Genomic DNA, 54,333 nt, shown 5'->3' on the forward strand with positions numbered 1-54,333 from the left:
AAAGCTTTGCAGATCGGTTTGAAACCTATTGTTGTAGTCAACAAGGTGGACAAGCCCAACTGTCGCCCCGAAGAAGTCTATGAAATGGTGTTCGACCTGATGTTCAGTCTGGAAGCTACGGAAGAGCAGTTGGACTTCCCCGTTATCTACGGTTCGGCAAAGAACAACTGGATGAGCACGGACTGGCAGAAGCCGACGGACAATATCTATCCGCTGCTGGACTGCATTCTGGAGAACATTCCCGCTCCTACACAGTTGGAAGGTACGCCGCAGATGCTGGTGACCTCATTGGACTACTCCTCTTATACCGGCCGTATCGCCGTAGGCCGTGTACATCGCGGTACTTTGCGGGAAGGCATGAACGTGTCTTTGGCAAAGCGCGATGGTACAATCGTCAAGTCGAAGATTAAAGAACTGCATACGTTTGAAGGTATGGGCCGTGTGAAGGTATCGGAGGTATCTTCCGGTGATATCTGCGCCTTAGTGGGTATCGAAGGGTTTGAAATCGGAGATACGATTTGCGACTACGAGAACCCCGAAGCATTGCCGCCCATCGCCATTGACGAGCCTACCATGAGTATGCTGTTTACTATCAACGACTCTCCGTTCTTCGGCAAAGAAGGTAAGTTTGTAACTTCCCGCCATATACATGACCGTCTGATGAAGGAGCTGGACAAGAACCTTGCGCTTCGCGTACGCAAGAGCGAGGAAGACGGAAAATGGGTGGTGTCCGGTCGTGGCGTGCTTCACCTTTCCGTGTTGATTGAGACGATGCGCCGCGAGGGATATGAGTTGCAGGTAGGCCAGCCGCAGGTTATCTTCAAGGAGATAGACGGCGTGAAGAACGAGCCTATCGAGGAGCTCACGGTCAACGTTCCCGAAGAGTATGCCAGCAAGATTATCGATATGGTAACCCGCCGTAAAGGTGAAATGGTGAAAATGGAAAGCGCCGGCGAGCGTGTGAACCTTGAGTTCAATATGCCGTCGCGCGGTATTATCGGTTTGCGTACCAATGTGCTGACTGCCTCTGCCGGTGAAGCTATCATGGCGCACCGCTTTAAGGAATACCAACCCTATAAGGGTGAAATCGAACGCCGTACCAACGGTTCCATCATTGCCATGGAGTCGGGTACAGCCTTTGCCTATGCCATCGATAAATTGCAGGATCGCGGTAAGTTCTTCATCTTCCCGCAGGAAGAAGTGTATGCCGGACAGGTTGTAGGTGAGCACTCTCACGATAACGACCTTGTGGTGAACGTTACCAAATCAAAGAAGCTGACCAACATGCGTGCTTCCGGTTCCGACGAGAAAGCGCGTCTGATTCCGCCGGTGCAGTTCTCTCTGGAAGAAGCGTTGGAATATATCAAGGGAGACGAATATGTAGAGGTTACTCCCAAGTCCATGCGTATGCGTAAGGTTATCTTGGATGAGACAGAGCGCAAGCGTGCCAATAAGAACTGATTTTACTTTTTAGTTGTTATATATAAGAAGGAGTGCTTCGCTGTAAAGGTGGAGCACTCCTTCTTTTATTGCAATGGGGGGATTCTGAAGTTTTTATTTTATCGGTCAGTCTACGTATTTCACTTTGGCGGCATCTCTCGGCTTGGCGGCAGGCGTTTCATCCGGATATCCGAAAGCAATGCAGTAAAGCAGCCGGTATCCTTCGGGAAGTTCCAGTCTTTTGAGGTATTCGGCAGCTTCGGGCGTATCGGTCATAAAGCGTGTGGGGCTTGCCAGACAGCAGGAGCCTATGCCCATAGACCAGGCGGCAAGTACCATATTCTCACCCAGCAGTCCGCAGTCTATCTGCGAGCAGTCGTACGAAGTATCATTTCCGATGAACACTACCGTGGGCGCATTGCGGAACATATTCTTGAAATTGGGGTCTTCCGCTGCTTTCGGGTTCTTCTGCTTGAAGATTTCACTTACCCCGTTCAGGAATTCCGGGTTGTCTACTACGCGTACCGCCCAGGACTGTTTGTTCTGACCGTTGGGGGCGTTGATGCCGCACTCCAAGATTACCTTCATCGTGTCCCGGTTCACAGCTTCCGGTTTGTACTTGCGGACGCTGCGGCGCGATAGGATTGTCTCGATTATCGCTTCCGAATTGCTTTTCTCCGTAACTGTGGCTTCACTCTCTTTCTGTACCTGCGGCCCGCAAGCGGACAGCATCAATAGGCTTGCGCCTAACAGCATAACCTTTACACTCTTCATTCTCTGTTGTCTATTAAATTGTTTCTTCGCAAATCTAACAAAAAAAGCGGCTTCCGAGAACGAAAGCCGCCTTAAAATATATAATCTGGTTCTATTAGAGTTTCGGACCAGCAGCAACCAAAGCCTTACCGGCTTCGTTACCTGTGAACTTAGCGAAGTTCTTGATGAAACGTCCTGCCAGGTCTTTTGCTTTTTCTTCCCATTGGCAAGCACATTCATAAGTGTCGCGAGGATCAAGAATCTTCGGATCAACACCCGGCAATTCTGTCGGAACAACAAAGTCGAAGTAAGGAATAACCTTTGTCGGAGCCTTGTCGATAGAACCGTCGAGGATAGCGTCGATGATACCACGTGTATCTTTGATAGAGATACGCTTGCCGCTACCGTTCCAGCCGGTGTTAACCAAGTATGCCTTAGCGCCGACCTTGTTCATCTTCTTAACCAGTTCTTCTGCATATTTAGTAGGATGCAAGCTCAGGAAAGCAGCACCGAAGCAAGCAGAGAATGTCGGAGTCGGTTCAGTGATACCGCGTTCTGTACCGGCCAGCTTAGCGGTGAAACCGGACAGGAAGTAGTACTGAGCCTGTTCGGGGTTCAGGATAGATACCGGAGGCAATACACCGAAAGCATCAGCCGACAGGAAGATTACCTGATGAGCGTGAGGACCTTTAGATACCGGCTTAACGATGTTGTTGATGTGATAGATAGGATAAGAAACACGCGTGTTTTCAGTTGTGCTCTTATCGGCGAAGTCAATCTTGCCGTCAGCGTCAACAGTTACGTTCTCCAGCAGAGCGTCACGTTTGATGGCGTTGTAGATATCGGGTTCGCTTTCTTTGTCGAGGTTGATAACCTTAGCGTAGCAACCGCCTTCGTAGTTGAATACACCTTCGTCATCCCATCCGTGTTCGTCGTCACCGATCAGCAGACGTTTCGGGTCGGTAGACAAAGTAGTCTTACCTGTACCTGACAGACCGAAGAAGATAGCAGAGTCCGTACCTTCCATGTTGGTGTTGGCAGAACAGTGCATGGAAGCGATACCGCGAAGCGGGTTCTTGTAGTTCATGATAGAGAACATACCCTTCTTCATTTCACCGCCGTACCAAGTGTTCAGGATAACCTGTTCGTTGGTCTTCAAGTTGAATACAGTAGCTGTTTCAGAGTTCAGACCCAGTTCCTTGTAGTTGTCAACTTTTGCTTTGGAAGCGTTGAATGATACGAAATCAGGTTCGCCGTAGTTAGCAAGTTCCTCAGCAGTCGGGCGGATGAACATGTTAGTTACGAAGTGAGCCTGCCAAGCTACTTCCATGATGAAACGTACTTTCATGCGGGTAGCTTCGTTAGCACCGCAGAAAGTATCGACAACGAACAGACGCTTGCCGCTCAGCTGGTTTACAGCTTTAGCTTTCAGGTCGGCCCATGCTTCTTCAGAGCAGGGTTTGTTGTCGTTTTTGTATTCTTCTGAAGTCCACCATACAGAATCCTTGCTGGCTTCGTTCATTACAAAGAATTTATCTTTAGGAGAACGTCCGGTATAGATACCAGTCATTACGTTCACAGCACCAAGTTCAGTTACTTGACCTTTTTCGAAGCCTTCCAGACCCGGTTTGGTCTCTTCAGCGAACAATACATCATAAGACGGGTTGTGGATGATTTCCTTCACGTCTTTGATACCGTACTTGCTTAAATCTAAATTTGCCATTTCTTTTTAAGATTTTAAAATTGGTATTTGGTTTATAATCTCTCTTCGCATTCGTATGCTTCATTGCAAGGGGGCGAGTTTGTGGAAAACCGCGTTGTTCAGTAAGGCCCTTGTTTTTGCGACTACAAAAGTAATACTTTATTTTTAAAGAAACATCCTATTAGAGAAATTTTTCTGTAATAGGAAATCTTTTATAGAACCGTAACAATATCTGCAAACTGAATGTTGCAAATTGAGTGGAATTCGTTTACTTTGCACTTCTGTTCTATCAATATACGGAATAACCAATACATATTTTAATCTGATAATATAATGAAAGTTATCAACTTTGCCGAGACTAACTCAGTCTTGAACCAATACATGGCGGAGATACGCGATGTGCAAGTACAGTCCGACCGTATGCGTTTCCGCCGGAACATCGAACGCATCGGCGAAATCATGGCGTACGAAATGAGTAAGGAACTCACCTATTCCGAAAAGCAGGTACAAACGCCGCTGGGGATAGCTCCTGTCAGCACTTTCGATGATGATGTGGTGATTGCCACCGTCTTCCGTGCCGGGCTTCCCTTGCATGCCGGTTTCCTGAATGTGTTCGACCGTGCGGGCAATGCTTTCGTTTCCGCTTACCGTTATTATAAGGATAAAGAGTGCCGTACGGTGGATGTGCACATCGAGTATATCGCCACTCCCGACCTTTCCGGCAAGACTCTGTTACTGGTTGACCCGATGCTTGCTACGGGCGAAAGTATGGAACTTGCCTGGAAGGCTTTCCTTACCAAGGGTACGCCTGCCAAACTGCAGATTGCCTGCGTCATTGCCAGCCGGCAGGGAGTAGAGCATTTGCAGAAACTCTTCCCCGGCGACGAGGTTTCCTTGTGGTGCGGTGCTATCGACCCGGATATGAACGAGCATTCGTATATAGTACCGGGGCTGGGCGATGCCGGAGACTTGGCATTCGGCGACAAGCTGTAATCCGCAGGGCGGTTGCAGCCGTCCAATCCGAACCCCGGCACTGTTCATTGAACCATAAAGAGAGCCGTATCAACTCCGTTTGTGAGTAATGATACGGCTCTTTTATGTTTGCAAGCTACTGCATCAGGATATCCATTCCCGCTTCGCTCTCATTGTTCACTTGGCCCAGAACAGCTTTTCCGTATACGTGTCTGTACCGGCTACATCCTTATAGTACGGATTGTAGTTCACTTCCGTGCTGGGGTATCTCCAGCGGTTCGGCACATTGGGGATAGTACCCGACACTTCCGGGAACACCAGTCCCGAAGGATAGCCTGTGCGGCGGATGTCACTCCATGCCTCACGGCTGACGAGGAAACCGAAGTGCAGCCATTTCTGCGTGATGATGGCATCCAGTTTGTCCACGTATGCCGTACTGTTCCATTTGGCATTGGCAAAGTCTGCAATCTCTTCATCGGTAGGAGCGTCGTAACGGCGGCAATTCTCTCCCGAGCCTATCGAATCGTAATAGTAATACAGGGCGATGGATTGGCTGACAGCCGTCTTGAATTCCTCTTCCGCCTTCGCCATATCCTGCGCCACACCATACCCCATGGCATAGGCTTCCGCTTTCAGGAAATGTATCTCTGGCGAAGCCATTATCAGCATATCGAATTTATCGTTTTCCCAGAAAAAGCCTCTTTGGGTAATCTGCGAGAAACCTTTGTTGGCGGTGTTCACTTCGTCTTGTGCCTGAGCGCTGTAATACTCCGTCAGTTCGTCTGCTACCGTGAGGTCCGTACCCAGGTAACGGTGTTCGTCCATCTGTCCGGTTTCGCGGTTGGTGATGCTCACGGGATTGTAGTTCAGCAGGATGCGGGGGTCGTCTTCGCCTTTGACGTAGACGCCGCTTAGCGGATCGCTGCTGGTCATGTCATAGTTGCCGTGGCCCAGCATACGGTCTATGATGGCGCCCGAAGCAAGACGGTTCGTAACCCAGTCGCCCAATCCGTGGCCGGCGGTGAAGTTCAGCTGTCCGGACTTCTGGTTGACGATGAAGATGTTGTTTCCCTGCTCCTCTACGAGCGGATAGTCGGTGGGGTTTTCCAATATCTCCTTGATAACCGCACGTCCTTCCGCCTGCAAAGCTCCCTGCGTGGCTACACGCATGGCAAGGCGCAGGCGCAGGGAGTTTGCATAGCGTTCCCATTTTTCCATATCTCCCAGGTTGATGAAGTCCTGGGTACTGAAGTTTTTCGGTACGGCTGCCGAACGGAAACGCGGGGCGATGTCTTTCAGTTCGTCAAGGATTGTCTTATAAATATCTTCCGCCTTGTCGTAGGGAGCGTAAGAACCGTTTACGTCGTTGGTCAGCGGCAGGGTGCATGCTTTGAAGAAAGGCATGTCGCCGAAAATATCCACCGTTGCGGCAAAGAAGTCGTACAGTTGCACTTTGGCTGCCAGCATAAAGGCTTCGTCCTGTGCTTTCTGCGTATCGTTCTCTTCATTGTACAGCGATTCCATCTTGCGGTATTGCATCAGTGCCGAATACAGGTTGTCCCATTGCCCGTCTATGGCAGGCGCATATCCGGGGCTGTACATACCGCCCGAATAGCTGTAGCCGAAGGTCTGCGCGTACTTGCCCACAAACTGCGAGTCGAAGCCGAAGAAACGTCCGTACTCATATATGTCATAATCTTTCACTTTCTGGAAAACTCCCACCATGAGGTTGCTGATGGTAACCTGGTTAACCTTTGAGGGGTCTTCGTATTTGCTGTCGAAGTCGGAGTCCGTACAGCCGGAAGCTGTCATCAGCATGGCTCCCGCTATAACGAACGCTCCTATATTTATCTTTTTCATATCCATTGTCATTCACTCTAAAGTCTTATTTTTCAATTCTCTATTTCCTAAAAGCTTGCCCGCAGCGACACACCGAAATTACGTGTTGCCGTAGTGGAGCCGCCCACTACCGCCTGGCTTGCCCAGGATGTTCCTACGGAAGATTCCGCATCGTAATTCTTCAGTGCCTTGTAGAAGTAGAACAAGTTGCGTCCGAACACCGAAACGCTCAGCCGCGTCATGCCCAGTTTGGAAATCAGCTTTTCCGGAAACTGGTAGCCGATGGTCAGCTCGCGCAGCTTCACATAGCTGTTGTCGAATACCGAGTGGCGGTACGTAAGCTGTTCGGGCTGGGTACCCCAGTTGTAGGTCTGGTTGTAATAGTAGCCGGCAGGGATGATGCGCGTGTTCTTCTCGCCGGTGGAGGCCACTACGCCCGGCAGGATAACGCCGTCGTGATAAACGGTTTCTCCGTTAGGCCCTGCACCCAATGACGGGTCTACCTGCACGGGCACGCCGCTGGCGTTGTTGTTGCCCGGATAGTAGTAGGACAGGCCGCCGTGTTCCGTATCGCGGAATTGCAGCGACTCCGGTGTCAGACCCGATGCGGTGGAATACTGGTACATCTCGTTGATGACGTCGCCGCCTATGCGGAAGTCGATACTGAAATCCAGGAAGATGTTCTTGTAGGAGAACGAGCTGAACAGACCGCCTACGCCGTCGGGGTTGATGTTTCCTACTCTCTGCAGTTCGGTCTGGTTCATGTAAAGTCCCTTGTCCGATACGAGATACTCTCCGTTTTCGTTCATCTGGGGCACTTGCACGTAGATGTCACCCATGGGGCGTCCCTCTACGGCCTGTATCTTGGCTCCGCCACCGCCTATGTTGGATATTTCGAGGTACGGTACGCCGTCGGCGAGCTTCACGACCTTGTTGCGGTAGATGCCGTAGTTGGCCGTCAGGTCCCAGCGGAAATTCTTGGTCAGTACCGGGGTGGCGCTTACGGAGATGTCCCAGCCTTCGTTGGCCACCTCTCCCACGTTCATCAGCACGTACTTCACACCCGATGTGGAGGGTTGCGGCGTGGAGAGTATCTGGTCTTTCACGCGGTTGTTGTAGTAGGATACGTCGAAGCCCAGCCGGTTGTTGAGGAACTTGCTTTCAAAACCTATTTCGTATTCGTACTTCTTTTCGGGGCGGATATTGGCATTTCCCCACGAAGAAGGAACGTAGTTCCATGTGAAGCCGTTGTCCGAACCCTGCTCGTAGATGATGTTGGCGGCATACGTTTCCGGTGCGTTACCTACGACGCCGTAGGAGAGGCGGAGTTTGCCGTGATTCCACCATGCAGGCATGCGGAAGGCGTTCGAGAACAGGAAACTGAGGTTGGCGGAGGGGTAGAAGAAACTTTGGTCCTTCAGTGTGGACGAACGTTCCTGACGCCCGGTGAGTTCGAGGAACAGGTAGTTGTCCCAACCCAGGCTCAGCGTACCCATGTATCCCGTTTTCAGCAGTTCCATACGTTGCAGCGTGCTGCTGGCGGTGTAGCGGCTGGCGTTGAGGTCGAACCAGTTTTCCGTAACCAGACCGCCGTTGGTGGAGACGCGCATGTTGTTCATGTTTTCGTAACGTCCCGTCCAGCCCAGTGTGGCGGCAATGTCGAAACGGCGGATGTTGTAGTTGAAGTTCAGCATCACATCGCCGTACACGATGTCATAGCGTCGGTTGATGTTCTGGAAGCTGCCGCTGGGATCGTACAGGGAGTTGGGGCGTTCCGTCTCGTACTCCAGCGTCTGCTTGGTGTCCGTGATGTCGGTAGAGAGCTGGGCGCGCAGGCTCAGCCAGTTGGTTATCTGCCAGGTGGGGCGTATCATACCGATGAGGCGGTTCTCTGTCTCCTTGCTGTGGTGGTGATACATGTTCCAGAGCATATTCGATACGCCGTTCAGGTATCCCGGGTCGTATGCCCAGGCTTCGTCCGGTGTCAGTGTGGCATCGCCGCCTGCGTACGTGTTGCGGTAGCCCAGGCTGGTGACGTAGCTCTGTTTCAGATAGGGGATATCCATGAAGGAGGAGAACATATTGCTGAAACTGCCGTACAGGTTCAGCGATGTTTGCGGGCGGTCCTTTACATCCTGCACGATGTAGTTCAGCGAGTATTCTATGTTCAGCGTCCTTGCCGGTTTGTAAGAACCCGTCAGCTTGAAGTTATGTTTGGTGAAGCTGCCCGTCAGCGAGTTGGGCGTTTCACCCATGAAGGTGTAGGAGAAGCGGTTGCTGCTGGTCTCCGTACCCTGCGAGATGGCGAGGTTGTAGGTCTGGTTCCAGCCCGTGCGGAACAGCTCTTTCCACGGATTGTCCGTAGCCGGCAGGTAGGGGCGCATCTTGCCGTCCCAGTACAGCACGTCGCTGCCGTCGTACTTCGGACCGAAAGACATGGTCGTATTATACAGACTTCTGTAGCTTTCGCCGTTCATGGTGCGCTGGTAGAAACCGCCCGTTTGTTTTTCGTAATCGCTGTATTCCGTGTTGTAACGTCCCGGGCCGTATACGGTCTGTACTTTCGGCAGATAGGCGGGCAGGTTGGCGGTGACCTGTGCGGTGAAGTCCACCGTCAGTTTGCCGCTTTTGGCGCGTTTGCTGGTGATAACCACCGCGCCGTTTGCCGCTTCCGAACCGTAAAGTGCCGTGGCCGAAGCGCCTTTCAGCACACTTACGCTTTCAATATCTTCGGGGTTGATGTCCACCAGACCGTTGGAACGTATCTGCCCGTCGTTGCCGAATTCGGCAAAGTCGGTACTCTTGCCCGTTCCGCCGTTACGGATGGGCACGCCGTCCAGGATGATGAGCGGCTGGTTGTTTCCGGTGATGGACGTGAGTCCGCGTACATTGATAGACACGGCTCCGGCGGAACCGCCCTGCGTCTGCGTGATGCGGATGCCCGGCGCCTTACCGTACATGGCGGATGCAAAGTTGGTTGCTCCCGCCTTCACTATCTCGTCCGATTCGATAGTGCTCACCGCGTAACCCAGCCGTTTGGTATCCTTCTTGATACCCATGGCCGTGACAACCACCTCTTTCAACTGTTGCGAGTCCTCTCTCAGCGTTACCCTCAGGTCGCCCTGCTTCTTGCGTTTTGCCAGATGTATTTCGCGGGTGGCATAGCCCATATAGGCTATGGACAGCGTTGCATCGGCAGGTACGGTCAGTGTAAAGTTTCCGTCCACATCGGTAATGACACCGTTGTTGGTTCCTTTCTCTATGACGCTGGCGCCGATAAGCGGCTCTCCCGTCACATCCCTTACCATACCTTGGATTGTTTTGGTTTCCTGCGCACCGGCACTTCCTGCAAACAGAAGCGCCAATGTCACAATCATACTACCTAATACCTTTTGAAAATGCAGCTTCCTGTGCGAAGCCATACTCCGTTTTTTCTTGATAGACTTCATATTTCCACAATGATTATTTCCTTGTACAATTAAATCTGTTGGATTTTATTTGTATTTGTTATAAGCAAGCAGTATGCCAAAAAAGATACGTAGACTATGCAAAGTATTTATGCCTATGATATTCAGTTCATTGTTTTTTTATAAATACTTATAATATGTGTATGCAGGTTGTGGAATGTTGTGGAAAAAATCCACACTTGCAGGTTGCCATTCCACACTTGTGGCGTTTGCATCTTATTCCGGCGGTTTTCCGGCGGATTATACTTTGTGCCTGCATCCGGAAGACCGTGTGGAAAATAGGATTATACCGCGTGTGAGCGGGGCAATCTCCCGGGTATAATGTGCCAATGCCTGGTGGAAAACTTCCCGATGCACCTTGTAAAATGTGCTTGTCCCTTATGTATTTCTTCGTTTTCCGGTTGCGGGCTGTCCGGCCCGCAGCTGGCAACCGTACAGCCCGCAATTGGCAACCGCACGGCCCGCAGTTGGAAAACGGGGTTTTAGTAGATGCGCAACGGGGTTTTATACAGTGTATTGTCACCTTTATGCTGAGGCATATCGGTATTTTGCCTCTGCCTTTGGAGAGCTGATGCCGCTTGTTTCTTTATGGCCAATCGGGATATAAAAAGCCCCCTTCACCCGCTGTCCCTTATGGATAAAGGGATGTGGAGGGTGAAGGGGGAATGTGTGTAAACTGAATTCCTGTTCCGTGGAGGTTATTTCACTTCCCAGGTATCATTGGTCATCAGCAGTTCCTCAAAGTTGTGGTACTTTTTCTTGGCGGATACCTCTTCGATTTGTGCATGTACGGCATCATCGTAGGTGGGAGCTTCCACATCGCGGATTACACCGAGGGCAATCGGGAAGTCAGGGCCTTCCATCAGGGCAAGTTTCAGTTGCAGGGTGTTGTCCTCGCAATGGGCGTCATGGATAAGAATATCCTTTTCCGTAATGCCGTTCTCGCCGAGCTTCACCACTTTCAGCCCGAAGCCTTCCTGCATCAGTCCGTATTCGTTGTTCTCGCCGAAGAGCATGGGCTTGCCGTGTTCCAGATAGATGGCGTGTTTGGCGCGGTCTTCTTTCTTGGCAACGGCATCGTGCGTGCCGTTATTGAAGATGACGCAGTTCTGGAGAATCTCGCAGACGCTGGCTCCTTTGTGGTTGTAGGCGGCTTTCAGGATTTCCACCGTTCCGGCTGCATCCGTGGCAACGGCGCGTGCAAAGAAGTGGCCGCGTGCACCGAAGCAGAGTTCTGCCGGATGGAACGGGTCTTCTACCGTACCGTAAGGAGATGATTTGCTGACGAAACCGCGGGGAGACGTCGGGGAGTATTGTCCTTTCGTCAGGCCGTAGATACGGTTGTTCAGCAGAATCATGTTCAGGTTGATGTTGCGGCGGTTGGCATGGATGAAGTGGTTGCCGCCGATGGCGAGTCCGTCGCCGTCGCCGCTCACCTGCCATACGGTGAGTTCCGGATTGGCAACCTTGCAACCGGTGGCAATGGCAGCGGCACGTCCGTGAATGGTGTTCATGCCGTAGGTATTCATATAGTGGGGCAGACGGCTGGAACAGCCGATACCTGAGATTACTGCTGTTTTGTAAGGCGGAACGCCGATTTCGGCCATAGCCTTATGCAGGGACGCGAGGAAAAAATGGTCACCGCAACCCGGACACCAGCGGGGTTGCCCTTTCTTGAAGTCTTTTGCTGTATATTCGCACATAGTTCTTTTCTTTTTTAGTTCTTGATAATCTCCTCAAATGCTTGTACTAACTCGTTCACCAGGAAGGGCTGGCCTTTCACCTGATTGAACTGGTAGGGAACGAAACCGTCTACTTTCATGCGCAGGTATCCGGCAAACTGTCCCATGTTCTGCTCGGCCACCACTACTTTCTTGTAGCGCTTCATCACCTCTGCCGTATTCTTGGGCAGCGGATTGATGAACTTGAAGTGGGCGAGGGCCACTTTCTTGCCTGTGGCGCGGAGCTCGTCCATAGCGGCGTGCAGATGGCCGTAAGTGCCGCCGAAGCCGACAATCAGCAGTTCGGCATCGTCCTTGTCGCCTTCCACTTCTACATCGGGCACTTCGATTTTGGCAATCTTTTCGGCACGCAGGCGGGTCATCAGGTCGTGGTTCTCAGGGTCGGTAGAGATGGCGCCTGTCTTGTTGTCTTTCTCCAATCCGCCGAGGATGTGGGTGAAGCCCTCTGTTCCGGGGATGGCCCAATAGCGGCTGCCGGTCTTTTCATCGCGCTGGTAGGGTGTCCATGAACCCTGCATTTCGGGGCGTACATAAGGCGGAACGATAGCGGGATAATCGGCGAGCTTGGGCAGTTTCCACGCTGCCGAGCCGTTGGCAACGAAAGCATCGGTAAGCAGTACGACGGGGGTCATGTGCTCCAATGCTATCTTGGATGCCATATAGGCGCATTCAAAGCAGTCTGTCGGTGAGGTGGCGGCAAGTACGGGCATGGGGCTTTCGCCGTTGCGGCCGAAGAGTACCTGCAGCAAGTCGGTCTGCTCGGACTTGGTGGGCAGACCTGTTGCAGGACCGCCGCGCTGTACATCGAGCACCACCAGCGGCAGTTCCATAATGACAGCCAGGTTCATGGCTTCCGATTTCAGGCAGATACCCGGTCCGGAGGTGGAGGTAACCGCCAATGCTCCGGCAAAGGATGCTCCGACAGCGGAGGCGCAACCGGAAATCTCGTCTTCGCACTGTACGGTCATTACGCCCAGTGACTTGTGCTTGGAAAGTTCGTGCAGCACATCGGTTGCGGGGGTGATGGGGTAAGAACCCAGGTAAAGCTTCAGGCCTGCTTTCTCGGCAGCGGCTATGAAGCCGTAGGCCGTGGCCTTGTTGCCCGTAATGTCCATATAGCGTCCGGGAGTCTTTACTTTGCTTTCAATCTTGTAAGTGTGAGAGGCGGATGCGTGGGTGTTGTGCCCGTAGTCGTATCCGGCGCGGATAACCTTGATATTGGCTTCTGCAATTTCAGGTTTCTTGGCGAATTTCTCGCGGATAAACTCTTCGGCTATCGTCAGGTCGCGACTGAACAGCCAACATACCAGTCCCACTGCAAACATGTTGCGGCACTTCAGCATGGATTTGTTGTCCATACCCGTGTCGGCAAGGCAGTCTTTCACCATTTGGGAGATAGGAGCGGCAATGATATCCTGTTTGATGCCCATTTCTTCAATGGGGTTGTCCGTCTTGAAAGCGGCCTTTTCCAAATCCGATTTCTGGAATGCGTCCGTATCGATGATAATACATGCGGTAGATTTGGCAAACTTATACTGTGTTTTTAACGCAGCGGCATTCATCGCTACCAGTACATCGCATTTATCACCCGGGGTATAGACTTTGTTTGCACCGATATGTACCTGAAAACCGGATACGCCCGTCAGTGAGCCTTGCGGGGCGCGGATGTCTGCCGGATAATCGGGGAATGTACTGATGTCATTACCTACCGTAGCCGAAACTGTTGAAAAGATGTTGCCGGCGAGCTGCATACCGTCGCCGGAGTCTCCGGAGAAGCGGACTACCACTTGCTCCAGTTCTTTGACCATCATGTCGTTTGCCATAACTTACGAATTATTATATGTATTATATAAGGAAACTTATACTTATTTTGTTCAAAGACAAATTTCGTAAAGTTAATCGGATTAACAAAACTTTTTTCGGAAAATCAGCAGAATACATTATCTTTGTACCCGCATTCCATTGCTATATGCAGAATGTATGCAAAAAGGCTCTGTAGTTCAACGGATAGAATAGAAGTTTCCTAAACGTATGTTCTTCCAAACAAGGGCAAAGGTAGTAAAATTTAGATTTATAGTAAATAAGAAAAGGAAGTTATAACGATAACTATTACATAAGGCTCTGTAGTTCAACGGATAGAACAAGAATTTCCTAAATTTTAGATAGGGGTTCGATTCCCCTCGGAGCTACTTTTCAAGTCCATTCCATTACGGGGTGGACTTCTTTTTTACAGCATTTACAGCAAAAAAGAGGTATATTTGCGGACAAAAGTTCTACTATAGTTCTACAAAGATTATGGCTACATTCAAAGCAGAGGTGTACGCTCACCAAAAGAGGGCTGACGGCACATATAATATAAAGATAAGGGTTATACACCAAAAGAGGAAAAAGTACATCCCGACCACTTACTACGTGACAAAGGATGATTTGACACGCACGACTTTCAAGCTGAAAAACCAAAAGTACATAGATGCCACCGATGATATGATAAAGAAATACCGTTCCATTTGTGACCGCATGGGGGAACGGCTTAAATCCATGACCGTTGAGCAGGTGGTAGATGCAATCACTAACGACAATGGGGAACACTTCGATTTGGATATAGTGGCTTATGCCCGTCAATACATATTGCACTTAAAGGAAACCGGGCATACAGGCAATGCGCTTTCTTACCAAGTAGCCATTAATAACCTTGTACGCTTTGTTGGCAGGGATAGCGTGAGCATAAAAGAAATCACGGTTAAGTTTATCAATGATTGGATAAAGTGGATAAAGGAGAATCCGGCACGTTCCAACCCCGAAGCCAATCACGGAGAAAGGGCACAGAGCCTATATATATCCCAGCTAAGAGCCATACACAACCGGGCAAAGAAAGAGTTTAACGATGAGGATGCCGGGCTGATACGCATTCCCTATTCTCCTTTTAAGAGGGTGGAAATTCCCAAAGTTCCAGTTACAAGGAAAAGGGCTATTTCTACGGATTTACTTCGTAAATTTTCGGAGTTGCCTTATTCTTTGATTATGCAACCGGGGACAAACAGGTACAATCTCGCAAAGGATGTCTTTCTTTTGAGCTTCTGCCTAATTGGAATGAATGCGGTAGATTTGTACACTTGTACGGATTTGAAGAAAGGACGGATTATATACCAACGGACAAAAACCAAGAATCGGAGAGCCGACAAAGCGGAAATGTCTGTGAGGATAGAGCCGGAGCTAAAAGCCCTTATGAAAAAATATAAAGACCAGACCGGGCAAAGGGTCTTTAATTTCTACAAGTTGTATTCAAGCGTGGATAGCTTTACGGCTGCAATTAACAAGGGCTTGAAAAAGATTGGTGATGATTTGGGGATAGATGATTTGGAATTTTACGCAGCACGCCATACATGGGCAACCATTGCAAGCAATGAAGCCGGAGTAGATAAGTACACCGTTCACACAGCCCTTAACCACGTGGACGAAAATATGAGGGTGACGGATATTTATATTGCGAAATCATGGGACAGCATAGATGCTGCCAATCGTAAGGTATTGGATTATGTCAAGCTATCTTTGGATGATGTAACAGAAAAGAAGTATATACCCAAAAATAAGCGTGTTTTGCCTAAGCAAAATTTGTAAGCCGTTATAGTTCAGCAATTTACAAGCCTATTTTTGCTTAGGCAAAATTTTAATAGGTGTTTATCTATCCTCTAAATCTGTATTGTCTTTGATAATCAGATAGTTACAAATTTTGCCTAAGCAAATTGCCTAAGCAAAATGATTTTGCCTAAGCAAAAATTATAATACACTGATAGTCAGTAAAATAGTTGTTTTTAAGCCTAAAAATAGCGTTTTGCCTAAGCAAAATTTGCAAATAATTGAAATACAGAGTATTACAAGCGTTATTTTGCCTAAGCAAAAATATAGCCTTTTTGCGTTTGCCTAAGCAAAATTTGTAAGCCGTTATAGTTCAGTAATTTACAAGCCTATTTTTGCTTAGGCAAAATTTTACGCAAGTTACAAAGGATAATATATATACTATATATAATATTATATAGTTAATTAAGAGTAAATATATGAAATAGGGGTGTGGGGGAAGAACAAAAAAAGGCACTTATGGAAGTGCCGTAATTTTACTTTGGTAGATTCTATTTTGTTTCTACGCTAATTATGTCCGATATATCTTTGTTGAAATGATAAGTGCAATTAGTAATTGCATATCCCCCATAGGAGTTTTTGGCTCTATATCTATGGGAAATCTCCCAAGCTAAAGTATCGTATGGATTTATACCCTTGTTTTCAAACATAGCTTTGATTTGTTCTAATTTTGAGTTAATGCTATCTGTTGGGAACTCTCCATCCGTTGCTCTTTTAACGGTTTCCACTAATGCTTTAGACATAGGTGTGACTATTCCTATTTTCCCCATATCCATACACTCATAACTATCAGGGTCTTTTAAATTATTCTCCAAATACCTATTTATTAGTTTCTCAGCTTTACGTTGCGGAGTGTCGCTATTACATCCTGTTATCAAAGCTATCAGGCAAAGCATTAGCAAAGTTTTCATAAGTGTGTATTTAACAGTTGTACTTAGCAAGCTACTGTAATACACACGAAAGCGTGGGATTATTCCGAGGATTAAGAGGTACGACCAAGCACCTAACAGCCCATACAAGAGTAATGCCCACGCAAAGCGCAGGCATTAGCAAATTGTCTGAGGGCTGTTTCTGAAATTTGGTCGTTTTCTTAATCCCTACAACAATAGCCAATGCTATTTAGTGATATTTTAATTCAGCAGCAAATATAGTGTATTATTTGTTATAAAAATAGTCTTGCAGTGTTATATTTATAATGACGTATCAAAAATATATAGGTTTTTGTTTCCAAATAAGCGGGGATTTTGTACCTTTGTAGAAAATAGTAGTTTATATGGGTAATTGGAGCGTACAACAAGAAGCTAAGAAAGAAGTCAAGGAGAAAGATAAAGTGAGGCGTGAAAAACTTGCTGGATTCTTTTTTAACTTGGCGCAACTCACATTTGCGGGTTTGGTTCTTGGTGGAATAACTCCGATATATGCCAATGTGGAAGCTGGTATAAACTGGTATGTTTTGACAGCAGGGAGTGTTTGGACTATAATGCTTGCTAAAGTAGGAAATACAATTTTAAAATAATAGATATGGAAATGTTAGGAGCTATCTTTACCGTTGGAATAGTTGTGACGGGTGCATTTATGATTTGGCTAAGAACAAAATCTGGCAAGAAATGGCTTGCTAATTTGTGATATGGAATATTTGTAAGAAATAGCCCCATGCAGACTAATAATGTTTGCATGGGGCTATTTTTGTTCTTCAAACATTCTTCCAAATCCAGTAAGCAGCCATTTGGCACTTACCCCATACTCCTTAACCATAGGATACAACCAAGATAATTGAAACCATCCACGCTCCAAGTCTTTTCTTTGCGCAATAAAATTTCTTCTATCTATGTTGTTGAGCCTACAGTATGTATTTACTCCTCTTATTTTCTTCATGGCTATAATGGCATCCAGCGCACTATAGAACCTTTCCATTATTTGCTTGCTTATAACGGTATTCATTGCGATATATGGCTCTTCAAGTTCTCTATATCGGATTTTAGCAACTCCAATTCACCTGTAGGCTCATTGGTTATTATAGCCGTAGTAATAGCGTTGGATATTTCCCTTTGCGCATCTAATACCCTATCAGGGTTTACCCGGTTAATTAAAAGGACTTCTTTGTAGAGGTCTATAACCATTCTATAATACTTTTCCATATCAATACTTCCTTTGCTTTAAACCAAACACTATACGGCATTGGCACATTCGACAGGATTCTCCGTTTGGGCACTTCCCTTTTTAAGTTCCTCTATTTCGTTTTGCAATCTGCCTATCAATCTATTCAACCGTTCTATTTCCTTATCTTTTTCTACTAACATTCCATAAGGTGCAATCAGCTTGTCATTCATCATCTTTACGACTTGTCTTGAAAAAGCGTCAGCACCAGCAAACATGAAATCTTCGGGAGTGACTTCTTTTAATACCGTATTTTGTTTTGGTGATATATCCGAATAATATTTTGAAATATCACCGAATTTAGACTGCAATATATCCAATTTCTCTTTTGAAATAGGTTTTATTCCGTTTTCTATATTTGAAATATAGTTTTGTTTACACATTAATATCTCTGCCAACTCCTTTTGAGTAAGTTTTCTATCAAGCCTAAACCTCTTTAAATCAAATCGTTGCATATAAATAGAATATTTTTAATAGAAAATATATCCAAAAAGCTTTGTTATATTCGGATATATAGCCTATATTTGTTGCGTAATTAAATAAATGACATTACAAATATAGCCAAAAAGCGTGTTTGTAGAACATATAAATTAGAGAAAATGAAAAAAGTAACCCAAAAAGACTATCAGTCTTTTATTCAGATTTACAAAGGATTGCCTGAAAGGAGTGCTGTAAAAGCTCCAAAAACTGAGTTCGTGGAGGAAATAGCGGCTCTGTGTATGTGTAGTACCAAGACGGTACGAATGTGGATTCATGGCGTACAAAAGCCGGATGCCCTCAAACAAAAGATGATTAGTGATAAACTGGGCGTTCCAGCCGATATTTTATTTCCTGTTACAGAATGAAAGCTATAGAGTTCTACACAACCCCGGAGGGTGAAGTTACTATGCGCCCTATCGGAGAAGCCGAAAGGCAGTTGAAAGAAACTGATACCGACTTTATCCAAGCTTTCTTGGCTATACTGAGGGAGTTTTATCCCGAAGCATACGATGCGCTTATGGATATATACTCTAAAAATTCAAACAACAAGAGGTATCGGGATTTCATAGCGGTGCGTAGATTCATTAAATGCAACTTCGGTCTGTATGACAACATGATTGATGTAGATGAGAATTGGAACTTTAATTTTGAGTTTGTAGGTTGTCCATTACGTGGAGAATGCAAACATGATAAAGTTATTTGCGCTCCTAAATTCAACTCTAAGTTGTCCGATAGGCAAATAGAAGTTATGCGAATGCTCTATGATGGGAAAAACGATTCAGAAATAGCCGAAAAGCTGTTTATCTCTTTAAATACCGTGAACAACCATAGAAAAAACAGTTTCCGAAAGGTTGGAGTACATTCAATGGCTGAATTTATGCGGTATGCTATGACTAACAATCTTTTCAAATAACAAATGCAACACCGATGAAAGGAGAAACTTTAGCAAACCTTATCCAATGTGGCGTTACGCTACTTCTTGGCATTATTGCCCTTGCTGGGGCATTGTTCTGTAATGCCTCATTTCACTTCTTTACCGCTATGGCTTGTTTTTGGCTGGCATGGGTTTTCTATACCGACAATGAGTATGGGATAGTAAGTGTTAGAGAATATTTTAAGAACCGCTACAAAAAGGACTGACTTATGGCAATTCAGATGGAACTATACGAGTTAAAGAATCTCTGTATGGAAATGGCTTCTTTGGGTGCTGCCAACTATGTAAAACAGACTATCCCGGCAAAAGACCTCATTTCACAACGTGAAGCATACAGATTGTTTCAAGAGTGCCGGGTGAAACGCTGGCAAAAAGACGGCAGAGTTTCTACTATCCGTGGCGGTAGCTCTATACATTCCAAAGTATTGTATTCACGTGCCGAACTTATGGCAGTGGATAAATCAGAGAAAATCAACTCTATAATTAATAAGTGATATGCGAACAATCAAATTAAAATCATTATCCCTTGTGAATTTTAAGGGAATCAGAAGCCTAAATATCGGTTTCTCCGATGCGGAAACGCTGGTTGCTGGAGAAAATGGTACGGGCAAAACAACTGTGTTCGATTCATTCCTTTGGCTTCTTTTTGGAAAAGACAGTACGGGACGGTCGGATAGTAATTTCAACATTAAAACGTTGGATTCGGACGGCAAGCCTATTTTGCACCTTGAACACTCCGTTACTGGTGTACTATCAGTGGATGGCAAGACGGTAACACTGCAACGCTGCTATGTGGAAAACTGGGTCAAGCCACGTGGAACTACGGAAGAAAGCCTAAAGAATCATGCAACAGAGTTCTATTTGAACGGTGTTAAGTTGGCTACCAAAAAGGAGTATGATAGTGAAGTAGCTGCCATCATCCCGGAAGATGTTTTCCGAATGATAACCAACCCTTTCTACTTTACATCAATGAAGCCGGAAGCGCAAAAAGAAATCCTTTTGGATATGGTAGGAACGCTTACCGACCAAGACGTAGCGCAGACCAAGCCCGAATATTTGGAGTTGCTGGCTCAGTTGTCCGGCAGGAGCATCGCCCAATACGCCAAAGAGGTAGCCGCCAAGAAAAAGGCTTGCAAAGATGAATTGTCAGTTATTCCCTCTCAGATAGAAACGGCTCGTAAACTTATGCCGGAGGAAGAGGATTGGGTAGCCATTGATAGTGAGATTGAGGATAAAAATGCCCGTATTCAGCAGATAGAGGAACAAATTGCCGACAAATCAAAGCTGAATGAGCAGGAATATCAACGTAAGGCTTTTATCCAAAAGCAAATAGGTGAAAAACGCCTACAACTCAATAGTAGAATGAATGAAATCGCTACAGAAGCTAACAAAGGGCGCAATGAGGCATCTTTGAAGCTGAACGAATTGGAATATTCGTTGCGTACTGAAAAAGCCTCTTTAGACAGAAAAAGGCAATCGGTTGCGGATATGGATATTGAGATAGAAAAGCTTAATACCAAATTGTCCGCATTGCGTGGTGAATTTTCATTTATCAGCAAGGAGGAACTTACCTATAATGAGGGTGAATTTATTTGCCCCACTTGCAAACGTCCTTTGGAAATTGAGGATATAGAAGCCAAGCAGCGTGAAATGCAAGCCAACTTTAACGCTAATAAGGCGGCACGTCTGAAAGCGAATAAAGAGGCTGGCATGGCTAAAAAGCAACGGCTTGAAGAAATGCAAGGGCTTAAAGACCGTACCAATGCCGAAATCGAGGAGCTGGAACAAAAGATAGAGAGTATCAATGCCGATATTCAACAAGCAAAGGCTTCTATCCCCGAGGCGCAAAACGTGGAAGCAATGATAGCATCCGACCGAACTTGCATTGACATCAAGAACGAGATTGTCGAACTTGAAAATCAGCTCAAAGTGGATGCAAAGATTGTGGACGTGTCGGAACTGCAATCGGAGAAAAGAACTTTGAATGAAGCCGTGCAAGGCTTATACAAGCGTTTGGCAAACCGTGAACAAATCGGCAGGGCTGAAAAGGAAATCGCTTCTTTGGAAGAAAAGCGCATTGCCAACAATCAAAAGTTGGCAGACCTTGAAAAATGGGAGTTTACGGCACTCCAATTCCAAAAGGATAAGGATGCGGAGCTGTTGAAACGCATTAACGGAATGTTCAGATATGTATCATTCTCCTTTGTGAACGAACAACTGAACGGAGGCGAAAAACTGACGTGTGTATGCACCGTGAACGGTACACCTTTCCTTGACGTGAACAATGCCGGACAAATCAATGCCGGAATAGATATAATCAATGCCATTTGCACGGCAAAGGGGGTATCTGCACCGATTTTCGTTGATAATGCGGAAAGCGTGAATCAAATAATCCCATCACTCAGTCAGATTATCCGGCTGGTGGTAACTACGGACAAAGAACTAACCATTAAATAATTGCGATTATGACACAGCAAGCGACTACAACCATACAACAGGCTGCAAATGGTGGGCAGGTAGCTACTCAAAGAAAGCCTGTAGATATTCTTAAAAGCATGATGAATGCCGAAAGCGTACAAGAACAATTCAAAAATGCGCTTGGTAAAAATTCGGCAACATTCGTAGCCTCTGTAATTGACCTATACAACGGAGATAGCAATCTGCAACTCTGTAATCCTAAACAGGTGGTAATGGAAGCACTCAAAGCTGCCACGTTACATTTGCCAATAAACAAGGCTTTGGGCTATGCTTTCATTATCCCGTTCAAAAACTCCAAAAAGGATGAAAAGGGCAACTGGATTAAAGTGTATGAGCCGACTTTTCAAATGGGCTATAAGGGTTATATTCAGCTTGCCATGCGCACGGGACAATACCGTACCATCAATGCGGATGTGGTGTATGATGGTGAGTTGCGCAAGGTAAACAAACTGACCGGGGAAATAGCCTTTGACGGTGAAAGGAAAAGCGATAAGGTGATAGGCTATTTCTGTTACTTTGAACTTATGAACGGCTTTAGCAAGACTTTGTACATGACAGTGGAGCAAATGGCAAACCATGCAAAGCGATACAGTAAAGCCATCACAAGCGATAAGGATGTAACGGTTGAAAAGTTGCTGAATTTGGCTAATTTGCCCGTTTCTCCCGATAGCAACAAGGTTGGTTGGATGGGTAACTTTCACGGAATGGCACAAAAAACCGTTATCCGTAATTTACTGAGTAAATACGGCTATTTGTCCGTAGAAATGCAAAATGCCATCACCAATGACTACGAGGGTGACGAAACTTCACAGCGTGAAATATTGACCGACAATTACGCAAACAAACAGTTGATTGATGCGGAAGATGTGAGCTTTGAAAGCGTGTCAAGCGAGCAACAAGCGGAAACTATTGACCCCGGATATTGATAGCGTATGAAACTGATAGTTCTTGGTTCAAGTAGTAGTGGCAACTGTTACATTTTGGATAACGGTAATGAAGCTCTGATTATAGAGGCTGGAATCCGTTTCCAAGAAGTCAAGAAAGCGTTGGATTTCAATCTGAGAAAGGTTGTAGGGTGTGTGGTAACGCACGCCCACAACGACCACGCCAAATATATTAAGGCAATGGTGGATAGTGGATTTCACACGTTGGCATTACGGGAGGTATGGACTGCAAAGGGCGTTTGGGATTCCCGTTCTTTGGTGGTTAAAGAGGGCAAAGGCTATAAGATGGGTAATTTTAAGGTACTTCCTTTTCCTGCTTGCCATGATGTGCCATGTGTCGGCTATCTGATAGACCATCCCGATATGGGAAAGATGGTATTTCTTACCGATAGCTGTATGTGCGAATATCAGTTCAAGGGGCTTAACCATGTGCTGATAGAGTGCAATTACTCTGATAAGAAGCTCATCGAGGCGATTACAGCCGGGCGCACGTTGCCCTCACAGCGTGAACGTCTGCTTACCTCACACATGGAGCTTACTACGTGCAAGGGTTTTTTGGAAGCAAACGACTTATCCCATGTTTCGGAAATCGTGCTTTTACACCTTTCCGAGAATAATAGCGATGAGCCTTATTTCATATCGGAAGTGGAAAGGCATACGGGGAAAGTGGTTTATGCGGCAAAGCCGGGTTTAACGATTGATTTAGATAGAACATAAGGATATGGCTAAACTCCAAGTAGAAAAGAGAAACGGGTTATTTGATTTGAAGCCTCTGTACGAATGGATGCGTAACGCTTTGGATGGTATCTATAGGATAGAGGTTAAGAAAGTCAGAAAACCACGTTCTTTAGACCAAAACGGGTGGTTGTTCGGGTGTATTTACCCTATCCTTTTAGATGCTCTTTTGGAAGCTGGTTGGGAGTTCGTTTCAGTGGAACAAGTGCATGAGTTTTTTAAGGCTCAAATGACGGCTGACAAAGTGGTAAACAAGCACACGGGGGAGATTGTAGAGTTCCCATGTTCTACAGCCACTATGGACACGGTGACATTTTCCACCTATTGCGAAAAACTGAGGGAGTACGCCAAAGAGTTTCTGAATGTGGATATTCCCGACCCGGATAAATATTGGAGAAGCCATGAAAAGAATACCTAACAGCGTGGTATCTGAGCTGATACGCTTAGTGCCCATTTTGATAGCAAATATTCCACCCGGACAAAGTACGAGAGTGGATAACGCAATAAGATTAACAAAGAAGATTATCAACAAATTAAAAACATTGAAAGATGAAAGTAGAAATTGAAGAAAGCAAGTTGCAAACAGCTTATGCAAATGCTTGTGATGGAGTTAAGGATTTTATGGAAAGCCTGTTTGGAAAGAAGGTGTTTGAGGCTGCAAAGCCCACGTTGGACGATTACAAGACTATCCGCACGTATGAGGATGCTTGTAAGGCACTTGGTGAGCCTATTTTTGAAGACCCTAATAATTTGCCCAATCATATCATAGCCCTTATGAAGTTGGAAACTATTAGCCGGGCTTTGTGGGGTAGAAATTTCCAACCAAAGCCGGATGGAGAGGGAAGCAAAGTGTATTGGTATCCGTGGTTTGCCTTATGGACTAAAAAAGAGGTTGAGGATATGAATCCCGAACAAAGAGGTGCCCTTTTGTCTGCTCTTGCGTGGTGGTGCGGATGCGGGTTTCGGTTTTCTGTTTGCGACTTATCGTTCCTCGAATGCGGGTGCGTACATTGGGTTCCGCTTGTGCCAAGAAACGGAAGAAAAGGCAAAGTATTTCGGGCAGCAATTCATTGAACTTTGGGCTGAATATTTGAAATTCAACTTTACCGTTGGAAATCGTTTGAAATAAAAGTGTGTTTATTAAACATATTATTAACTAAAAACAAGGTGAAATGAAAGACATCATGTTAGCCGACATCCCGGTGGAACAAAGGGCACAGATTCTACGTGATAGCTGCGACCAAATTGTAGAGCGTAGCTATACACGCAAATTCGACCAAGAAGAAATCAACGAAAGGAGGGCAGACCTCGCTAACGTGGCGATTCAAAAGGCAGATTTGGAACAATCATTAGCGGAAATCAGAGCCGATTACAAAGGCAAAATCAAGCCTTTGGAGGAACGCATAGTTAAACTTCGTGATGAACTGAAAGCCGGGGGCGATTGGATTAAGGGCGAATGTTACAAGTTCGTTGATGAGGAAGAGAAGATGGTAGGCTTCTATTCCCCGGAGGGTTACTTGCTGGAACAAAGAACCATGACACAAGAAGAAAGACAGCGTAACGTATTCCGTGCTATCCGTGGCAATGCTATGGATAAGACAGGTACGGACGATTAAGTATTAACATCAAAAACATTAGTAAAATGGAAAATCAAGAAAAGGATTAACCGTGAACATCGGTGAGTACAAGGGTGAAAAACCTATCGAAGTAGTGTACAGAATTGGTAATGCTCCTAAAGCATTGGACGAATTGCCCATTAAGCAACCGGAAAGTATTTCTGTATCAGGTGTTATCAGAACTCCGTTAGATTGGTTGGAAAAGCGTATTGACACCATCGACCAAAAGCGTGCGAATATTAAGGTAAACCGTGAGAAAATGAGTATCACGCTTACCGTGAATGAGGATGATTATTACACCAAAAACACCTTTGTAGGTACGGTGGAATTATCGGAAGTCTTTTCAAAGTTCGGTATCAATGACGGAGAATGTGGCTGGATTCCGGCTAAACTGGGGCAGTTCCTGCGTTTGAATCGTGGCGTATTCATGCAAAAAGAGGATTGTATGAAGCTCGTTTCGGTATTAAAGAACTTCACGGCTAACGCCAAGACTGAAATTCAGAAACAGCGTGACCCGTCCGGCTCTATGGCTGAGGTGTACCGTTCACAAGTAGAAAGTAATTTGCCCAAGAGTTTCACGATTAACATCGCCATTTTCAAGGGAACTGCAAAAACACCTATTGAAGTTGAGTTCGACCACTATCTTTCTAATGGTGATGTGTTGTTGCAACTTGTTTCGCCCGGTGCTAACGAACTGGCAGAGGACTATAGAGATAAGTGTATTGACGAGGTGTTAGACGGCATTCGTGCCATTGCCCCGGACATTGCTATTCTTGAAATCTAAATACTATATCGTGGGGGAGAAATCCCCCACTTATAACAGCTCATAATATGGCTAATAAAAAAATCATACCGCCTATGCCTTTCGATGCCACCGCTTGGTTATCCAACAATGCGGCTATGAGGTTGTCATTTGCTTGTAAGGGCTTGTGGCTGGATATGCTTTGCTGTATGTGGGTGAGTATAGAGCGTGGGGTTATGATGAAACCTATTGGCGGTGCGTACACGGTTGATGAATTAGAAGCCCTCTACGGAAGTGGAACAAAGGAGCTGATAGAATCATTGATTAACGCTGAATTATTGTCTGTAAGGAATGATGGGGCTTTGTACAACACTGATATGGTTAAGATGGAATCAATACGGGTAAAACGGTCTGAGGCTGGGAAAAAAGGTGGTGTAACTATGGGTAAACGGATATTAGCCAAAGTTGATGCGCTTGTGGAAACGCCACCGACAGAAATGCCACATACACCTTCCCCAACGGCTGAAACGCAACACGGGGCGCAAGCAGACCTATTTCCCGATGATTTGCCGGAGAATCCACCGCCACTGACTGATGAACAACAGCGGAAGATTGCAAAAGCCAAGAAGTACAATTATGCTGATTACGTTACTTTGACACGTGATGAATACGCAAAATTATGTACCGAATATGGCGAAGAAGCCGCTAAAGCGATGATTGATATTCTCAACAATTACAAAGGTTCTAAGGGTAAGAAGTATAAATCCGATTACCTGACTATTAGGGGCTGGGTAAAAGATAAGTATTACGAAAATATGAATAGATATGGACAACAAACTGGTACAACGGCTGCAACAGATATTGGCAAACCAAGCGCAAAGAGGACTTTTAGGGACACGCTTTAAGATTGAGAAGTTTCCCGAACAGGACATAGCGGAAATGCTAAGGATGTGTTATCAGTCAGAAGTTGAGCGCAGAAACATGAAGTATGTTTCGGATGAAGCCACGTTGGAAAAGATAGGCAAAGCGGCTAAGTTCCTTTGCGGAAACGGAAAGTTCGGCTTGCTTCTGTATGGTACGGTAGGAAGTGGTAAAACCACGCTTGCAAAGGCGATATGCAACATTATAGGTATCTTGTACAATAGTGATTTATCTTCCGAAAGAAAGGGAGTGTACCGCATATCAGCTTTGAACCTTGCCAAGTCAATAGCCGATGACCCGACTTATTTCAACAAGCTAAAGAATCAAGAACTTTTGTTTATTGATGATGTGGGCACTGAACCAGCAAGCGTGAAAAGTTGGGGCAACGAGTTTTCCCCGGTTACTGAATTAATCTATGCCCGATATGACAGGCAGCTATTCACTATAGCCACTTCCAATTTGGCAGATGAGGAATTTGGCGACAGGTACGGAGAGCGTATTGCTGATAGAATGGAAGAAATGTTTGAACGGCTGCACTACAGCCAAAAAAGCTATCGAAAATGAGATTTGCGCTCAGAAACAAAACAAAGCTCATTAATGCTTTCGGTGAAGCGTATTACAACGAACTTATTGCAAGCATTAATAGCTTTCAATCTAACTACACGCCCGATTGCCATTATTGGAACGAGGCGATACAAAAAGAAATGCTGGATATGCCAAGTAGTACCCACCCGGATAAGACATTTTCGTTTGCCATTGTGAGCGAAATGTGGGATGTGATAACGCTTGCTTATTATTCAGAAAGTAATACACCAAGTAAATAATAAAGCTATGCAACACCAAAAATCAGAAAAGAAAAAAGTGGTTGTGACCTTATGCCGTGTATTCCCAGTTACACATTCTTTGGCTGGAAAGCCTACAGAGTTTGAGGGCAAACTAAAAGAGCATAAGAAGATACATACTATACGCTACAATAAGAATGGCGTGTGGGATAAGAGATATAAAGATATTGCATCCGGCAAAAAATATCTTTCAGTGCGTGAATGGACGGGCAGACCGTACAACTCTGAGCAGAGAGAGTTTGCCCAGTATGATAAAATAGGTCTACAGCACATTACTATGACCTATGGTGTTGATGATGCCGTTCCTCAGATATGGATTGATGGTAAACAAATTCCCATTGAAATAGTGGCAAAGAATGATGGTCTGACAGTTGAGCAATTTGTGGAATGGTTCTTTGGTGAATCAAAAAGTAACGTGTTTGAGGGCGTTGTGTTACACTTCACTTCATTTAGGTACTGATATGGGAAAAGATGATATAAAGCATTGTAGTGAGTGCAAATATTACTGGTGCGAGCCTAAGTCAATGCAGATGTATTGCTATAAACTGGCGAAGCGGATAACGGCAAGAAAGAAGTTTTGTAAGCACTATGAACTAAATAAATGACAGTAGTATGGAAACGAATAAAACGAAGAATACAGACCTATTTTTGATTGACCCCCGTAATATCGTGGTTGTGGACGGTTTCAATGTAAGACGTGATTTTGACCTTGACGAACTGAAAGAGCAAATAAAGGCAAAGGGTGTCTTAAATCCTCTGACGGTTATAGCCTTTAAGGATGATGAGGGCAACGAGAAATATAAATTGGTGGATGGTGAACGCAGGTATAGGGCTACCATGTTGGCTATATCCGAGGGTGCGGATATTCCTTATGTTCGTGCCATGAAAGCCCGAAAGGACGCTTCTACTGAAGAATTGTATATTCAACAGATGATGCGTAACGAGGGTAAGAAATTTACCGAATACGAGTGCGCTATCATGTTCAGACGTTTCAAAGAAGAATTTGGATATAGCCAAGTTGAGATAGCGGATAAGTTCAAGAAAAGCCCGGCTTTCATAAGCAAATGCCTTTCCTTGTTGGATTTGCCCCCGTACATTCAAGAAAGGATTATGAAAGGGGAATTGTCGGTTAAGGCGGCTAAGGAGATTGCCGCCAATTATGGAAGTGAGAAAGAACAAGTAAAGGCTGCAAAGTCGGCTGTGGATAACGCCAAAGAAAACGGTAGGGTTACAGCTACCAATAAGGAGGTTCTTAATTCTCTGAAAGATTCTAAAGAAGCAAAAGCCATTGCGGAAGCTCTGAGAAAGGTTTGGGCTTATTTGGATGGTGAGGTTATCGTGGACGTGGATAAGCTGGCAAGGCTATTGGATAAGACGGAAAGCCTTAGCCAAGCGATGAGAGAATACAAGAAAGGGGGCATAAAATGAAACTGAGAAAAGAAAAGGAACAAATACCTGCGGATTTCCGCAAACAAATGTATGAGAACTACAAAGCCAATATGACTTTATACGGTAAACCAATTCTCCCGTACAAGCAATGGCTGAAAGACGTGTTTAACACTAAATTACCTTGTTGTGGTAAATAGATGGCATGAAAACGCTGATGATTGATATAATGCTGAATGACCGCTTTTATGCGGCTTTCAGATATAAGTATTGCCCAGCTTTCAAATTCGACATTGAGGATATGACTAACAAGGTTTATGAGCGATACCCCACCCTGCGAAAAAGGGCTATGAATGGCGAAAAAGTAGTATTTGCATTTTAATGATTTGAAGATATGGAAATTAAAAAGAAGATAGTAGTGCCTACGGGCGAAATATATACCGCTATAGGTGAAAAGGGAATGTTGGAGTTCCTTACGGTTGGAGATTATGGTAAGAACGCTAATATCAAAGCGGACTTTTTGGGGATTACCCGTGATTTGAACGGTGTACCCAATGGCGAGCCGATGCCTCTTACTGAAAAATGGGTGATTACCATTTCCACACAGTACGGTTGCTCTATGGGCTGCAAGTTCTGCGATGTTCCAAAAGTGGGTATTGGGAGAAATGCCACTTTTAATGATTTGAAAGGAGAAGTGCTAACGGCTATCAAGCAACACCCGGAAGTGAAGCACACGAAACGTCTAAACATACATTATGCACGTATGGGAGAGCCTACATGGAACGCAAATGTGTTACTTCATGCAATCAGTGTAAAGAAGGACATAGAGCCGTTTATAGGCGATTCTTTGGTACACCCGGTTATAAGTACAATGCTGCCAAAGAGAAATAAGAAGCTGGTTGAGTTCTTACATAAGTGGTGTTACTACATAAAGAACGAGCTTTATAAGGGTGATGCCGGACTTCAATTCTCCATCAATACAACGAATGATGAAGAAAGAAATTATCTGTTTTCGGGTAGTTCGCTTTCACTTGGTGAAATATCAGAAATTGGAAAATCGCTGCCTATGCCTGTTGGCAGGAAATATGCCTTAAACTTTGCTTTGGCAGATGATACACATATAGACGGTAAGCGTTTGAGAGAGCTTTTCAACCCCGATAAATTTATGTGTAAGATTACCCCATTGCACCGAACAAATAGCTGTGATGAGAACGATTTGCACACAAGTGGAGGCTATGAGCTGTTTACCCCATATAAAGCCGTGGAGGAAGATTTGAAAGGCAACGGATTCGATGTTATTGTGTTTGTCCCCTCTTATGATGAAGATAACGGGCTTATCACGTGTGGAAACGCTATCCTATCCGGGAAAGTTCCTACTTCAAGTTACCAAGAAACAATATACTGATATGGCTAAAATAGTAGATAACCCCAAAAGGTTTAAGGTGATTGAGTTGAGCCGAAACGAGTTGGCTAAAATTGGCGGTATTGGTATTTGCGATAGATGTAACGGTACTTCTAATACTGGCTATTATGTAGCCGTGCTAAATTGCTGGTTTTGTCCTAAATGCTACAATGAATGGTACGTATGCGCCACTCATTACCCGGAAGATATAAAGATAGAAAACAAAAATTTTGAGTTTTATAAAAATTTATTTGACCTATGAGCAAAGAAGAATTGCAAGCAAAATTGGCGAAAGCCAACGCAGAGAACAAAGGTATGGTGGTTTACCCTGAATACTTCAAGAAGAAAAAGAAGCGTATGCGCCCCGACTTCATAAAGAAGCTGGAAGAAACTGCAAAAGCGGATTTTACCGATGTGGATGATTACGGAGTGTATAAAGTTGGTTCTTTCCTCTATAGGAATGCCTTTGTAACCATATCTAAAGAGGATGGGCTATGGACGTTGCACGTGATAAGTGAAGCCCCGATAGGTTTGCCGCTCATTAAAGAGGTGAGGTACAAGTATCTGCCTAATAACCTTATGATGGCTCAGATTTTCGGAGATAGAGCCGAAGCAAACGAGATTAAGGGCGTTATTCTGTATCAGATTCCCAACGGAGAAATGGAGGCTGAATAATGATTTATGTAGGGATTGATACGGGTGTAAATACCGGGTTCGCTGTTTGGGATAGCAAGCAGCGTTCCCTACTTCAAGTATGCTCTTTGCCTATACATAAAGCGATGGAGCGTGTACGTTCCTTGTATGATGAGTATAAGGCTGGTATAGGTGACAAAGTGATTGTAAGGGTGGAAGACCCCCGGCAAAGAACGTGGTTCGGAACGGAGCGTATGAGCCGTGAAATGGAACGTAAGAAGTTGCAAGGTGTAGGCTCTGTGAAACGGGATGCCTCTATATGGGATGATTATCTAAAAGAGTTGGGCGTGGAGTATGAAATGGTTGCCCCGAAACGCAATGTAACCAAGCTGACACAAGAACGGTTTAAGGCTTTGACTGGATGGCAAAAACAGACAAATGAGCATGGACGTGATGGTGCAATGTTGGTTTATGGCTTTTAGTATTCTTTTTACGGTTAAATATGTGTTTAGTAAACGCATATTTAGTATATTTGCAATATGATTCACCAAGTAAACAAATAAGCTATGGGTATGTATATTCTTATCGGATTAACGCTGTTTTTTTTAGCCTTGTTGCTCATGACCGAGTATATAGGTAGGAACTTTTGGAGGTTTGCCCCAAAAGAGCATTTGAAGCAAGGGGAAAAGATACACGTTTATATCAATGGCAAATACGATAGGCACGCAACCATTACGAGCGTGTCCGATGATTCGGTTAGTATCTATGGTGCGGTGTCATTGCCCGTTGATTACCGGGGTTCTTTCTATGCCATTGGCAAAGATTCCGTAGGTGCAAAGCTGGTATATGTGAAGTACCGCAGGCGTTACCGCTTTGTGAAGTTCTGTGAACTTTTTAGAAAGGGCTTCTGTGTAGAAGATGATGAGGAACAATTAATGCCGGATTCCCATTCTTCGGAGAATGACGAAACCAAAGACGAAACGGAGGTTGAGAATGAAATGTAGTGAGATTACATACAAGAAAGTTTCGGAGCTGGTTTTGTTGCCTGAAAATCCACGTACCATTACGAAGAATGACTTTGAAAGGCTGGTGGATTCCATAAAGATAAACGGCTTTTGGAAACACCGACCTTTGGCGGTTATGGAGCGTGACGGTAAACTGGTGGTATTGGCAGGAAACCAACGCTTGAAGGCTGCAAGAAAGCTGAAACTTGCCGATGTGCCCGTTATTCTTTATTCGGAACTGACCCCGGATGAGGAAAAGGATATTATTCTGAGGGATAATATCAACAATGGCGATTGGGCTTACAATGCCTTACAAATGGATGAGTTTTGGAAAGATGTAGATTTCGGCTTTATTGGGCTTGATTTTCCATCCGATGATGAGAAGCCCGGAAAGAGTAAGAAGAAAGCGGCTAAAGAGGCAGAGGAAACGGAAGCCGACCAAAGCGCAGAGGAAGAAATGGACGATGAGGAACAAAGCGAGGAAGAAGCCGAAAAGGAATCTTTCTACCGTTCCATGTTTAAGGACGTTCTTTATGAAAGCGATAACGTCTTTGAAATTCCCAATCTCTTATTGGATATGCAAGCTGGAAAGGTAGAATTGCCTTTATCTCCGTGGGGTGCTAACAGCCGTTTGCGTAAAGATGTGGCGACATATCATTTCTATGTGGACGATTATCGCTTTGAGGCTCTTTTCAAAGACCCGATAAATTTACTCACAAGCGGATGCAAGGCGGTGGTAGAGCCGAATTGTAGTTGCCACGACCAAACGCCTGTAGCGTGGGGCATTCAGCTTATTTACAAGAAACGTTGGCTTTCTCGTTACTTCCAGGAATGCGGAATCAAAGTTTATGCTGACTTGAATGTTTCTCACAAGTTTATTGAGTACAACAAAATGGGTATTCCCAAAGGATATAATGCTTTCTTTACCCGTGGGCTGGACGGTTGGATGGAAAGCCTTAAATCTGATTTGCAAGTAGCCCAAGAAATAAGCGGGCTTGAAAAACCAAACCTTATCGTTTATGGTGGGGGTACGGAAATTCAGAAGTTCTGCCGTGAACATGGGCTGTTGTACGTCACAGATTTTATTAACGCAAAAAAGAAGTAAAGTATTATGGGACGAAATTCAAGTGGAACACGTGGAGGACTGCAACCGGGTGATGCAACATATAAAGGCTCTGTTGGTAAGCCTGAGCCTTTGGTAAACATGAAAGACCCGGCTCTGTATAAGGCAACCAAAGAAGCTATTTCACGCTATCATTCCGTACTTGGTGTAAGGCAAAAGAATGTAAAGTTGGCAGAACTATCGGCTGGCACTTATGGCGTACACGTTACGGCTAATGGGAAGTCAGAGGGTGTTTACCTTAACAAAAAGCATTTCATGCAAACGAAAAAAGCTGTGGAAGCCTCACACAAGAGAGGCTATGCGAGTGGGTGGAGTACGAAAACCAACAAAGCGGTAGCCCATACCGTAACGCATGAGCTGGCGCACGCTACATGGAATGCAAATATGACAGGGGCAAACCAAAAAGCGGCTGGAAAGGAAGTGAATAAATTATTTAAGTCTTGGAAGAAAGACAATAAGAAATCCGGGTATGGAAAGTATGCGGAAACCAATGTGTCGGAGTTCTGGGCTGAAACCGTTACTAAAGCGATACATGGTAAAAGTGATAAATATACCAAGAAAGTAAAGGAAATCTGCAAGAAATACAAACTATAGAGGTATTTTTGCTTAAATTAATTCAATGCAACATGGAGAAGATAGAATTAACCGCTGATGAGATTAAGGTAATCAAGCAGCAATTAAATGGTGAAATCGAGGTTTGGAATGCTGATGATTATCAGCAAAAGCATCTCACTTCGGTAATTGACAAGGCGAACGCCCTTTTGGAGGAATTGGATGCCTACGATGAAATGATAGACGAAAAGGGCGGTGATACCATCCTTTGGTTTTGGGATAAGTACAAGGCACAAGAGAGTATCATAGAATAATTAACCGGGTAAAGGGAATCGGACGGTATCACGCTATCCGATTTTCTTTACTTCATAAATGTGTTTGCAGAACACATAAACCAACGATAAATCAACGGATGGCACTTTTTGAGAAAGGAAATAAAATAGGGAATAGATTTTCATCTGATAACCAACCCCAAAATTCGGGTAGGAAGCCGTCCGTGTATAAATACATCAAAGATATTACGGGCAAAAAGGTAGCTCCGGAAATGAGCAAAGAGGACTACTATAAGGTTATCCGTTTCTTGATGGAGAGTACGCCCGAAACTTTGGAGGGGTTGGTTAAGAACAAAGACGGAACGCCCAACAAGAAAACGCCCGTGTGGGTGCTAAATGTGGTGTCTGCCATTAACGCAGATATTCGCTATGGTAGGACTTATACGGTAGATAGTCTGTTTGATAGGGTTTTCGGTAAGCCCACCCAACAGATAGAGAGCGAAGTAAACGCACAAGTAACCAACAACAGCATGGATTTGTCGGCTCTTACTACGGATGAGTTGCTACAATACAATTCCTTGCTGGAAAAAATAAAGGCAGGCAATGGCACGAAGTAAGGTTACAGACGTGCCGATGGCACTTGCAGTGAAGATTGAGCTTTTCAAGCGTGGTTGTTTCGACTTCATCACCGTAAAGGATGGTTTGAAGCATGAGAAGCAAGAACACGCTTTGAAGATACTTACCGACAATGAACACGTTGAACTTTTGTACGGAGGTGCTGCCGGGGGTGCAAAATCATGGACGGGTGCGGTGTGGCTTCTGTTTATGTGCCTCTGTTATCCCGGTTCAAAGTGGTTTATCGGACGTGCCGAGTTAAAGCGTATCACACAATCTACACTTATCACATTTTACAAGGTTTGCAATCAATACGGGGTTGATGATACCTTGTACAAGTATAACGGGCAATACAATTATATCGAATTTTTCAACGGTTCACGCATTGACTTGTTGGACTTGCAATATAAGCCGGGCGACCCTCTGTATGAGCGTTACGGCTCAATCGAATATACAGGCGGCTGGATTGAAGAGGGTGGCGAGGTGAATTTTGGAGCTTATGATACATTGAAAACACGTATCGGGCGACACCTTAACAATGAACTGGGGTTGAGGCGAAAGTTATTCATTACGTGCAACCCTAAAAAGAATTGGATGTATGATACATTCTACAAGCCGGATAAGAAAGGGGAATTGCCCGAATATATGTACTACCTTGCTTGCCTTGTACAAGAAAATCCATTCATAGACCCCGATTATATAGAGGGCTTGAAAACCACAAAGGATAAAGTAAAGCGTGAACGTCTTTTGAAAGGTAATTGGGAATATGACGATAACCCCAACGCCCTTTGTTCACATGATGCAATCTGTGAGATATTCGGGAATAAGATTTCAATCAAGACAGGTACAAACTATATTACAGGTGATATTGCACGCTTCGGAGCTGACTATGCCCGTCTTGCCGTTTGGGACGGTTGGCATATCATAGAGCTACAATGTTTTCCCGTGTCTAAGACTACCGATATTCAGACGTGGATAATCAACAAGCAAAAGAAGTATAGAATACCCAACCATAAATGTATCGTTGATGAGGACGGTGTAGGCGGTGGAGTGGTGGATAATTGCGACATTCAGGGATTCGTGAACAACTCTACCCCTTTCAATGGTGAAAACTACCAAAACCTACAGACCCAATGCGGCTACAAGCTGGCAGACCACATAAACGCTACGGAAGTGGGGATAGATGAGGATTTGATAAGCACTGCCGATAAGGAAGAAATCATAAGGGAACTGGAACAACTGCAAACATGGAAAGCTGATTCGGACGGGAAACTAAAATTGAAACCCAAAGAAGAAATCAAGATGGATATTGGTTGTTCCCCGGACTGGAGGGATATGTTTCTGATGCGAGCATGGTTTGACTATAACGAGTATGATATACCCGATGATATAGAACGCAGATTAGGTATAACCGCTTAAAAACAATAAAGCAAAATGGGATTATTAAACATTATTTCTAACGAGGTAAAGGCGGCTATTGGCTACCAACAAAACTTTGCCGACCTTTTGACGGCTAAGGATGTGACCCGTGCTCTTTCCATGATGAAAGCCCATGCGGAAGAAGCCGCCAATAATTTACGTGAGTATAAGATTGACACTCACAAAGTGATGGAGCGTAAGGATAGAGCCGTTTACGATAAGAAAGGCAACTTTCTACGTTGGAGTAAACGGTGGAAAATCCCCATTCCTTACCCTCAATTCATCAATGAAATTTCTTTGGTGTTTCTCTATGGCAGACCCGTAAAATGGCAACAGCTTTCAACGGGTACGGATTATGCTTTTCAGAACTACAAAGATTGGCTGAATGAAATACATTTCAATGCCAAAGTTAGAGAGGCTAAACGTTTGGCTGGTGCGGAGGGCATTTCTGCCATTCTTTACCATGTGTACCGGGATAGTGATAATAAACCATCCCTTTTGCTGAATGTGTTGAGCCGGGAAAACAACGATGATATTTATACCATTCGTGACCAATACAAACGGATTACCGCTTTTGCGTGGGGTTACTATCTGACAGAGGCAGGCAACAATACCGTTTACCATGTGGATATATACACTAAAGAGACTGTATATCGTGCCAAACGTGGCAAAATGGGTTGGGAGGTTGAGATAAAGGATAATCCAATAGGGAAAATTCCCGTGCTGATATTTGAGCAAACGCCCGAACATAAGGAGGTGCAACCCATGATTGAACGCTCTGAAATAATGGAAAGCACCGATGCAGATACTAATGACCGCTTTTCTAACCCGGCAATGGTGGCTACTTCTGAAATCCTCAATAGCTTGCCAAAGTCGGAAGAAGAAGCCAAACTGTTTATTCTCAAAAATGGCGGTGATGTACGCTACCTTACATGGAATGAGGCGAGCGAAAGCAAAAAGAATGAGTTTGAAAGATTGGATAAACACATTCTTTCAAAGTCTTTCACGCCCAACATTGATTTTGACAATATGAAATCATTAGGCAACCTTTCGGCAAAGGCTATACGCAAAGTGATGTTGCTTGCCGTTATCAAGGCAGAACGCCACAAGGAAAAGCACGATGATTATATGAAACGCCACGCTAATCTTATGATAGCTATTTTAGGTAATGTGCTTGACTATCGGCATAAGGCTGAATATGATGCCTTGCTGTTAAGGCATGAGTTCCAAGAGCCTTTCGGGGAAGATGTGAGCGAATTGCTTGCCGACCTATCTAAGCAATACAATGATGGGGCATTGAGCCGTGAAACCTATGTAGAATTGTCCTACCTTGTAAAAGATGCGAAACAAGAAATAGAGCGGCTAAAACAAGAAGAAGCGGAACGGATGGAGCAACAAATGGAGTTAAACAAAATGGACGTTTTCGGAGGGGCTGAATAATGGAAATAAAGACAAAATACAATGTTGGCGATAAGGTTTGGATTATGCGCAATAATAAGCCGGAGAAAATCCAAATTAGCAATATTGAAGTGGAGGTAATAGGTGATGTACCTGTAGGTACTTGTTCCCTTTCGGGGGAGTATTATACCAAAATTATATATGTAGAGGTGCAAAGAAGTGAATATAGAAGTTTTGGTGATAAAGACCCAATTTGTAAGCATAATGAATGTAATTGCTTCAATACTAAAAAAGATTTGTTATACAGTTTCTTAGATGATAGCGACTATGGCAAAGAAGAAACAGACATCAACGCAGAACTACCATTGTAGGGACTGTAAACACGCTTTCGACTTCCACGAATTGAACTGGAAAGGTGAGCCGTTCTTATGCAAATGCCCTTTCCATAAATACAGCAAGTTTTTAGATAAGGACTATTGCACCAACTTTAAACTAAAGTAGTGGCATGGCAAAGAAGAAGTACATAGACTATAAGAAGATGCAAGCGGAGCTTTTCAAGAGAACGGAGGGTTACGCTGCCAATGTCCGTATCATCTACCAACAAGTATTTGAGCGAATAATTAACTTGGTAAAGGGTACGGAGTTGGAGGATGGGAAGCCTTTCTCTTTTGCCGACTATGGGTATAGTGAGGAAGTTACGCCCATTCTTAGGGATATGTACAGCCGTGTTTACCAAATTATCCGGGGCGGTGTAGAAAAGGAATGGCTTGCATCTAACGAGAATAACGATGCTTTGGTTAAAAGTGTGTTCGGTGAACAATCAATAAAAGATAATCACTTTGCCCGTTTCTTCAAGCGCAACAAAGAGGCTATGGATGCTTTCTTTGCCCGTAAGAGTGGTGACGGTGGTTTGAATCTCTCTCAAAAGGTTTGGCGATATACGGGTATGTTCCGTGATGAGCTGGAAAATACTTTGGATTTGGCGATTGGTGAGGGTGTTCCGGCTAATCGTTTGGCGGCTCAGATAAAGAAGTATCTACAAGACCCCGATAAGTTTTACAGGCGTTTCCGTATCAAGGTAGGGGAAGATGAGAACGGGCAACCTATCTATGGTAGAAAGTGGAAACGCAGGGTTTGGGACAAAGAAGCCAACTCCTACAAATGGGTGGATGATAGCCCGAAACATTTTCATCCGGGGCGGGGCGTGTACCGTTCATCCGCACGTAACGCCCAAAGGCTTGCACGGACTGAAACCAACATTGCGTATCGTACAGCCGATTTTGAGCGTTGGGCGCAACTCGACTTTGTGGTAGGAATTGAAATCAAGTTATCCAACAATCATCCCGTATCTGACATTTGCGATGATTTGAAAGGTGTGTACCCTAAAACATTCTGTTGGAAAGGGTGGCACCCGAATTGCCGTTGCTATCAAGTACCCGTACTGGCAAAACAAGAAGAATTGGACGAAATGCTGGATAAGATTTTGGACGGGGATAATCCGGCAACGGTGGAATGTGAGGAAAAGGTAAAAGAGCTGCCATCTCAATTTACCGGGTGGATGCAAGACAATGAGCAACGCATCAAGGATGCAACGGAGAAAGGGACTTTGCCCTACTTCCTACGGGACAATGAAAAGGTTATCTATCCACCGACTGCAAAAGAGATAGCGAAAGCCCGGCACGAAGCCCGGACGGAAGCGGAAGCAAATGCCATCCGGCAACGGTGGAATGTGAGAAAAGCGACCTATCACTATGGTAATAATATACTCCGTGTTATGGGTGGTATTTCTGACGTTGATACTACGGCTTTAGCTGAGGCTCTAAAACACCCTGATTTGTCCGCTATCATGTTGGAAGCCCGTAAACTGAAAGTTATAGGCAAGGAGATTTATTCACTGGGTTACATAGATAGCCCTATGGAGGTGGCTAAAAAGTTCTCTTTAGCCGATGCAAAAGCCGTAAACAAGGCGGTTGCTGATAAGCTGGCACAATGGGATAGCCTTTCTTTGGAACAACAATTAAAGAAACTGAATTTTGAAGCATACGACTTCTTAGGTGGTAACTATCACAATGTACAACAGAAGTACCCAACGTGGCAGGTGTCACAACAAGCCTATGTTAAACAGATTGGCATTGTTCAAGATAAGATAGATTGGAAAGCCATTAAGGATAGCTATGCCGACCTATCTAAGTTCTCTACCAAGTCCAAGCCTTACCAATCGCTCATTGCACAGCTTGAAAATGCAATCAACGGCAATGATAAAGCAATGGCACAACAAACCATTACGGAACTTAATGCAAGGAAAGAAAGCATTGAAAAAGCCGCTGCCAAGCGTAAATCAAAAGTCAAGGATGTTAAGTTTAAGGATTCCGATTTTACGCAGGAAAGAAAGGATGAGGCGAAATGGTTTATTCATAGTTCGGATGCAAACGATTATTTCTTTGATAATGCCGTGGATATGTGGAAACTTGCAAGCACCAATGAAAAGGCGGCTATGTATCAATATACGGCTGGTAGTAGTTACATAACAGAGCCTTTGCGTGCTATCAAGGGATATTATCACTACTATGGTAGTAGATTGTCCGAAGCTGAAAAGCATATTGCCGATATGACCCAATATATAGCCCGAAGCACACTTAAAGATGATGTTTGGGTAAAGCGTGACGAAATCAGTGCTTTTGTAAACTATCGGTTTGGGCTGTCTGATTTGGATGCTTACATATCTGACCCGTCTAAGCTTGTTGGCAAGGTTGGTACGGATGATTCCTTTATGTCGTGTGGTAATTGCCGGAATACGAACTTTGGAAGTAAGCCCGTTTGTCTGAATATCTATTGTCCGAAAGGTACACAAATGACCTACGCAGAGCCTTTTTCTGCATTTGGTTCAAGCCATGACAATGGGGACTATTGTCCGGGTAAGAAGTGGAACGGAACTTCTAAGCCTACAACAACGGGGGAAAATGAAATCATCCTACAGCGTGGCACTAAATTCAGAATCACTAAAGCCGAATACACAAATGGCAAATGGTATATAGATATGGAAGTTTTGGAACAAAGCCCGAAAGTGATAAAGGATATGGTTTCTACTCCAATGGGATTCTATTGCAAGTATTGACAACAAAAGAAAGGCGCATCAATTACGGTGCGCCTTTACTTTAATCTTTTATGTATGTAGTCCGATACAGCTTTCTAAAATCCTCTATATCCACCCTTTCAGCATATTTGCAGTACCGATTGAAAAGCACCGCTTTCAATGTGATAGGCACACCATCGTACAATTCAAAGCTGGATAGTCCGGCATCGGTGTACTCCTTTAGAATAGGGGCAATGAGTTTACACCCGGCATCGGTGGCAGGTATAGTTTGTTCAGTCCACCATTTTTCACAAAGCCAAAACATTTGCTTATCGCCATCTTTGAACGGGCATACCGTTTCGCCTTTGTAGAAGCGGCAAAATGATTGTAAATCGTTTTTATACATATTGTTTTCTATTTAAGTTTCCGAAAAAATCACCAACTACATTGAGCATATCAGTAGGCAACAAGTCAAATGCCTTGTCTGAAATTTCTTTGGGGACACCCCAAAGGGCTTCTGCCATTGAGCCGACTATTGCCCCTATCGTGTCGCTATCTCCACCCCATGAAATAGCCCGTCTGATTGCATCCTCAAAAGAGGTGCTTACACGAATAATTTTCAAACAAAGCGGCACAGTGCCTTGACACGTTTCATCAAATACTCCGGCATAATAATCGTTTACCATGAATTGAGGATAGTACGATTGCATTATATTCTCAAATGCTTTCTGATTGTGGGTTGTCCTCAGATAATAAATAGCGTGTGCGACTGCTACGGCTCCTTTAATTCCCTCCGGGTGATTATGGGTTACTATAGCCGTTTTCTCTGCCTCCATCAAAACCTTATCCAAGTTGTCATAAGCCCATGCAACCGGGGAAACACGCATTGCAGAGCCATTGCCGAAGCTGTTATATGGTTGTGGGTTGTCTGAGGCTATCCAGCGGGCAAAGCTGCCACCGTATGCCCCTTTCGGATTGGGGTATGCTCTACACCATTGGAGAAACTTATCTTTGTAATTTGCGCCCGTATTGATTGCATCCGCTACCGCTATAGTACAAATGGTATCGTCTGTAAACGTGCTATCCTTTGTGAATAGTTCAAAGTTGTAGTTATCTGTATTGTTGAACTCAAAGCGTGAGCCTACAATATCGCCTATAATTGCTCCTAACATATTATACCTCCTTTTCTTTTCTGATACCCCTATTTGATTGTTTTGTATGGAGTGTGCCATATCGTATAATGGCTTTTCTACCCTTATGTTCGTCATTCCTTAGAACATTCCAAAGGGTTTCTTTCGAGCATCCTACTACTTCGGTGGGCAACAGCTCATATATAGCGGTAATGCTGCCAAAGTAGTAGTGACGTTTGCCCTTGTATGGCTCTTTCAATTCTACATGAATGACCTTTCTTTGCTGTTTCATTACTATATGTGTTCTATAAACGCAAAATTACTATATTATATTTAATAAAACAAATATTTACCCAGTTTATTTCATTATACAAGGTTATTGTGTTCTTACAAATAAGCCTCACTATATGCAGAAACTATTGTATCTCCTTTCTGTTACAAGTCTTTTTTCTCTTGATGTTTATCAAACGCCCCCATTTCATGCCTGTTTGATGATTTCTTACATAGGAACACATATATTCCGTATATCCTTTGATAGTCCTGATATAAAACCATTTGCAACCATGACAATTTTCAAGTTTCATTCTTCAACTCCTTTCGGCTTGTTTATGGGTTTCCAGTGAGTGATAGTAACTTCAAATTCGGACTTATCGAAATTGTCGAGATAATCTTCCGTCCATCCATATTCATTCCAAACAGATGTAAGATACCCTATTTCTACAATGCCAGTAGCTATTTCCTTGTACTCAACTCTTAGCAAGCATGGGGTATTTCGTTTCGGTACATCATTCGTATTTTCTTTACACTCATGCCATTCCTCAAATTCGTTCCAACGCCTTGCTATTTCTTCACAAAGGATATTTGAACTTTCCACATCGCCCAAATGTATTTTGGCTATTGATAAGTTCCATTGGTCTTTAATGCACAATTCGGCATCCATTTCATCCTCTCCGAATATTCGTTTGCCCCTTGCTGGAATGCAAAGCATTTTCAATGTACCAGTTTCTAATTCACCTTTGGCATACTGCCAATTCAATTTTATTTTTGTCATTTCACTTTCTTCTTTATAGTTTTGATAGCCATTGTTCATAAACCCGTGTAGCCACTTGCGCCATCATAACAGGCGGCACACTCATACCACAAATGTAATGCGGTGAAAAGCCGCAAAAATCATAGTCTTGTGGAAACGTGGAAATATTGCACACTTCGGCAGTTGATAGATAAACAGGCTTCTTAAATGGAATTGCACTATCAGAATGAGCCGTAAGCGTGTTGCAAATTTCATCCTCATACAAATAACATTGATTGAAAAATCCTCTTTTGCCTGTCAGCTTCCGATAAGCATTTGACATATCAATATCCCCATGTGTTCTATTATCAAACATTTCTTTCATGCGCTTGCCGTATGGTTTGCCCATGTAATCCGCAAATTCTCCGTAGCAAATCCCCGGCTCGTTGAAGTCCATGCTAATATGTGGCTCAACATTGAAGAGGTCAGACACTTTCAAGAAATTCACGCCCAAATCATGCCTAATACATACAAAGAACACCCGGTTTCGCATTTGTGGAACACCCATCTTTGACGCATCCAGCAAGAAATGTTGGCAATAATATCCGGCATCTTCAAAGTCCTTGTAAATGCGCCTTACATAATCTATGGCATTACCCATAAGCAAGCCTTTCACATTTTCCGCTATCACAACCTTTGGTTGCAGTGCCTTTGCCAAAGCTATGAAGTCGAAGAAAAGTGTATCAAGAACTTGTGCCGTTTGCCCCTCTCTGAACACCTTTTCTTTGCCCCAATCCTTTTCACGGTTGCCAGATAAGGAGAAAGTGGAACATGGGGGTGAGCCGTCCAAAATATCCAAGTTGTAAAGTTCGGGCGGTAGCTCTCTCTCTCTCTCTCTCAATTCTCTTATATCCCCTAAAAAATTGAACCGTGGTGCATGGTTGGTTACATACACCTGATTCACTTTAGGGTCTATTTCATTGCAACCTATCACATCAAACCCTGCCAACTTGTAGCCCATAGTTGAACCGCCACCACACGCAAAACAAGAAAACACCTTGCCTTTGTCTTTAGTGAAATTGGCTTCTGCCAGCTTCCAGTTATAAGGGAATTTATGAATTTCCATTATTGCACCTCCTCATCTTTACACATAACGACATCGCCACAAATATAATCCCAACCAAAAATAGCATTGTGTTTATGCGCTATTTCTGTGGCTGTTTCGTTGGAATCTAAAACGTCTTTCCCATTATCATTGATTACGAGAATATCCCCATTGTGTAGGTTTATAATATCAATGTAACCATCTACGAACTTTTGCAGTTCATCCAGTTGGAAGTCCAGCCCGTTTTGAGGTTGGATTTCCAATTTACTTCCGTCTGTCTTTATCAGTGTTGCCATCTTATTTTGCCTCCTTTCGTTTTAGTTGAAGTTTTACCTTTTCGGCATCAAACTCATAGTTCATACACTCAGTAAAGTTTCCCATTATAAGCATTAGAGGGAAGAGCATACCATGCTTACATCCTCTTCCAAATTCGTCTGATGCTGCCTTGCATGAATCACATCTATAAATGTCTTGTACTGTTACTATTGCCATTGTGAGCCTTCTTTCTTGCCTTGTGAACGCCTTTAGTATAATTGCGTTCAACACGTCTAACGTCATTGTATTTTGCTTGCGCTGTAGATTCTATCATGTGGGGCTTTTCGTTTCCCACCCAATGAGCATCCGGGTGTTCCTGCTGTATTGCCGCTAAAATTGCATCTTTCAATATTCCCATATCCTAAAATTTTATTGGTTGATACACACGCTTGTTGGAACGAGTAGTTTATAAGTCGTCCCGTTGGGAAAACCATCTTTAATGGCTTCTTTTATCTCTTTTGCGGATGGAACGCTGTTGCGCACTCCAAACTCAATCTTTCCCAAACGTCTGCCGTTATGGTCGAAAATGATGTAAGTGTATTCATTCATAATTCTGAAATTTACTTGGTTACTACTGTTACAAATTGGCACTTTGCCCAAAGCGTAAAATCATTGCTGCTTATGTACTTCTGATTTTTGGCTTCAATGGCTTTTGCTTGTTTTTCGCTAATCTCTTTGCCTTGTAAATAATATTTTTTCATACGGTGTTGCATTGTGGTAGCCAGTAGGCTACCTGATTATTATATAGTAAATTCACGTTTGAAGTCTTCATCATCTTTAATGTATTCACTCAATGCAGATAATAGCCCACGTTTACTTCCACATTTTGCAATACTGAATAACCCGTTATTCTTCTGTTCGTCTGTTGCGATGAAGATGTAGCCATCTTTAACCTCCGGCTTGAATGACTTAATTTGCGATTTTAATTTTCTGAAATTGATAGCCATATCTTATTTTCTTAGAATTTCATCAAGTATTTTTTTATCAGCATCCCAAAGATTGTACCCTTTGGCAATTTTTCTTCTGATATATTCTTTTTCTCCAATCATAGCGATTGCTTTTTCTCTTAAATCTGATGCACTCCACTTTTCGGCTTGTTCTATAAGAAAGTTTGCAAGACATTTGCGTTCTTCGTAAAGTTCACGAACTAACACCGTTTTTTGCTCTATTTCTTTCAGAGCTGCCGGGTTTTTCATCCACAATTTGCAAAACGCATCTTTATCAAGGTCTGTATTCATGTAGCAAGTTTCAACCTCTGTATAGTTGTCCGCTGTTAGCTTCAACTCGGTTCTTTCTTCAAATTCTTTCTGTGTCATGGCGATATGTATTATAGTATTGATATTTCTTTTTGAGCTAATTTGCTGTCTGTGAGGCACAGCACTTCATATTTCATTTTTTTGTAGTTGTAAACTACTTCTAATGTGTTTTGCCCTCTGCCGTCTGCCCTTTCGTCATAAATGGTTTTGATATGCTGGTACATGATATTACCCATCATAAAGTTTACACATCCCGAATCATAGAAGTAAAATGCTACCGCATATTCCAATGTTTTCTTTTTATCAATACTCTTAGTTGCCATAATCTGAAAATTTAGTGTTGCATTATTATTTTTGTACTTTGTATATTTCAACGTCAGGTACTACTTTCTCTACTCTGTTGCGTATGAAATCGGTAATAATATCTTCGTGGCTCCACTCTTTAGAATAAGACATTGTATCATGGTAGCCATCACAGATTACGCTTCCATTGCTGGTTACGGACAAGCTAAAATAGATAGCCATTTCTGCTAAACTGTGGCACTTAAAATGCTTGTTTCCTTTTATTAGAATATAATTCACATCCATATCACATATATTTTAAACGTTATCAATCTTATTACGATGCAAATATAGGCTATATATTTAATATAACAAAGTATTTGGATATATTTTTGGATATATTTTCAAAATACCTATGTGATAGTTGGTTTTGATAGTCTTTTAGTGGTGATTTCCTTTATTTAAGATGGACGGAAATGCCTAAATGGATATATTTACTGCAAAATAGGATATATTTTGCGTTTTTATGAGGATATATTTTCGTTGAGTGAAAAATATTATTCCTATTGTGTTAATCAAACACATATTTGTTATATTGAATATAGTAAATGAAAAATCGCTTTTACGTCTTGTTTTTAAGCGTAAGATGCTAATAGGCAAGTAATTTACCGAGTAAAATATGTGTGTTTATAGAACGCATATATGATTTTATTTCATATCTTTGCTCTGTAGAAGTTCAACTTACTAAATAACAAAAGCAACAATGAATAAGAAACTCTTTGAGAAAGTCAAAGGCTTGTGTAAAGACACTGGTCTTTCGGAGAAGTACCTTAAAGCGATAACCGAAAAAATGGGTGGCAGCATTGAGGATGATTCTACCGATGATGAGGCAATAGAAAGTACGGCAAATCTGATTGCGGAAGTGGCTAAGGAAAGTCAAGGTGAAGCAACCCGATGGGCAAACAAAAAGAAACCAACCCAAACCGAGGATGAGGAAGAGGAAGAAAGAAAGCGTAAGGAAGAAGAATCTAAACGTAAGGGCAAGGTGGCTTTGGACGAAGCGACTGAAAAGAGGTTAAAGGAAATGGAGGAAAAGATTGCTAACTACGAAGCCAAAGAAAGCAAAGAAGCCCGTGCGAAGGAAGTAGTTAAGGCTATGGAAAAGCACAAAATCCCGGCTTATCTCCGTGACCGTTTGGCAAAATCAATCTCCGATGATGAAGATATTGAGGATGCCGTTTCCGCTTACAAACAGGAGCTTATTACAAATGGGCTTGATGATGAACACTCAGGGGGTTCTAAGGCGGCAAGTGAAAAGCAAATTGATGAAGCTGCTGATAGCTTGCTGGAATCAATAACCGTAAAATAAAAGATGAAATGAAAAGAAAGACTGCTTCATTTACCGGGATGCGACCCATTTTCACGGGTTCGCCCTCTATCGTGCAAGGCGGCTTCAATCTGGACGTGGAAAACCAACATTTCGCTGTTGGCGATACCGTGCCTGCCGGAACGCTTGCTATCAAGGATGAGGTGAAAAGGACGGTGCAAGTCATCAAGACTGCAAAAGTGGTGGAAGTGGATGCGGAAAACACCAAGAAAGTAAGCCTGTACGTGGATGAGTTCTACGAGCCTTGCTTTGCCGTTGGTGATTTGGTGCTGAAAGACGGCACAGCCGCTACAGCCATTGCCGATGTTCCCACAATCGAAAAGATTGAGCGAAACGGAAACAATTACATTGTCACTCTCTCCAAAGCCATTGCCGGGCTTGTAAAGGATGATGTATTGGTAGAGGTTGTTTCGGACGGACAAACTGCCGCAAAATCAAAGGAGCGTGGCACTTCCAACTCCGTACTGATTGCCGATGTGGAAGTAGGCGAGTTTGAAACCTCTGTAGATGTTTCTGCCGACACCATGCAATACGCAATGTACGAAAGACGTGTGCCGCCTATCCCTGCCGGGCAAAAGGACACTACGGGCGATTACTTGAAAGGGAATCCCCACGTGAAATTAACGAAATCACACTAACTAAAATTAGCGTAACGACATGAAATCTATTTTTTCAACATTCAAAGGGCTTCACAAGGACGGCAAACCGCTTGACTTTTTGGCAACGTGGAAAAAGACTTTTGATAAGGCTTCCGAACGTGAAACAACCCTTTTTCAGAAGATGTACTGTGATAGTTGGTTTACTACCAACACGCCCCAAATGTCATTGACTGCCGAGGCACTTGTAGGTAAGTACAACTTGCGTATCATGGCTACATTGATTGGTGATGAATCACCTACACCTATGAGGCGTTCTGACGGCTTCGATGTGTGGACTAAGGAAATCCCCCGTGTGGGTCACAAGTTCCCCATGTATGCACGTGATTACCGTAAACTGATGGAGGTTTACGAAAATCCCCGTTTGAGTGAATCCGCTAAGGTGAAGCAAATTGAAAAGACCCTTACCCACGACATGAAAGATGCTTATTTGGGCTGTAAGGACGTGATGGACTTTATTGCTTTGATGGCATTCTCTAATTGGGGTGTGGCTCAGTTCGTGCCGGAAATCAACAATCCGGGTGGACGTAAGTACGAGGTGGATTATCAAATGCCGGAAACAAACAAGCTGGTATCAGCTTTCTTGTGGAACTCTGCCAATACCAAAGCTGGCAAGTTGTCCCCCGTCCTGATGTTGTCGGCTATCTGTAGTGACCTGCGTAACCGTGGCATTGAGCCGGGCGAAATCCTTATGAGCCAAGACCTCTATTTTTGGTTGCGTATGGACGAAACGACCCGTTTGTTGGTACATGGTAACGATAAAAAGGCTCAGACCGTAACAACGGCTCAGATGGCAGATTTGCTTGCTGGTAATGAAATCCCCCCTGTAACGGTGATTACCCGTAAAATGGGTATGGATATGGACGGTAAGCGTAAATCGCTTGAACCGTGGAATCACAACTTTATCTGTATCAAGCCTGCCGGGGTTATCGGTGAAATTCAGCCCGCCATTGAAGATAGCGAGTTGATAGAGGAAGAAAACGTGGACTACATGAACGCTGGCGGTGGTATTCGTATCGCCAAGTGGCGTACCGGGGAATCCACTGGTCAAGTTGCAGCCGAATATACACAAGGCTCTGGACGTTTGTTGCCTCTTATCACTGAAATTGGTGCTATCATCTGTTTACAGGTGCGTGGCTTTGAGGAAAAGGAAGTACCAGCCGATGCAAATGGTGTGGCACGTACCTATTGGACTAAATCCGAATTTGAGAGTGCAACAGCTCTTGAAGTAGGCTAAATCTTTTGCTTATGGAACTGGCAGTAAAGAAAGCGTTTATAGACAAAAACGACAAAGGCAAAATCTACAAGGTAGGTGAAACCTTGCATACCGATGAGCTTAACCGAGTTAATGATTTGGTTGCAAGGGGCATTTGTGTGATTAAGTCTTTGGAAAGTAAACAGGCTGAAAAGGTCACTTTCCAAGACAATGAATATGATTTGAATGTGGTAAAGGATGCTTTGGAATCCATCAATGCCCCCGTTGCCAAAAATGCCGGGGTTAAGAGTGTAACCAAAGCGATTGAAGCCCTTTCAGATGAGAGTGTAACGGCTTTGAAAGAAGCCCTTGAAAAATAGTAGTGATGGGAACTTTGACAAAATACAATGCGTTGGTGGGTGAGCTTGAACCCTATACCCCAAGCCGCCTTGCTTTGCAAAAGGCACTTGCTGATGTGAAGATAAGCGACTGGGATAGTGAGTACAATGCCGACACAGACCAACGCACGATAGCCATAGCCGCTATAAAGGTGCTAAAGCGGATGATTGTGCTTACCAATGACACGTTAGGTAAGTCCTCACAAGGCTACAGCGTGGAGAAATTGGAGAAGCGCATTAAAGACCTTTGCAACGAGAACGGTTTGGACGTTTCGGATTTTGTCGAAGTTTCTTCCATTACGGACGGCTCTAATTTGTGGTGATATGGCACGGAATAACGGAACTTTCAGATACACCGCTTTGCCCCTTGAAGCAACGAGGGATGAAGCAACGGGATTTTACACGGACGATGATGCGCCCGTGTGGGTGAAAGGCTGTGAGTGTCAAGTGGAGAAATTCATACCTGCCAAGCAACGATTGGGAACGGACGGGCAAATGTATTCATACACCTTTGATGTGTTTTTACCATCCTACTTTGAGGGTGATTTGAGTATAGGCGCACGTGTGGAAGTGACTTTGGAGCGTGGAGGTGTGGATGAGTTCACCATTTCGGGAATAGATGATACAAACCCTAAATACATAGAGATATGGGGATAATGCCGATGTTTGACAAAGGGGCTATCTTAAACCCCGTGGCTGCTTTCCAAAAGCAACTTGAATTGGCTTTCGTAACCTTGTTAAAATACATGGGCGAAAAGCTGGCTAAGTATGCTAAGGATAGCCACAACTACCAAGACCAAACGGGCAATTTAACCAACTCTATAGGCTATGCCGTGGTACAGAATAAGGAAATCGTTTACTATGGTGGGTCAGACCAGCCCGGAGAGGGTGCGAAAGCCATGTTGGAGGCTGCAATGAAGTATGCCGCCACGCTGCCAAACACTTTTTCCCTCATTATAGTAGCCGGAATGAATTATGCCGCCTACGTGGAAGCCAAAGGGTACAACGTGATTCTACCTGCCGAACTGAAAGCCAAAAGCGAACTTCCTGCCGAGATTAACAAGTTGGTGATGAAAGCTAATAAGAAAGCAATCGAATTATTCGGGAACGCAGCATGATAACGACTGAGGAAATAGCAACAAAGGTTTACGCCATGCTTCAAGCAAGCGAGGTGAAAAACTTCATTTCGGGTGTGATTGATTACGAGCGTAACGACTACACCAAAGAGGATGTGATAATTGTCCCTCATACGATAGACGGTGAAGCATCCGTGCGCTACGGTCAGATAAACGTGAATATTCATGTGCCGGATAAGGTGATAGCCAAAGGCAAGGGGCAAGCCGTTTACAGGACACATTTTAAGAGGCTCATAGAGATAAGGGCAAAGGTGGTTGAGGTGTTGAAAAACCATTATGAAAGTGGGAAAGGCTATAACTGGAACATAGGGCGGTTTAACCCACCGATTAAGGAGAAAGACCAAAACGAACATTTTGTTTCCCTTGCTTTGGAGCTTACAGTAAGAGAAAAGAGTATCAACTAATAAAAAATTAAGATTATGCCGATTTTAGCAACAATGGGGTTGAAAAAGATTTATATCGCCCCTGCCATGACCGATGGAAGTATGCCCGCAAAAGGCAACCAATGGCTTGATTTGGGCGATGTGTATCAAGACACTTGCAACTTGAAAGATGATTCTCCCGAAATCACGGAACATAAGTCGGAAACGTCAAGCAAGGTTATTACGTTGGTGGGTGAAACACCTACAAATGTGGAGCTTTCTTTGATGGACCCGGATTTGGAATTGCTTGCACGTTATTTCGGTGGTACTATTGCTGGAGAAAAGGGCAAGCGCACTTGGATTCGTCCACGAAAATTGGAATACAAGGAGTGGGCGTTATGGATTCAACCGGAAGAGGGCTTGTTTATCGGGTGTGCCAATGTGCGTATCATCCCGACATTCGAGATTACCTATTCTTCAAAGGGTATCTGCCTTGTGCCTATGACTATCAAGTTTCAATCAAACTTGCAAGCAAGCGAGGAAATGAGCGACCCAACAGTAGCATGACACTGAAAAAGTCTGAGAACCGATAGCCTCCTATCCCCGGATGGGGGGCTTTTTAACTTTTAAGACAAATGGAACAACTGAATAATGAACGTGAATTGACCCGTGAAGAACGCTTGGAAATCGAAGAAAAGGCGATACAGGCACTTGTGAACATGGGAGTGAAATTCAATGTACCGCTTAAAATTAACCCGGTAAAACCGCCACGCTTCATCCGTTGGTGGAATAAGCATTTTCCGAACCATGTAAGGATGTGGCGTGACAAACGTATTCCCAAAGGCTGGGATGTGTCCGAAACAGAAGTACCCAATGCCGCTTTGCAAACTATGGAGCGTGTATATATGCGCCACTTCCATTTGAAGCCTCTTTATTTGGGTACGATGGATTGTTTGAGGCGGTTGTATCTGAATATAGAATACGATGAGGAAAAGATACAAGCCGAACCCATACAGGAAAGCAAACGCCTTTTCAAGTATATTCCTCTGATGGCTGAGATTGCAGCCGTAGCCGTGCTTAACAATCCCGTGGTAGCAGACCCCTCTAAAGACAAAGAGGTGAAAGCCTTGAAAGCGTTTTTCATGGAACACCTTACATCTACCCGGCTTGAAAAGCTGGCAGACGTGATAAGCCAAATGATGAATCCCGGGGGTTTTACGTCCTCTATTCGGTCAATACGGGAGATAGGAACGACCAATCCGAAGAAACTCAAAGCAAACCGAGTAGAGTAATCGGGCTAAATAGCCCGTGGGGTAATCGTGGGGAAATTATCAAGTCCTTTGGCTGGACTTACGATTATCTGCTTTGGGGTATCAGTTGGCTAAACGTACAAATCATGCTGGCAGATGCGGCACGTGTGGAACAAGAGCCGGAGCAAACGGACGGAAACAAAGATGGTGGGAAGCCGCCTGTACAGCTAAAGACAAAGGATGATATTAAGAATTATCTGAAAGGAATAATATAATGGATAATATAAACGGAGCGTTGGCGTTCAAAGCCACCCTTGATATAAATGATTTCAACGTGTCGGCACAAGCGATGGAAAGGAGTATCAAACAGGTTTCATCCACAGCCGTATCGGAATCGTCTGTGATGGATAATTCCATTCAGAGCTTTGCGCAAAATGGGGCGAAATACATTGTTTCCTACCTCGTTGGGCAGGGTATGGGGACTTTGCTTCAAAGTATCGTGCAAACACGTGGGCAGTTTCAACAGTTGGAAATTGCCTTTACAACCATGCTCAAAAGTGGTACGCAAGCAAAGGGCTTGATGGATAGGCTTATTGATACAGCCGCCAAAACTCCGTTTGACCTTTCGGGCATTGCGAGTAGTGCCAAACAGATGCTTGCTTACGGCTCAACCGTGGATAATGTGGTGGATGAGCTGGTAATGCTTGGTAACGTGGCTTCGGGCGTGGGTGCGCCACTACAGGATATTGCCTACCTCTATGGAACGCTACGGACACAAGGCAGGGCATTTACCGTGGATATTAGGCAGTTTGCCGGGCGTGGTATTCCCATCTATGAGGAACTGGCTAAAGTGCTTGGCGTAACCAAAGATGAAGTTTCCAACCTTGTAACGGAGGGTAAGGTTGGCTTTGCGGAAGTAGAAAAGGCTTTCCAAAACATGACGGGTAAAGCCGGGACTTACTACAACCTCATGCAAGAACAAAGCAAGTCCCTAACGGGTATGATTTCCAACATGGGTGATGCGTGGGAACAATCGTTAAACAAGTTGGGTGCGGATAACCAAGATGTTTTTGCCGGAGCTATTGAAAGTGCTACCTATATGGCAGAGCATTTGGATGATATTTTGCGTATTTTGAAAGCCGTTGCTATAGGCTATGGAAGCGTGAAAGCCGCTATTGTACTGAATACATTAGCCACAAAGGGATATACGGGCGTTGCTCTTTTGGATAACACGGCAAGGCAGGCTAAGATTTCCTTAATGAAGTTGGAAGCCGTTGCTACTGGGCAGATGGTAGCTCAGACAAAAGCGATGGTTGCAGCCCAAAACAGCCATGTCGCAGCATTGCAAGCGCAACTGACGGTAGAGGAACACGCCAACATGGTAAAGCAGTTACGCATTGCCACCATTCAACAAATGCTTACCATCCAACAAGCAGAATACCTTTCCAATTTGAATCTAACGGCTTCTTCTGCCAATTATGAGGCGGTGGCTCTGAGTGTTCTTACCGTTGAACAAAAGCAAGCTCTAAGCAAGTTAGACTTGTCGGCTAAAAGTGCCGTGTATCGTGCCGCTTTAGAAAATGAGGTTGCCGTTAAGACACAAAACAGTGCGGCTACCTTAAATGCCATGCGTACCGATGTCAAGGCAGCAGCCGTAAAGATGGAATCGGCACGGGCTGATGCACTGGCGGCAAAGGCGGCTGTAGAACGTGCCTATTTGGAAGTGTACAGGGCACAACAGACTGGGAACGCTGAAAAGATAGCCATTGCCACTAAGAAGATGGAGGCAGCGGAGGATAACGCAGCTATCGCACGAAAGACGGCTTTAGCCACCCAATCCGATTTTTACGCAAAGAAAAAACTACTTGAAGCTACAGCCACCAAGCAATCCACAGCCGCTTCCGTGGCAGATACTACGGCAAAGACAACACAAGGGGCTGTAACTTCCGTACTGACTGCAATCACGACAAAAGCAACGGTAGCGGTGAAAGCTCTTTGGGCTTCCATGATGAGCAATCCTATCGGCTGGGTAATGGGATTGATAGGTGCATTAGTCAGTATAATTACTCTTTTTACGGGCAAACAAAAAGAAGCGACCACGGCAACGGGTGAATTTCAAGATACCACGAAAAAAGAGATTGACGATTTGAATTTACTTTTTGCCGTATTGCAAAATACGGAGAAAGGAACTCAAACACATAAAAATACGATTGAAAAAATCAATGCCGTATGTAAACAATATAATAAGACATTGCTTGATGAAAACGCTACACTTGATTTACAGCGTCTTAAATATGAGGAATTGACTACAGCCATTCAGCAAACTACAGCCGAAAAAATCAAGGCTAAATATACCGAACAAGCTATGCAAGAACTGGTACAAAGCCAAACGGATGCACTTGATAAGCTGAAAGAGAATGCCGAAGATGCAACCTACAAAGAAATTCAAGAAGTTATGGAAACCACCACGGAGGGTGTAACCGTTATGATGAATAAGGTTGTTGATGTGGCTTCAAGTTCTATTCGTGGAGCTTCGGGGGCTGTATGGGATGCGGTAGAATCTATGGCGGTAGAA

General features: G+C 44.2%; 70 protein-coding genes and 1 tRNA gene (2 of these 71 running past the window's edge). 48 read left to right on the forward strand and 23 right to left on the reverse strand.

What is annotated here, in order from left to right:
• Positions 1-1,461 carry the 3' portion of a translational GTPase TypA gene (gene typA, locus AB5903_RS00230; RefSeq protein ID WP_005655518.1) on the forward strand. It extends 339 nt beyond the left edge of the window, so 1,461 of the gene's 1,800 nt are visible here — the last part of the coding sequence; its start codon lies off the left edge, out of view; the stop codon is at positions 1,459-1,461.
• Between the two features lie 105 nt (positions 1,462-1,566).
• Here typA and AB5903_RS00235 read toward each other — a convergent pair whose 3' ends face one another.
• The gene (locus tag AB5903_RS00235; protein ID WP_117899587.1) at positions 1,567-2,214 is read right to left on the reverse strand and encodes a nitroreductase; all 648 of its coding nucleotides are present in this window, start codon (positions 2,212-2,214) and stop codon (positions 1,567-1,569) included.
• A 94-nt stretch (positions 2,215-2,308) separates the two neighbouring features.
• A complete protein-coding gene (pckA, locus tag AB5903_RS00240) occupies positions 2,309-3,916 on the reverse strand; it encodes a phosphoenolpyruvate carboxykinase (ATP) (RefSeq protein ID WP_005655514.1) in 1,608 nt (535 codons plus the stop codon).
• Positions 3,917-4,228: 312 nt separating this feature from the next.
• On the opposite strand from pckA, the gene upp reads away from it, so the two are divergent.
• A complete protein-coding gene (upp, locus tag AB5903_RS00245; RefSeq protein WP_005655512.1) occupies positions 4,229-4,888 on the forward strand; it encodes a uracil phosphoribosyltransferase in 660 nt (219 codons plus the stop codon).
• Between the two features lie 156 nt (positions 4,889-5,044).
• Here upp and AB5903_RS00250 read toward each other — a convergent pair whose 3' ends face one another.
• A complete protein-coding gene (locus AB5903_RS00250; protein WP_336314130.1) occupies positions 5,045-6,739 on the reverse strand; it encodes a SusD/RagB family nutrient-binding outer membrane lipoprotein in 1,695 nt (564 codons plus the stop codon).
• Between the two features lie 35 nt (positions 6,740-6,774).
• Positions 6,775-10,155, reverse strand: a complete 3,381-nt coding sequence (locus AB5903_RS00255) for a SusC/RagA family TonB-linked outer membrane protein (protein ID WP_272710005.1) — start codon at positions 10,153-10,155, stop codon at positions 6,775-6,777.
• A 175-nt stretch (positions 10,156-10,330) separates the two neighbouring features.
• Between AB5903_RS00255 and AB5903_RS00260 the strand changes: the two genes are divergently transcribed.
• Positions 10,331-10,495, forward strand: a complete 165-nt coding sequence (locus AB5903_RS00260; protein ID WP_153881346.1) for a hypothetical protein — start codon at positions 10,331-10,333, stop codon at positions 10,493-10,495.
• Between the two features lie 376 nt (positions 10,496-10,871).
• Here the strand turns inward: AB5903_RS00260 and AB5903_RS00265 are convergent, their stop codons facing one another.
• Both AB5903_RS00265 and AB5903_RS00270 read right to left on the reverse strand, forming a co-directional pair.
• Positions 10,872-11,876 (reverse strand): 2-oxoacid:ferredoxin oxidoreductase subunit beta, encoded by a 1,005-nt coding sequence (locus tag AB5903_RS00265; protein ID WP_005655503.1) that lies wholly within the window; start codon positions 11,874-11,876, stop codon positions 10,872-10,874.
• A gap of 14 nt (positions 11,877-11,890) precedes the next feature.
• On the reverse strand, positions 11,891-13,738 hold the full coding sequence (locus AB5903_RS00270) for a 2-oxoacid:acceptor oxidoreductase subunit alpha (protein WP_195657864.1): 1,848 nt from the start codon (positions 13,736-13,738) through the stop codon (positions 11,891-11,893).
• Between the two features lie 294 nt (positions 13,739-14,032).
• On the opposite strand from AB5903_RS00270, the gene AB5903_RS00275 reads away from it, so the two are divergent.
• Positions 14,033-14,104: transfer RNA gene (locus AB5903_RS00275), tRNA-Arg, on the forward strand.
• Between the two features lie 106 nt (positions 14,105-14,210).
• Positions 14,211-15,533 (forward strand): phage integrase SAM-like domain-containing protein, encoded by a 1,323-nt coding sequence (locus AB5903_RS00280; RefSeq protein WP_005650581.1) that lies wholly within the window; start codon positions 14,211-14,213, stop codon positions 15,531-15,533.
• 509 nt (positions 15,534-16,042) lie between these two features.
• On the opposite strand, the gene AB5903_RS00285 is transcribed toward AB5903_RS00280, so the two are convergent.
• Positions 16,043-16,462 (reverse strand): hypothetical protein, encoded by a 420-nt coding sequence (locus tag AB5903_RS00285; protein WP_008642475.1) that lies wholly within the window; start codon positions 16,460-16,462, stop codon positions 16,043-16,045.
• Positions 16,463-16,824: 362 nt separating this feature from the next.
• On the opposite strand from AB5903_RS00285, the gene AB5903_RS00290 reads away from it, so the two are divergent.
• Positions 16,825-17,067: a hypothetical protein gene (locus AB5903_RS00290; protein ID WP_005655492.1), complete on the forward strand. Its 243-nt coding sequence runs from the start codon at positions 16,825-16,827 to the stop codon at positions 17,065-17,067.
• A gap of 164 nt (positions 17,068-17,231) precedes the next feature.
• On the opposite strand, the gene AB5903_RS00295 is transcribed toward AB5903_RS00290, so the two are convergent.
• Genes AB5903_RS00295 through AB5903_RS00305 form a run of 3 tightly spaced genes read right to left on the reverse strand, consistent with a single transcriptional unit; the run spans position 17,232 to position 18,163 of the window.
• Positions 17,232-17,465 carry a hypothetical protein gene (locus tag AB5903_RS00295; protein WP_005650572.1) on the reverse strand — a complete coding sequence of 78 codons (234 nt, stop codon included), beginning with the start codon at positions 17,463-17,465 and terminating at the stop codon, positions 17,232-17,234.
• Positions 17,466-17,488: 23 nt separating this feature from the next.
• A complete protein-coding gene (locus tag AB5903_RS00300; RefSeq protein WP_032592282.1) occupies positions 17,489-17,689 on the reverse strand; it encodes a hypothetical protein in 201 nt (66 codons plus the stop codon).
• 30 nt (positions 17,690-17,719) lie between these two features.
• Positions 17,720-18,163, reverse strand: coding sequence for a helix-turn-helix transcriptional regulator (locus AB5903_RS00305; protein WP_044300339.1), 444 nt, complete (start codon positions 18,161-18,163; stop codon positions 17,720-17,722).
• A gap of 144 nt (positions 18,164-18,307) precedes the next feature.
• On the opposite strand from AB5903_RS00305, the gene AB5903_RS00310 reads away from it, so the two are divergent.
• From AB5903_RS00310 to AB5903_RS00455, 30 genes are all read left to right on the forward strand, one after another.
• Complete coding sequence (locus AB5903_RS00310; RefSeq protein ID WP_005655486.1) at positions 18,308-18,553, forward strand: hypothetical protein; 246 nt, start codon at positions 18,308-18,310, stop codon at positions 18,551-18,553.
• Positions 18,550-19,101, forward strand: a complete 552-nt coding sequence (locus AB5903_RS00315) for a helix-turn-helix transcriptional regulator (RefSeq protein ID WP_005655483.1) — start codon at positions 18,550-18,552, stop codon at positions 19,099-19,101. The genes AB5903_RS00310 and AB5903_RS00315 overlap by 4 nt, the downstream gene beginning before the upstream one ends.
• A 14-nt stretch (positions 19,102-19,115) precedes the next feature.
• Complete coding sequence (locus AB5903_RS00320; protein WP_008642482.1) at positions 19,116-19,328, forward strand: hypothetical protein; 213 nt, start codon at positions 19,116-19,118, stop codon at positions 19,326-19,328.
• 3 nt (positions 19,329-19,331) lie between these two features.
• Positions 19,332-19,616, forward strand: coding sequence for a hypothetical protein (locus AB5903_RS00325; protein WP_005655479.1), 285 nt, complete (start codon positions 19,332-19,334; stop codon positions 19,614-19,616).
• A gap of 1 nt (position 19,617) precedes the next feature.
• Positions 19,618-21,579, forward strand: a complete 1,962-nt coding sequence (locus tag AB5903_RS00330; protein WP_044300337.1) for an AAA family ATPase — start codon at positions 19,618-19,620, stop codon at positions 21,577-21,579.
• A gap of 8 nt (positions 21,580-21,587) precedes the next feature.
• Positions 21,588-22,526 carry a recombinase RecT gene (locus AB5903_RS00335; RefSeq protein ID WP_008642484.1) on the forward strand — a complete coding sequence of 313 codons (939 nt, stop codon included), beginning with the start codon at positions 21,588-21,590 and terminating at the stop codon, positions 22,524-22,526.
• Between the two features lie 6 nt (positions 22,527-22,532).
• Positions 22,533-23,261 carry an MBL fold metallo-hydrolase gene (locus AB5903_RS00340; RefSeq protein WP_008642485.1) on the forward strand — a complete coding sequence of 243 codons (729 nt, stop codon included), beginning with the start codon at positions 22,533-22,535 and terminating at the stop codon, positions 23,259-23,261.
• A 4-nt stretch (positions 23,262-23,265) separates the two neighbouring features.
• Positions 23,266-23,697, forward strand: a complete 432-nt coding sequence (locus AB5903_RS00345) for a hypothetical protein (protein ID WP_005655471.1) — start codon at positions 23,266-23,268, stop codon at positions 23,695-23,697.
• A gap of 131 nt (positions 23,698-23,828) precedes the next feature.
• Positions 23,829-24,353: a hypothetical protein gene (locus AB5903_RS00350; RefSeq protein ID WP_368117584.1), complete on the forward strand. Its 525-nt coding sequence runs from the start codon at positions 23,829-23,831 to the stop codon at positions 24,351-24,353.
• A gap of 98 nt (positions 24,354-24,451) precedes the next feature.
• Positions 24,452-24,895 (forward strand): hypothetical protein, encoded by a 444-nt coding sequence (locus tag AB5903_RS00355; protein ID WP_368117585.1) that lies wholly within the window; start codon positions 24,452-24,454, stop codon positions 24,893-24,895.
• Positions 24,896-24,947: 52 nt separating this feature from the next.
• Complete coding sequence (locus AB5903_RS00360) at positions 24,948-25,679, forward strand: hypothetical protein (RefSeq protein ID WP_368117586.1); 732 nt, start codon at positions 24,948-24,950, stop codon at positions 25,677-25,679.
• A 47-nt stretch (positions 25,680-25,726) separates the two neighbouring features.
• Entirely contained in the window at positions 25,727-26,542 is an 816-nt protein-coding gene (locus AB5903_RS00365) for a hypothetical protein (protein WP_044300329.1), read from the forward strand.
• Positions 26,463-27,122, forward strand: a complete 660-nt coding sequence (locus tag AB5903_RS00370; RefSeq protein ID WP_225665232.1) for an AAA family ATPase — start codon at positions 26,463-26,465, stop codon at positions 27,120-27,122. Before AB5903_RS00365 ends, AB5903_RS00370 begins: the two co-directional genes overlap by 80 nt.
• Entirely contained in the window at positions 27,119-27,382 is a 264-nt protein-coding gene (locus tag AB5903_RS00375; protein WP_005655461.1) for a hypothetical protein, read from the forward strand. The genes AB5903_RS00370 and AB5903_RS00375 overlap by 4 nt, the downstream gene beginning before the upstream one ends.
• 7 nt (positions 27,383-27,389) lie before the next feature.
• On the forward strand, positions 27,390-27,860 hold the full coding sequence (locus tag AB5903_RS00380; RefSeq protein WP_005655459.1) for a hypothetical protein: 471 nt from the start codon (positions 27,390-27,392) through the stop codon (positions 27,858-27,860).
• Positions 27,861-28,012: 152 nt separating this feature from the next.
• Positions 28,013-28,828 carry a ParB/RepB/Spo0J family partition protein gene (locus AB5903_RS00385; protein ID WP_005655458.1) on the forward strand — a complete coding sequence of 272 codons (816 nt, stop codon included), beginning with the start codon at positions 28,013-28,015 and terminating at the stop codon, positions 28,826-28,828.
• A gap of 163 nt (positions 28,829-28,991) precedes the next feature.
• A complete protein-coding gene (locus tag AB5903_RS00390; RefSeq protein ID WP_005655456.1) occupies positions 28,992-29,168 on the forward strand; it encodes a hypothetical protein in 177 nt (58 codons plus the stop codon).
• A 12-nt stretch (positions 29,169-29,180) separates the two neighbouring features.
• On the forward strand, positions 29,181-30,191 hold the full coding sequence (locus AB5903_RS00395) for a radical SAM protein (protein WP_005655454.1): 1,011 nt from the start codon (positions 29,181-29,183) through the stop codon (positions 30,189-30,191).
• Between the two features lies 1 nt (position 30,192).
• Positions 30,193-30,450 carry a hypothetical protein gene (locus AB5903_RS00400; protein WP_044300328.1) on the forward strand — a complete coding sequence of 86 codons (258 nt, stop codon included), beginning with the start codon at positions 30,193-30,195 and terminating at the stop codon, positions 30,448-30,450.
• Entirely contained in the window at positions 30,447-30,863 is a 417-nt protein-coding gene (locus AB5903_RS00405; RefSeq protein WP_005655452.1) for a hypothetical protein, read from the forward strand. Before AB5903_RS00400 ends, AB5903_RS00405 begins: the two co-directional genes overlap by 4 nt.
• Positions 30,863-31,303: a hypothetical protein gene (locus AB5903_RS00410; RefSeq protein WP_005655451.1), complete on the forward strand. Its 441-nt coding sequence runs from the start codon at positions 30,863-30,865 to the stop codon at positions 31,301-31,303. The genes AB5903_RS00405 and AB5903_RS00410 overlap by 1 nt, the downstream gene beginning before the upstream one ends.
• An 84-nt stretch (positions 31,304-31,387) precedes the next feature.
• The gene (locus AB5903_RS00415; protein ID WP_005655450.1) at positions 31,388-31,825 is read left to right on the forward strand and encodes a hypothetical protein; all 438 of its coding nucleotides are present in this window, start codon (positions 31,388-31,390) and stop codon (positions 31,823-31,825) included.
• The gene (locus AB5903_RS00420; protein ID WP_044300327.1) at positions 31,815-32,930 is read left to right on the forward strand and encodes a DUF4417 domain-containing protein; all 1,116 of its coding nucleotides are present in this window, start codon (positions 31,815-31,817) and stop codon (positions 32,928-32,930) included. The genes AB5903_RS00415 and AB5903_RS00420 overlap by 11 nt, the downstream gene beginning before the upstream one ends.
• Positions 32,931-32,936: 6 nt before the next feature.
• Positions 32,937-33,542, forward strand: coding sequence for a hypothetical protein (locus tag AB5903_RS00425; protein WP_005655448.1), 606 nt, complete (start codon positions 32,937-32,939; stop codon positions 33,540-33,542).
• A gap of 32 nt (positions 33,543-33,574) precedes the next feature.
• Positions 33,575-33,814, forward strand: coding sequence for a hypothetical protein (locus tag AB5903_RS00430; RefSeq protein WP_005655447.1), 240 nt, complete (start codon positions 33,575-33,577; stop codon positions 33,812-33,814).
• Between the two features lie 98 nt (positions 33,815-33,912).
• Positions 33,913-34,389, forward strand: a complete 477-nt coding sequence (locus AB5903_RS00435) for a hypothetical protein (protein ID WP_008642501.1) — start codon at positions 33,913-33,915, stop codon at positions 34,387-34,389.
• Positions 34,376-35,806, forward strand: coding sequence for a phage terminase large subunit (locus tag AB5903_RS00440; protein WP_008642503.1), 1,431 nt, complete (start codon positions 34,376-34,378; stop codon positions 35,804-35,806). Before AB5903_RS00435 ends, AB5903_RS00440 begins: the two co-directional genes overlap by 14 nt.
• A gap of 15 nt (positions 35,807-35,821) precedes the next feature.
• Positions 35,822-37,246 (forward strand): phage portal protein, encoded by a 1,425-nt coding sequence (locus AB5903_RS00445; protein WP_005655441.1) that lies wholly within the window; start codon positions 35,822-35,824, stop codon positions 37,244-37,246.
• Positions 37,246-37,575, forward strand: a complete 330-nt coding sequence (locus AB5903_RS00450) for a hypothetical protein (RefSeq protein ID WP_005655439.1) — start codon at positions 37,246-37,248, stop codon at positions 37,573-37,575. The genes AB5903_RS00445 and AB5903_RS00450 overlap by 1 nt, the downstream gene beginning before the upstream one ends.
• A 134-nt stretch (positions 37,576-37,709) precedes the next feature.
• Positions 37,710-40,319, forward strand: a complete 2,610-nt coding sequence (locus AB5903_RS00455; protein WP_044300326.1) for an ADP-ribosyltransferase — start codon at positions 37,710-37,712, stop codon at positions 40,317-40,319.
• A 40-nt stretch (positions 40,320-40,359) separates the two neighbouring features.
• Here AB5903_RS00455 and AB5903_RS00460 read toward each other — a convergent pair whose 3' ends face one another.
• From AB5903_RS00460 to AB5903_RS00520, 13 genes are all read right to left on the reverse strand, one after another.
• Positions 40,360-40,683 (reverse strand): hypothetical protein, encoded by a 324-nt coding sequence (locus AB5903_RS00460; RefSeq protein WP_044300325.1) that lies wholly within the window; start codon positions 40,681-40,683, stop codon positions 40,360-40,362.
• A complete protein-coding gene (locus AB5903_RS00465) occupies positions 40,676-41,449 on the reverse strand; it encodes an ADP-ribosylglycohydrolase family protein (protein WP_044300323.1) in 774 nt (257 codons plus the stop codon). The genes AB5903_RS00460 and AB5903_RS00465 overlap by 8 nt, the downstream gene beginning before the upstream one ends.
• Before the next feature lies 1 nt (position 41,450).
• Positions 41,451-41,699, reverse strand: coding sequence for a hypothetical protein (locus AB5903_RS00470; protein ID WP_044300322.1), 249 nt, complete (start codon positions 41,697-41,699; stop codon positions 41,451-41,453).
• A gap of 288 nt (positions 41,700-41,987) precedes the next feature.
• Positions 41,988-42,458: a hypothetical protein gene (locus AB5903_RS00475; protein ID WP_055234523.1), complete on the reverse strand. Its 471-nt coding sequence runs from the start codon at positions 42,456-42,458 to the stop codon at positions 41,988-41,990.
• Between the two features lie 13 nt (positions 42,459-42,471).
• Positions 42,472-43,542: a DNA cytosine methyltransferase gene (locus tag AB5903_RS00480; protein ID WP_118413750.1), complete on the reverse strand. Its 1,071-nt coding sequence runs from the start codon at positions 43,540-43,542 to the stop codon at positions 42,472-42,474.
• Positions 43,542-43,817, reverse strand: a complete 276-nt coding sequence (locus AB5903_RS00485; protein ID WP_024986357.1) for a DUF3846 domain-containing protein — start codon at positions 43,815-43,817, stop codon at positions 43,542-43,544. Before AB5903_RS00485 ends, AB5903_RS00480 begins: the two co-directional genes overlap by 1 nt.
• 1 nt (position 43,818) lies before the next feature.
• The gene (locus AB5903_RS00490; protein WP_226766601.1) at positions 43,819-44,013 is read right to left on the reverse strand and encodes a hypothetical protein; all 195 of its coding nucleotides are present in this window, start codon (positions 44,011-44,013) and stop codon (positions 43,819-43,821) included.
• Between the two features lie 192 nt (positions 44,014-44,205).
• Positions 44,206-44,385 (reverse strand): hypothetical protein, encoded by a 180-nt coding sequence (locus tag AB5903_RS00495; RefSeq protein WP_055234357.1) that lies wholly within the window; start codon positions 44,383-44,385, stop codon positions 44,206-44,208.
• A gap of 11 nt (positions 44,386-44,396) precedes the next feature.
• A complete protein-coding gene (locus tag AB5903_RS00500) occupies positions 44,397-44,537 on the reverse strand; it encodes a hypothetical protein (RefSeq protein WP_162487773.1) in 141 nt (46 codons plus the stop codon).
• A 39-nt stretch (positions 44,538-44,576) separates the two neighbouring features.
• On the reverse strand, positions 44,577-44,783 hold the full coding sequence (locus tag AB5903_RS00505) for a hypothetical protein (RefSeq protein ID WP_044300318.1): 207 nt from the start codon (positions 44,781-44,783) through the stop codon (positions 44,577-44,579).
• 3 nt (positions 44,784-44,786) lie between these two features.
• Positions 44,787-45,152, reverse strand: coding sequence for a hypothetical protein (locus AB5903_RS00510; RefSeq protein ID WP_044300317.1), 366 nt, complete (start codon positions 45,150-45,152; stop codon positions 44,787-44,789).
• An 11-nt stretch (positions 45,153-45,163) separates the two neighbouring features.
• Positions 45,164-45,415, reverse strand: a complete 252-nt coding sequence (locus AB5903_RS00515) for a hypothetical protein (RefSeq protein ID WP_007219348.1) — start codon at positions 45,413-45,415, stop codon at positions 45,164-45,166.
• A gap of 25 nt (positions 45,416-45,440) precedes the next feature.
• Positions 45,441-45,680: a hypothetical protein gene (locus AB5903_RS00520; RefSeq protein ID WP_005655420.1), complete on the reverse strand. Its 240-nt coding sequence runs from the start codon at positions 45,678-45,680 to the stop codon at positions 45,441-45,443.
• A 457-nt stretch (positions 45,681-46,137) separates the two neighbouring features.
• Here AB5903_RS00520 and AB5903_RS00525 point away from each other — a divergent pair, with 457 nt between their 5' ends.
• The 12 genes from AB5903_RS00525 to AB5903_RS00580 all read left to right on the forward strand — a co-directional run.
• The gene (locus AB5903_RS00525) at positions 46,138-46,743 is read left to right on the forward strand and encodes a hypothetical protein (RefSeq protein ID WP_005655418.1); all 606 of its coding nucleotides are present in this window, start codon (positions 46,138-46,140) and stop codon (positions 46,741-46,743) included.
• A gap of 8 nt (positions 46,744-46,751) precedes the next feature.
• Positions 46,752-47,399 carry a hypothetical protein gene (locus AB5903_RS00530; protein WP_008642519.1) on the forward strand — a complete coding sequence of 216 codons (648 nt, stop codon included), beginning with the start codon at positions 46,752-46,754 and terminating at the stop codon, positions 47,397-47,399.
• 19 nt (positions 47,400-47,418) lie between these two features.
• Positions 47,419-48,654, forward strand: coding sequence for a hypothetical protein (locus tag AB5903_RS00535; protein ID WP_044300313.1), 1,236 nt, complete (start codon positions 47,419-47,421; stop codon positions 48,652-48,654).
• A gap of 11 nt (positions 48,655-48,665) precedes the next feature.
• Entirely contained in the window at positions 48,666-48,992 is a 327-nt protein-coding gene (locus AB5903_RS00540) for a hypothetical protein (RefSeq protein ID WP_044300312.1), read from the forward strand.
• Positions 48,993-48,997: 5 nt separating this feature from the next.
• On the forward strand, positions 48,998-49,333 hold the full coding sequence (locus AB5903_RS00545; protein WP_005655413.1) for a DUF6706 family protein: 336 nt from the start codon (positions 48,998-49,000) through the stop codon (positions 49,331-49,333).
• 1 nt (position 49,334) lies between these two features.
• Entirely contained in the window at positions 49,335-49,667 is a 333-nt protein-coding gene (locus AB5903_RS00550) for a hypothetical protein (protein WP_005655412.1), read from the forward strand.
• Positions 49,658-50,128 carry a hypothetical protein gene (locus AB5903_RS00555; protein WP_005655410.1) on the forward strand — a complete coding sequence of 157 codons (471 nt, stop codon included), beginning with the start codon at positions 49,658-49,660 and terminating at the stop codon, positions 50,126-50,128. Before AB5903_RS00550 ends, AB5903_RS00555 begins: the two co-directional genes overlap by 10 nt.
• On the forward strand, positions 50,125-50,550 hold the full coding sequence (locus AB5903_RS00560; RefSeq protein WP_005655409.1) for a hypothetical protein: 426 nt from the start codon (positions 50,125-50,127) through the stop codon (positions 50,548-50,550). The genes AB5903_RS00555 and AB5903_RS00560 overlap by 4 nt, the downstream gene beginning before the upstream one ends.
• A gap of 15 nt (positions 50,551-50,565) precedes the next feature.
• On the forward strand, positions 50,566-51,075 hold the full coding sequence (locus AB5903_RS00565) for a hypothetical protein (protein ID WP_005655408.1): 510 nt from the start codon (positions 50,566-50,568) through the stop codon (positions 51,073-51,075).
• Positions 51,076-51,143: 68 nt separating this feature from the next.
• Positions 51,144-51,800: a hypothetical protein gene (locus AB5903_RS00570; protein ID WP_032592241.1), complete on the forward strand. Its 657-nt coding sequence runs from the start codon at positions 51,144-51,146 to the stop codon at positions 51,798-51,800.
• A gap of 104 nt (positions 51,801-51,904) precedes the next feature.
• Positions 51,905-52,033, forward strand: a complete 129-nt coding sequence (locus AB5903_RS00575; RefSeq protein WP_256317553.1) for a hypothetical protein — start codon at positions 51,905-51,907, stop codon at positions 52,031-52,033.
• Positions 52,033-54,333 carry the 5' end (the start) of a tape measure protein gene (locus AB5903_RS00580; RefSeq protein ID WP_044300311.1) on the forward strand. It continues 3,111 nt past the right edge of the window, so 2,301 of the gene's 5,412 nt are visible here — the first part of the coding sequence; its start codon is at positions 52,033-52,035; its stop codon lies off the right edge, out of view. Before AB5903_RS00575 ends, AB5903_RS00580 begins: the two co-directional genes overlap by 1 nt.

The organism is Bacteroides sp. 2201st1_D9_2201SCRN_220225, from assembly GCF_040928965.1.
GTDB lineage: Bacteria > Bacteroidota > Bacteroidia > Bacteroidales > Bacteroidaceae > Bacteroides > Bacteroides stercoris.

What these genes read in the sequence shown, in the direction of transcription:
- AB5903_RS00235 (WP_117899587.1), bottom strand. Translation starts at nt 2,214, where the DNA reads ATGAAGAGTGTAAAGGTTATGCTGTTAGGCGCAAGCCTATTGATGCTG.
- pckA (WP_005655514.1), bottom strand. Translation starts at nt 3,916, where the DNA reads ATGGCAAATTTAGATTTAAGCAAGTACGGTATCAAAGACGTGAAGGAA.
- upp (WP_005655512.1), top strand. Translation starts at nt 4,229, where the DNA reads ATGAAAGTTATCAACTTTGCCGAGACTAACTCAGTCTTGAACCAATAC.
- AB5903_RS00250 (WP_336314130.1), bottom strand. Translation starts at nt 6,739, where the DNA reads ATGACAATGGATATGAAAAAGATAAATATAGGAGCGTTCGTTATAGCG.
- AB5903_RS00255 (WP_272710005.1), bottom strand. Translation starts at nt 10,155, where the DNA reads ATGAAGTCTATCAAGAAAAAACGGAGTATGGCTTCGCACAGGAAGCTG.
- AB5903_RS00260 (WP_153881346.1), top strand. Translation starts at nt 10,331, where the DNA reads ATGTTGTGGAAAAAATCCACACTTGCAGGTTGCCATTCCACACTTGTG.
- AB5903_RS00265 (WP_005655503.1), bottom strand. Translation starts at nt 11,876, where the DNA reads ATGTGCGAATATACAGCAAAAGACTTCAAGAAAGGGCAACCCCGCTGG.
- AB5903_RS00270 (WP_195657864.1), bottom strand. Translation starts at nt 13,738, where the DNA reads ATGGCAAACGACATGATGGTCAAAGAACTGGAGCAAGTGGTAGTCCGC.
- AB5903_RS00280 (WP_005650581.1), top strand. Translation starts at nt 14,211, where the DNA reads ATGGCTACATTCAAAGCAGAGGTGTACGCTCACCAAAAGAGGGCTGAC.
- AB5903_RS00285 (WP_008642475.1), bottom strand. Translation starts at nt 16,462, where the DNA reads ATGAAAACTTTGCTAATGCTTTGCCTGATAGCTTTGATAACAGGATGT.
- AB5903_RS00290 (WP_005655492.1), top strand. Translation starts at nt 16,825, where the DNA reads ATGGGTAATTGGAGCGTACAACAAGAAGCTAAGAAAGAAGTCAAGGAG.
- AB5903_RS00295 (WP_005650572.1), bottom strand. Translation starts at nt 17,465, where the DNA reads ATGGAAAGGTTCTATAGTGCGCTGGATGCCATTATAGCCATGAAGAAA.
- AB5903_RS00300 (WP_032592282.1), bottom strand. Translation starts at nt 17,689, where the DNA reads ATGGAAAAGTATTATAGAATGGTTATAGACCTCTACAAAGAAGTCCTT.
- AB5903_RS00305 (WP_044300339.1), bottom strand. Translation starts at nt 18,163, where the DNA reads ATGCAACGATTTGATTTAAAGAGGTTTAGGCTTGATAGAAAACTTACT.
- AB5903_RS00310 (WP_005655486.1), top strand. Translation starts at nt 18,308, where the DNA reads ATGAAAAAAGTAACCCAAAAAGACTATCAGTCTTTTATTCAGATTTAC.
- AB5903_RS00315 (WP_005655483.1), top strand. Translation starts at nt 18,550, where the DNA reads ATGAAAGCTATAGAGTTCTACACAACCCCGGAGGGTGAAGTTACTATG.
- AB5903_RS00320 (WP_008642482.1), top strand. Translation starts at nt 19,116, where the DNA reads ATGAAAGGAGAAACTTTAGCAAACCTTATCCAATGTGGCGTTACGCTA.
- AB5903_RS00325 (WP_005655479.1), top strand. Translation starts at nt 19,332, where the DNA reads ATGGCAATTCAGATGGAACTATACGAGTTAAAGAATCTCTGTATGGAA.
- AB5903_RS00330 (WP_044300337.1), top strand. Translation starts at nt 19,618, where the DNA reads ATGCGAACAATCAAATTAAAATCATTATCCCTTGTGAATTTTAAGGGA.
- AB5903_RS00335 (WP_008642484.1), top strand. Translation starts at nt 21,588, where the DNA reads ATGACACAGCAAGCGACTACAACCATACAACAGGCTGCAAATGGTGGG.
- AB5903_RS00340 (WP_008642485.1), top strand. Translation starts at nt 22,533, where the DNA reads ATGAAACTGATAGTTCTTGGTTCAAGTAGTAGTGGCAACTGTTACATT.
- AB5903_RS00345 (WP_005655471.1), top strand. Translation starts at nt 23,266, where the DNA reads ATGGCTAAACTCCAAGTAGAAAAGAGAAACGGGTTATTTGATTTGAAG.
- AB5903_RS00350 (WP_368117584.1), top strand. Translation starts at nt 23,829, where the DNA reads ATGAAAGTAGAAATTGAAGAAAGCAAGTTGCAAACAGCTTATGCAAAT.
- AB5903_RS00355 (WP_368117585.1), top strand. Translation starts at nt 24,452, where the DNA reads ATGAAAGACATCATGTTAGCCGACATCCCGGTGGAACAAAGGGCACAG.
- AB5903_RS00365 (WP_044300329.1), top strand. Translation starts at nt 25,727, where the DNA reads ATGGCTAATAAAAAAATCATACCGCCTATGCCTTTCGATGCCACCGCT.
- AB5903_RS00370 (WP_225665232.1), top strand. Translation starts at nt 26,463, where the DNA reads ATGGACAACAAACTGGTACAACGGCTGCAACAGATATTGGCAAACCAA.
- AB5903_RS00375 (WP_005655461.1), top strand. Translation starts at nt 27,119, where the DNA reads ATGAGATTTGCGCTCAGAAACAAAACAAAGCTCATTAATGCTTTCGGT.
- AB5903_RS00380 (WP_005655459.1), top strand. Translation starts at nt 27,390, where the DNA reads ATGCAACACCAAAAATCAGAAAAGAAAAAAGTGGTTGTGACCTTATGC.
- AB5903_RS00385 (WP_005655458.1), top strand. Translation starts at nt 28,013, where the DNA reads ATGGAAACGAATAAAACGAAGAATACAGACCTATTTTTGATTGACCCC.
- AB5903_RS00390 (WP_005655456.1), top strand. Translation starts at nt 28,992, where the DNA reads ATGAAAACGCTGATGATTGATATAATGCTGAATGACCGCTTTTATGCG.
- AB5903_RS00395 (WP_005655454.1), top strand. Translation starts at nt 29,181, where the DNA reads ATGGAAATTAAAAAGAAGATAGTAGTGCCTACGGGCGAAATATATACC.
- AB5903_RS00400 (WP_044300328.1), top strand. Translation starts at nt 30,193, where the DNA reads ATGGCTAAAATAGTAGATAACCCCAAAAGGTTTAAGGTGATTGAGTTG.
- AB5903_RS00405 (WP_005655452.1), top strand. Translation starts at nt 30,447, where the DNA reads ATGAGCAAAGAAGAATTGCAAGCAAAATTGGCGAAAGCCAACGCAGAG.
- AB5903_RS00410 (WP_005655451.1), top strand. Translation starts at nt 30,863, where the DNA reads ATGATTTATGTAGGGATTGATACGGGTGTAAATACCGGGTTCGCTGTT.
- AB5903_RS00415 (WP_005655450.1), top strand. Translation starts at nt 31,388, where the DNA reads ATGGGTATGTATATTCTTATCGGATTAACGCTGTTTTTTTTAGCCTTG.
- AB5903_RS00420 (WP_044300327.1), top strand. Translation starts at nt 31,815, where the DNA reads ATGAAATGTAGTGAGATTACATACAAGAAAGTTTCGGAGCTGGTTTTG.
- AB5903_RS00425 (WP_005655448.1), top strand. Translation starts at nt 32,937, where the DNA reads ATGGGACGAAATTCAAGTGGAACACGTGGAGGACTGCAACCGGGTGAT.
- AB5903_RS00430 (WP_005655447.1), top strand. Translation starts at nt 33,575, where the DNA reads ATGGAGAAGATAGAATTAACCGCTGATGAGATTAAGGTAATCAAGCAG.
- AB5903_RS00435 (WP_008642501.1), top strand. Translation starts at nt 33,913, where the DNA reads ATGGCACTTTTTGAGAAAGGAAATAAAATAGGGAATAGATTTTCATCT.
- AB5903_RS00440 (WP_008642503.1), top strand. Translation starts at nt 34,376, where the DNA reads ATGGCACGAAGTAAGGTTACAGACGTGCCGATGGCACTTGCAGTGAAG.
- AB5903_RS00445 (WP_005655441.1), top strand. Translation starts at nt 35,822, where the DNA reads ATGGGATTATTAAACATTATTTCTAACGAGGTAAAGGCGGCTATTGGC.
- AB5903_RS00450 (WP_005655439.1), top strand. Translation starts at nt 37,246, where the DNA reads ATGGAAATAAAGACAAAATACAATGTTGGCGATAAGGTTTGGATTATG.
- AB5903_RS00455 (WP_044300326.1), top strand. Translation starts at nt 37,710, where the DNA reads ATGGCAAAGAAGAAGTACATAGACTATAAGAAGATGCAAGCGGAGCTT.
- AB5903_RS00460 (WP_044300325.1), bottom strand. Translation starts at nt 40,683, where the DNA reads ATGTATAAAAACGATTTACAATCATTTTGCCGCTTCTACAAAGGCGAA.
- AB5903_RS00465 (WP_044300323.1), bottom strand. Translation starts at nt 41,449, where the DNA reads ATGTTAGGAGCAATTATAGGCGATATTGTAGGCTCACGCTTTGAGTTC.
- AB5903_RS00470 (WP_044300322.1), bottom strand. Translation starts at nt 41,699, where the DNA reads ATGAAACAGCAAAGAAAGGTCATTCATGTAGAATTGAAAGAGCCATAC.
- AB5903_RS00475 (WP_055234523.1), bottom strand. Translation starts at nt 42,458, where the DNA reads ATGACAAAAATAAAATTGAATTGGCAGTATGCCAAAGGTGAATTAGAA.
- AB5903_RS00480 (WP_118413750.1), bottom strand. Translation starts at nt 43,542, where the DNA reads ATGGAAATTCATAAATTCCCTTATAACTGGAAGCTGGCAGAAGCCAAT.
- AB5903_RS00485 (WP_024986357.1), bottom strand. Translation starts at nt 43,817, where the DNA reads ATGGCAACACTGATAAAGACAGACGGAAGTAAATTGGAAATCCAACCT.
- AB5903_RS00490 (WP_226766601.1), bottom strand. Translation starts at nt 44,013, where the DNA reads ATGGCAATAGTAACAGTACAAGACATTTATAGATGTGATTCATGCAAG.
- AB5903_RS00495 (WP_055234357.1), bottom strand. Translation starts at nt 44,385, where the DNA reads ATGAATGAATACACTTACATCATTTTCGACCATAACGGCAGACGTTTG.
- AB5903_RS00500 (WP_162487773.1), bottom strand. Translation starts at nt 44,537, where the DNA reads ATGAAAAAATATTATTTACAAGGCAAAGAGATTAGCGAAAAACAAGCA.
- AB5903_RS00505 (WP_044300318.1), bottom strand. Translation starts at nt 44,783, where the DNA reads ATGGCTATCAATTTCAGAAAATTAAAATCGCAAATTAAGTCATTCAAG.
- AB5903_RS00510 (WP_044300317.1), bottom strand. Translation starts at nt 45,152, where the DNA reads ATGACACAGAAAGAATTTGAAGAAAGAACCGAGTTGAAGCTAACAGCG.
- AB5903_RS00515 (WP_007219348.1), bottom strand. Translation starts at nt 45,415, where the DNA reads ATGGCAACTAAGAGTATTGATAAAAAGAAAACATTGGAATATGCGGTA.
- AB5903_RS00520 (WP_005655420.1), bottom strand. Translation starts at nt 45,680, where the DNA reads ATGGATGTGAATTATATTCTAATAAAAGGAAACAAGCATTTTAAGTGC.
- AB5903_RS00525 (WP_005655418.1), top strand. Translation starts at nt 46,138, where the DNA reads ATGAATAAGAAACTCTTTGAGAAAGTCAAAGGCTTGTGTAAAGACACT.
- AB5903_RS00530 (WP_008642519.1), top strand. Translation starts at nt 46,752, where the DNA reads ATGAAAAGAAAGACTGCTTCATTTACCGGGATGCGACCCATTTTCACG.
- AB5903_RS00535 (WP_044300313.1), top strand. Translation starts at nt 47,419, where the DNA reads ATGAAATCTATTTTTTCAACATTCAAAGGGCTTCACAAGGACGGCAAA.
- AB5903_RS00540 (WP_044300312.1), top strand. Translation starts at nt 48,666, where the DNA reads ATGGAACTGGCAGTAAAGAAAGCGTTTATAGACAAAAACGACAAAGGC.
- AB5903_RS00545 (WP_005655413.1), top strand. Translation starts at nt 48,998, where the DNA reads ATGGGAACTTTGACAAAATACAATGCGTTGGTGGGTGAGCTTGAACCC.
- AB5903_RS00550 (WP_005655412.1), top strand. Translation starts at nt 49,335, where the DNA reads ATGGCACGGAATAACGGAACTTTCAGATACACCGCTTTGCCCCTTGAA.
- AB5903_RS00555 (WP_005655410.1), top strand. Translation starts at nt 49,658, where the DNA reads ATGGGGATAATGCCGATGTTTGACAAAGGGGCTATCTTAAACCCCGTG.
- AB5903_RS00560 (WP_005655409.1), top strand. Translation starts at nt 50,125, where the DNA reads ATGATAACGACTGAGGAAATAGCAACAAAGGTTTACGCCATGCTTCAA.
- AB5903_RS00565 (WP_005655408.1), top strand. Translation starts at nt 50,566, where the DNA reads ATGCCGATTTTAGCAACAATGGGGTTGAAAAAGATTTATATCGCCCCT.
- AB5903_RS00570 (WP_032592241.1), top strand. Translation starts at nt 51,144, where the DNA reads ATGGAACAACTGAATAATGAACGTGAATTGACCCGTGAAGAACGCTTG.
- AB5903_RS00575 (WP_256317553.1), top strand. Translation starts at nt 51,905, where the DNA reads ATGCTGGCAGATGCGGCACGTGTGGAACAAGAGCCGGAGCAAACGGAC.